38 protein-coding genes and 1 pseudogene (2 of these 39 cut by a window edge) are annotated in these 57,671 nt (G+C 71.8%); 28 read left to right on the top strand and 11 right to left on the bottom strand.

The features are described 5' to 3' along the window. The 9 genes from ACFV0T_RS01210 to ACFV0T_RS01170 all read left to right on the top strand — a co-directional run. Positions 1 to 2,662: the 3' portion of a DEAD/DEAH box helicase gene (locus tag ACFV0T_RS01210; protein ID WP_385773080.1), read on the top strand. It extends 329 nt beyond the left edge of the window; 2,662 of the gene's 2,991 nt are visible here — the last part of the coding sequence; the start codon falls outside the window, past its left edge; the stop codon is at positions 2,660 to 2,662. Next, positions 2,659 to 3,924, top strand: coding sequence for a hypothetical protein (locus tag ACFV0T_RS01205; RefSeq protein WP_385773078.1), 1,266 nt, complete (start codon positions 2,659 to 2,661; stop codon positions 3,922 to 3,924). Before ACFV0T_RS01210 ends, ACFV0T_RS01205 begins: the two co-directional genes overlap by 4 nt. Before the next feature lie 399 nt (positions 3,925 to 4,323). Next, a complete protein-coding gene (locus ACFV0T_RS01200) occupies positions 4,324 to 6,675 on the top strand; it encodes a VWA domain-containing protein (protein ID WP_385773076.1) in 2,352 nt (783 codons plus the stop codon). A gap of 165 nt (positions 6,676 to 6,840) precedes the next feature. Next, positions 6,841 to 11,331 carry a tubulin-like doman-containing protein gene (locus ACFV0T_RS01195; RefSeq protein ID WP_385773074.1) on the top strand — a complete coding sequence of 1,497 codons (4,491 nt, stop codon included), beginning with the start codon at positions 6,841 to 6,843 and terminating at the stop codon, positions 11,329 to 11,331. After that, positions 11,328 to 14,024, top strand: a complete 2,697-nt coding sequence (locus ACFV0T_RS01190; protein ID WP_385773072.1) for a hypothetical protein — start codon at positions 11,328 to 11,330, stop codon at positions 14,022 to 14,024. The genes ACFV0T_RS01195 and ACFV0T_RS01190 overlap by 4 nt, the downstream gene beginning before the upstream one ends. Then, on the top strand, positions 14,021 to 15,163 hold the full coding sequence (locus ACFV0T_RS01185; protein WP_385773070.1) for a hypothetical protein: 1,143 nt from the start codon (positions 14,021 to 14,023) through the stop codon (positions 15,161 to 15,163). Before ACFV0T_RS01190 ends, ACFV0T_RS01185 begins: the two co-directional genes overlap by 4 nt. Further along, on the top strand, positions 15,160 to 16,254 hold the full coding sequence (locus tag ACFV0T_RS01180) for a hypothetical protein (RefSeq protein WP_385773068.1): 1,095 nt from the start codon (positions 15,160 to 15,162) through the stop codon (positions 16,252 to 16,254). Before ACFV0T_RS01185 ends, ACFV0T_RS01180 begins: the two co-directional genes overlap by 4 nt. 6 nt (positions 16,255 to 16,260) lie before the next feature. Next, positions 16,261 to 18,561 carry a hypothetical protein gene (locus ACFV0T_RS01175; RefSeq protein ID WP_385773066.1) on the top strand — a complete coding sequence of 767 codons (2,301 nt, stop codon included), beginning with the start codon at positions 16,261 to 16,263 and terminating at the stop codon, positions 18,559 to 18,561. A 286-nt stretch (positions 18,562 to 18,847) separates the two neighbouring features. Next, positions 18,848 to 19,312, top strand: a complete 465-nt coding sequence (locus ACFV0T_RS01170; RefSeq protein ID WP_385773064.1) for a hypothetical protein — start codon at positions 18,848 to 18,850, stop codon at positions 19,310 to 19,312. A 149-nt stretch (positions 19,313 to 19,461) separates the two neighbouring features. Here ACFV0T_RS01170 and ACFV0T_RS01165 read toward each other — a convergent pair whose 3' ends face one another. Then, on the bottom strand, positions 19,462 to 19,650 hold the full coding sequence (locus ACFV0T_RS01165) for a hypothetical protein (protein ID WP_385773062.1): 189 nt from the start codon (positions 19,648 to 19,650) through the stop codon (positions 19,462 to 19,464). Positions 19,651 to 19,971: 321 nt separating this feature from the next. Between ACFV0T_RS01165 and ACFV0T_RS01160 the strand changes: the two genes are divergently transcribed. The 3 genes from ACFV0T_RS01160 (at position 19,972) to ACFV0T_RS01150 (ending at position 21,788) form a co-directional block, all read left to right on the top strand. After that, the gene (locus tag ACFV0T_RS01160) at positions 19,972 to 20,928 is read left to right on the top strand and encodes a DUF4240 domain-containing protein (RefSeq protein WP_385773060.1); all 957 of its coding nucleotides are present in this window, start codon (positions 19,972 to 19,974) and stop codon (positions 20,926 to 20,928) included. Between the two features lie 355 nt (positions 20,929 to 21,283). Continuing rightward, positions 21,284 to 21,613 carry a DUF1877 family protein gene (locus ACFV0T_RS01155; protein WP_385773058.1) on the top strand — a complete coding sequence of 110 codons (330 nt, stop codon included), beginning with the start codon at positions 21,284 to 21,286 and terminating at the stop codon, positions 21,611 to 21,613. Next, the gene (locus ACFV0T_RS01150) at positions 21,525 to 21,788 is read left to right on the top strand and encodes a DUF1877 family protein (RefSeq protein ID WP_385773056.1); all 264 of its coding nucleotides are present in this window, start codon (positions 21,525 to 21,527) and stop codon (positions 21,786 to 21,788) included. Before ACFV0T_RS01155 ends, ACFV0T_RS01150 begins: the two co-directional genes overlap by 89 nt. A gap of 227 nt (positions 21,789 to 22,015) precedes the next feature. Here ACFV0T_RS01150 and ACFV0T_RS01145 read toward each other — a convergent pair whose 3' ends face one another. Then, entirely contained in the window at positions 22,016 to 22,618 is a 603-nt protein-coding gene (locus ACFV0T_RS01145; RefSeq protein WP_385773054.1) for a hypothetical protein, read from the bottom strand. 554 nt (positions 22,619 to 23,172) lie between these two features. On the opposite strand from ACFV0T_RS01145, the gene ACFV0T_RS01140 reads away from it, so the two are divergent. From ACFV0T_RS01140 to ACFV0T_RS01130, 3 genes and pseudogenes are all read left to right on the top strand, one after another. After that, a complete protein-coding gene (locus ACFV0T_RS01140; protein WP_385773052.1) occupies positions 23,173 to 23,484 on the top strand; it encodes a hypothetical protein in 312 nt (103 codons plus the stop codon). A gap of 703 nt (positions 23,485 to 24,187) precedes the next feature. Continuing rightward, positions 24,188 to 24,952 carry a DUF6928 family protein gene (locus tag ACFV0T_RS01135; RefSeq protein WP_385773050.1) on the top strand — a complete coding sequence of 255 codons (765 nt, stop codon included), beginning with the start codon at positions 24,188 to 24,190 and terminating at the stop codon, positions 24,950 to 24,952. 70 nt (positions 24,953 to 25,022) lie between these two features. Continuing rightward, positions 25,023 to 25,450 (top strand): annotated as a pseudogene (locus ACFV0T_RS01130) (VOC family protein); the annotation flags it as partial. A 263-nt stretch (positions 25,451 to 25,713) separates the two neighbouring features. Here ACFV0T_RS01130 and ACFV0T_RS01125 read toward each other — a convergent pair. After that, positions 25,714 to 26,439, bottom strand: coding sequence for a hypothetical protein (locus ACFV0T_RS01125; protein ID WP_385773048.1), 726 nt, complete (start codon positions 26,437 to 26,439; stop codon positions 25,714 to 25,716). Between the two features lie 357 nt (positions 26,440 to 26,796). Here ACFV0T_RS01125 and ACFV0T_RS01120 point away from each other — a divergent pair, with 357 nt between their 5' ends. Further along, on the top strand, positions 26,797 to 29,133 hold the full coding sequence (locus ACFV0T_RS01120; protein WP_385773046.1) for a GH92 family glycosyl hydrolase: 2,337 nt from the start codon (positions 26,797 to 26,799) through the stop codon (positions 29,131 to 29,133). A gap of 130 nt (positions 29,134 to 29,263) precedes the next feature. Here the strand turns inward: ACFV0T_RS01120 and ACFV0T_RS01115 are convergent, their stop codons facing one another. Both ACFV0T_RS01115 and ACFV0T_RS01110 read right to left on the bottom strand, forming a co-directional pair. Continuing rightward, the gene (locus tag ACFV0T_RS01115; RefSeq protein ID WP_385773044.1) at positions 29,264 to 30,736 is read right to left on the bottom strand and encodes a glycoside hydrolase family 76 protein; all 1,473 of its coding nucleotides are present in this window, start codon (positions 30,734 to 30,736) and stop codon (positions 29,264 to 29,266) included. Between the two features lie 314 nt (positions 30,737 to 31,050). Then, complete coding sequence (locus tag ACFV0T_RS01110; RefSeq protein WP_385773042.1) at positions 31,051 to 32,337, bottom strand: ATP-binding protein; 1,287 nt, start codon at positions 32,335 to 32,337, stop codon at positions 31,051 to 31,053. Positions 32,338 to 32,740: 403 nt separating this feature from the next. Between ACFV0T_RS01110 and ACFV0T_RS01105 the strand changes: the two genes are divergently transcribed. Continuing rightward, positions 32,741 to 34,063, top strand: a complete 1,323-nt coding sequence (locus ACFV0T_RS01105; protein ID WP_385773040.1) for a phosphatase PAP2 family protein — start codon at positions 32,741 to 32,743, stop codon at positions 34,061 to 34,063. 392 nt (positions 34,064 to 34,455) lie between these two features. On the opposite strand, the gene ACFV0T_RS01100 is transcribed toward ACFV0T_RS01105, so the two are convergent. Beyond that, on the bottom strand, positions 34,456 to 34,656 hold the full coding sequence (locus tag ACFV0T_RS01100; protein WP_385773038.1) for a hypothetical protein: 201 nt from the start codon (positions 34,654 to 34,656) through the stop codon (positions 34,456 to 34,458). 280 nt (positions 34,657 to 34,936) lie between these two features. Between ACFV0T_RS01100 and ACFV0T_RS01095 the strand changes: the two genes are divergently transcribed. The 9 genes from ACFV0T_RS01095 to ACFV0T_RS01055 all read left to right on the top strand — a co-directional run bounded on the left by ACFV0T_RS01095 (position 34,937) and on the right by ACFV0T_RS01055 (position 51,695). Further along, entirely contained in the window at positions 34,937 to 36,028 is a 1,092-nt protein-coding gene (locus ACFV0T_RS01095) for a BTAD domain-containing putative transcriptional regulator (RefSeq protein WP_385773036.1), read from the top strand. A 33-nt stretch (positions 36,029 to 36,061) separates the two neighbouring features. Beyond that, on the top strand, positions 36,062 to 38,593 hold the full coding sequence (locus tag ACFV0T_RS01090) for a TOMM precursor leader peptide-binding protein (protein WP_385773034.1): 2,532 nt from the start codon (positions 36,062 to 36,064) through the stop codon (positions 38,591 to 38,593). Beyond that, entirely contained in the window at positions 38,583 to 40,538 is a 1,956-nt protein-coding gene (locus tag ACFV0T_RS01085; RefSeq protein WP_385773032.1) for a TOMM precursor leader peptide-binding protein, read from the top strand. Before ACFV0T_RS01090 ends, ACFV0T_RS01085 begins: the two co-directional genes overlap by 11 nt. 285 nt (positions 40,539 to 40,823) lie before the next feature. Beyond that, complete coding sequence (locus tag ACFV0T_RS01080; RefSeq protein WP_385773030.1) at positions 40,824 to 42,413, top strand: SagB family peptide dehydrogenase; 1,590 nt, start codon at positions 40,824 to 40,826, stop codon at positions 42,411 to 42,413. Between the two features lie 154 nt (positions 42,414 to 42,567). Further along, entirely contained in the window at positions 42,568 to 45,333 is a 2,766-nt protein-coding gene (locus ACFV0T_RS01075; RefSeq protein ID WP_385773028.1) for a lantibiotic dehydratase, read from the top strand. Next, positions 45,330 to 46,472 carry a lantibiotic dehydratase C-terminal domain-containing protein gene (locus tag ACFV0T_RS01070; protein ID WP_385773026.1) on the top strand — a complete coding sequence of 381 codons (1,143 nt, stop codon included), beginning with the start codon at positions 45,330 to 45,332 and terminating at the stop codon, positions 46,470 to 46,472. Before ACFV0T_RS01075 ends, ACFV0T_RS01070 begins: the two co-directional genes overlap by 4 nt. Further along, a complete protein-coding gene (locus tag ACFV0T_RS01065; RefSeq protein ID WP_385773024.1) occupies positions 46,469 to 48,844 on the top strand; it encodes an ATP-binding cassette domain-containing protein in 2,376 nt (791 codons plus the stop codon). Before ACFV0T_RS01070 ends, ACFV0T_RS01065 begins: the two co-directional genes overlap by 4 nt. Continuing rightward, the gene (locus tag ACFV0T_RS01060; RefSeq protein ID WP_385773022.1) at positions 48,841 to 49,593 is read left to right on the top strand and encodes an ABC transporter permease; all 753 of its coding nucleotides are present in this window, start codon (positions 48,841 to 48,843) and stop codon (positions 49,591 to 49,593) included. Before ACFV0T_RS01065 ends, ACFV0T_RS01060 begins: the two co-directional genes overlap by 4 nt. A 230-nt stretch (positions 49,594 to 49,823) precedes the next feature. Next, positions 49,824 to 51,695, top strand: a complete 1,872-nt coding sequence (locus ACFV0T_RS01055; RefSeq protein ID WP_385773417.1) for a TOMM precursor leader peptide-binding protein — start codon at positions 49,824 to 49,826, stop codon at positions 51,693 to 51,695. 145 nt (positions 51,696 to 51,840) lie between these two features. Here the strand turns inward: ACFV0T_RS01055 and ACFV0T_RS01050 are convergent, their stop codons facing one another. Continuing rightward, positions 51,841 to 52,014: a thiazolylpeptide-type bacteriocin gene (locus ACFV0T_RS01050; protein WP_031179489.1), complete on the bottom strand. Its 174-nt coding sequence runs from the start codon at positions 52,012 to 52,014 to the stop codon at positions 51,841 to 51,843. A 407-nt stretch (positions 52,015 to 52,421) separates the two neighbouring features. On the opposite strand from ACFV0T_RS01050, the gene ACFV0T_RS01045 reads away from it, so the two are divergent. Both ACFV0T_RS01045 and ACFV0T_RS01040 read left to right on the top strand, forming a co-directional pair. Next, positions 52,422 to 53,771: an amidohydrolase gene (locus ACFV0T_RS01045; RefSeq protein WP_385773020.1), complete on the top strand. Its 1,350-nt coding sequence runs from the start codon at positions 52,422 to 52,424 to the stop codon at positions 53,769 to 53,771. A 266-nt stretch (positions 53,772 to 54,037) separates the two neighbouring features. Next, positions 54,038 to 54,652, top strand: a complete 615-nt coding sequence (locus ACFV0T_RS01040) for a dihydrofolate reductase family protein (RefSeq protein WP_385773018.1) — start codon at positions 54,038 to 54,040, stop codon at positions 54,650 to 54,652. A gap of 2 nt (positions 54,653 to 54,654) precedes the next feature. Here the strand turns inward: ACFV0T_RS01040 and ACFV0T_RS01035 are convergent, their stop codons facing one another. From ACFV0T_RS01035 to ACFV0T_RS01020, 4 genes are all read right to left on the bottom strand, one after another. Next, a complete protein-coding gene (locus tag ACFV0T_RS01035; RefSeq protein WP_385773016.1) occupies positions 54,655 to 55,374 on the bottom strand; it encodes a hypothetical protein in 720 nt (239 codons plus the stop codon). Positions 55,375 to 55,498: 124 nt separating this feature from the next. Beyond that, positions 55,499 to 56,407, bottom strand: coding sequence for an alpha/beta hydrolase (locus ACFV0T_RS01030; protein ID WP_385773014.1), 909 nt, complete (start codon positions 56,405 to 56,407; stop codon positions 55,499 to 55,501). A 92-nt stretch (positions 56,408 to 56,499) separates the two neighbouring features. Further along, a complete protein-coding gene (locus ACFV0T_RS01025) occupies positions 56,500 to 57,234 on the bottom strand; it encodes a flavin reductase family protein (RefSeq protein WP_385773012.1) in 735 nt (244 codons plus the stop codon). A 339-nt stretch (positions 57,235 to 57,573) separates the two neighbouring features. Beyond that, positions 57,574 to 57,671 carry the final stretch of a CGNR zinc finger domain-containing protein gene (locus tag ACFV0T_RS01020; protein WP_385773010.1) on the bottom strand. The gene runs 505 nt beyond the window's last position, so the window shows 98 of its 603 coding nt (coding positions 506-603); the start codon falls outside the window, past its right edge — the gene reads right to left on this strand; the stop codon is at positions 57,574 to 57,576.

Genomic DNA, 57,671 nt, shown 5'->3' with positions numbered 1-57,671 from the left:
GGTGCGGCCCGGCCGCTGGCTGGCCCGCCACGCCGACAGCGGGACACTTCCCGACGGCGACGCCCACTGGGACCGCCTGACGGACGCCTGGCGGCAGCTCACCGACGAACTGTCCGCGGGTGGCGGAGCGCGCGAGCTCGCCGCCCGGCACACCAGCTTCCTCGACACCGTCGAGCGGGTGATCGACACCGTCGAGCACATCACCGTCGCCAGGGAGAGCGCCGCCGACGACTTCCCGTACCGCGCCGCGTCCGCGACGGGCGAGCAGCGCCACGGCACCCGAGCGGTCCACACGTTCCACCTCGCGCTCGACCGCGGGCCCGACGAGGGCGCCTTCGTCCAGATCCGCGGTGAACCCGCACTGCGGGGACGGGTCGTCCGCGCGCCCTCGGGCGGTACGACGGTCACGGTGTCGTTCGACCGGGCCGTCGACTGGGACAGCGTGCCGCGGCAGGGCGCCCTCCAGATCGTCCCCGGGCAGGCCGTCCACGAGCGCCGCCGCGCCGCGGTCCGCACCCTGCGCGAACGCCGGTCGCACAACCCGTACCTGCTGGACGTGCTGGCCGACCACCGGGTCCGCCCGCCGCGACCGGCCCCGGACGAACCCGACGAGGAGCTCGACCCCGCCCAGACGGAGGCCTTCCGCAAGGCGCTGGCGGTCGAGGACCTGATGCTGGTCCTGGGGCCGCCCGGTACCGGCAAGACCCGCGTGATCAGCCAGATCGTCAGGGCGGTCGCGGCCCGGGAGACGAGGCAACGGGTCCTGCTCGCCTCCCACACCAACCGCGCGGTCGACAACGTGCTCGCCCGGCTCCCCAGGGACCTGGTCGTCGTCCGGGCCGGCAACGAGGCCGGGGTCACCGAGGAGGGGCGGCCGTTCCTGCTGGAGGCGCAGGCGGCCGGGCTGCGTCGGGAGATCCTCGGCCGGCTGGAGACGCGGCTGGCCGCCCCCCTCGACATCGAGGACGCCGAGAAGTGGTGCCACGTACTGGGCACGGTTCTCGACCGGCTCCGGGCCCTGGCGGCCGAGGAGCGGGCCGGGTACTCCGCACTCGCCGAGGCCAGACGGGCGCACGGCGGTCCGGCCCGGCTGCGGGTGGACGAACTCGTCGCCGAGCGCTCACGCCTCGACCGGGAGGAGCGGCGCAACGCACGCAGGACGGAGCACCTGACCCGATGGCGCGAACGCCTGACCCGACCGGGCGGCACCGCCCTGCGCCGCACCGGCCGCCGCCTGTTCGGTTTCCTGTCGCGCCTGTTGGGGCGGCGTTGCGAGCACCGCCTCGCCCGGGCCGCGGCGGACGCGGCCGCGCTCGCCGGGAGACGGGAGCTGCACCGCACGGAGCTGGCCGCGGCCGAGCGTGCCCTCGACGCGGCGACCCGTGACGTCCCGGCCGTGCGGGCGGCACGCAGGGCGCTGGACGAGGTCCTCGGGCGCGGCGGGAGGTGCCGTGCCGAGGCGGTCGAGGCCGCGGAGCACTGCCGGGCCGCCGTGGCGGCCGTCGAGGAGGTCCCGGCCGTACCCGACCCGGCTACTTCGCCACCCCCCGCCGTCGACCGGGAACTGGCCCGGCTGCACGCCCTGCTGACGGAGCGGCTGCCGCTGCTCGCCGCCCGGCGGGCCCTGCTCCGGTCCTGGCACGACGAGGTCTCCGCGGCGACCGGGCAACTGCACACCGAACTCGTCCGCTACGCGCACGTGGTGGCCGCCACCTGCATCGGTGTGGCGTCCCGCCCCGAGCTGACCGGACTCGACTTCGACCTCGCCGTCATTGACGAGGCGGGACAGATCGGCGTCCCCGACGTGCTCGTACCGCTCGTCCGCGCCCGCCGCGCGGTGCTCGTGGGGGACCAGCGGCAGCTGCCGCCCTACCTGGATCCCGAGGTCGGGGACTGGGCGGAACACTGCGGCGACCCGGCCGCCGCGGCGCTGCTCACCAGCAGCGCGCTCGAACTGCTGCGGCCCGACCTGCCCGCGTCGGCCGTCGTGTCGCTGACGAACCAGCGACGCATGCCGTCGGCCGTCGCCGGCTTCGTCTCCACCGCGTTCTACGAAGGCTTGCTGCGCACGTCCGAGCCTGACCTGCCGCACGACTCCCGGCTGTTCCGCACCCCGATGGCGTTCGTCGACACCTCACGGCTACCGGCCGGCCGACGCTTCGAGCAGGACGCGGACGGAGCGCGCAGGGGGTACGTCAACCCGGCCGAGGCCGACCTGCTCACCCTGCTCGCCGCGCACTACACCGCCCGGGGCGAGGACTGGGCGGTCATCGTGCCGTACGCAGCCCAGGCCGCGCTGATCACCACCGCCCTGGCGCGGCGGACCGGCAGACCTGAGCACGTCGGGCTCAACGTCGGCACGGTCGACTCGTTCCAGGGCGGCGAACGGGACGTGATCCTCTACGGCTTCACCCGCAGCAACCCCGGTGGCAGGGTGGGGTTCCTGGACGAACTGCGCCGGGCCAACGTCGCGTTCACCCGGGTCAGACGCCAACTCGTGCTGGTGGGCGACCTCTCCACACTGACCCGGGCGAAGGACAGCGGGTTCCGCGACCTGGCGCGCTCACTGCGTGAACACGTCGCCGGACACGGTGAGATCCGCTCCTACGACGAGATCGAGGCCCTGCTGAGGCGGACCGCGACGGAGGGCGAGGGCGCGTGAGCGAGCGGAATCCGCTGCTGCCGTACCCGGAGCGACGCGCCCTGGAGCACGCCGCGTTCACCCTCGGTCTGCGGCCCACCAGCATCCATGCCGTACTGCTGCCCGTGTGGTGCCAGGAGGTCCGGGCGACGGTCACCGACGGGCAGCCCTACGAACTCATCGACCGGTTCGTCGAACTCGGCATCGCCGAGGGCGGGTTCGGCTCCGCCGCGGAACTGGCCTCGTTCCTCGCTCTCGACCCCGCCCTGGTGCGCCAGGCACTGGCGTTCCTCACCGCCATCGACCATGTCACCGAGCGGGACGGGAGGACCGAACTCACCGGACTCGGCCACCGGTCGGTCCGGGACGGCACGCGCTACACGGTGACCCGCGGCGACCGGCGCAGGCTGTACTTCGACGGGTTCCAGTCCCGCCCGCTGACCACCGCCCACTACCGGGGCGCCACCGTCGCCCACATTCCCCACGACGACGCGGGGGCCGCGAGGCACCGGGGAACCCGTCCGCCCCGGCTGATGGCACGCCCGTTCCGTCCCGAGGCAGTGGGGGAACTGGCGCGTGACCCCCAGCGGGCCCGCTTCAACCTGCCGCCGGGCGTGGAGAACCTGGAATGCGTCGGTGCCCCGGAGTGCCTGCACCTGCCCGCGTACGTCCTGCGCGCGGTCGAGGACGACGGCGGTGTGCGCCACCTGATCTACACCCGGGCCCACGACGGTGAGCCCGACGCCGATCTCTCCGCCGCGTGCGAGCGGACACCCGAGTTCGTGCACACCCTCGCGAGCGAGGAGAGCGGTGCCGTCCGGAGTCTGGCGGAGCGGATCGAGCGGTGGCTCAGCATCCGCGGCCTCGCCCAGTATCCGCCGGTGCGCGACCGGCACGGCGCGTGGCGCGTCACGCTGCCCCCGGACCGCTTCCACGGGGACGGCAGGGTCAGGATGTCCCACATCGGTTCGTACGTGGTGTTGAGCGGCGCCTTCTTCCAGCTCTGGTGCGAGGACCGCGAGACCCGCTCCTGGGCCCTTGTCGAGCGCCTCGACCGTCATCTGGGCGACCGGCTGCGCGTCGACCCCGGGGCCGTCCGTACGCGGGTCGACTCCCTCTGCCGGCAACTGGAACTCGGACCGATCGGTCTCGACACTCTGCGCCGCGCCGCGGACAGCGCGGGGAAGGCGGGACTCGCCGAGCGGCTGCGGCGTGCTCAGGCGGCGGAGCAGAGACGGACGCCCGGTCAGATAAAGACAAGAGCGAACAGGGAAGGGCGCTAAACGCGCGCGAAGAGTGAGAAATGATATTCGGATGACCTTTACGAAAGGTCATCCCTTTGCCGGTCGGGAAAAGAGGGAATTCCGGCCATAGGTGAGGCCGGGCGAGTCTAATCTTGTCGGTGCAGGGCACCGCCGAAGGGGTGTCATTCCGGCAGCTGCCGGAATGCGGGGATTTTCGGGGGGCTTCGGAGCCATGGGGAGCCAAGCGTGACGTATAAAACGGGGGCGGTCGAGCGTGCGTGCGGACGGCCCGTGACATCGGGAAAGCCGCCGACCGGGGGAATATCGAACCCCTCCGCCGTCCGGCCGGTCCTCGCCGTACTTCCGGGGCGCGGGGCGGTCCTTCCGGCGCGTGGGGCGCTCACACCGGCGCGCAGGCGGACACGCCGCCTCGCCGCGGTGGTGCTCGCCGCCGCGACGCTGCCCGCAGCGGCGCTTCCCGCCTTCGGCGCGGAAGCGGCCGCACAGGCCCGGCCCGTCGACGCGGCCCGGGCCGCCGGGAAGGCTTCCGACGATCCTGTCGACTACGCCGTCGCGGTGGACGAGTCGGCGAGCCTGGGGGCCGGGGAGCTCGCCCGCGAGAAGGACGCCGTCACCGCGATCGCCGGCAGCGACCCCTCCGCCCGTTCACGGATGGTGGTGTTCGGCTTCGCGGACGCCAGGACCCCGACCCAGTCGCCCATCGACGAGGTCTGCCCCATGCGGGAACTGGACACCGTCGGCCGGGAACAGATCGGCGAATGCGCCGGCGGCCTGCGCGAGCGCACCGAACAGCAGGGCTCCGGCACGGACTTCATCTCCGCCGTCCGCCAAGGCGTCACCCGTCTGAAGGAAGCCCCCGACTCCGGGCGGCCCCGCGTGCTCTTCCTGCTCACCGACGGCTACCTCGACGTGAAGGACAGCTACCGCTACCGCGGGCTCGACGACCGCACCCGGGACGAGCAGGCGGGCGAGGACCTCGCCGCGGCGCTGCGCGAGGCGGCCGACGCCAAGGTGCAGATCTGGCCGCTGGGATTCGGCGGGGACGTGGACCGCGAGAGCCTCGACGCGATGGCGGCCGGCGGCTACCGCGACGGCTGCCGCGACCTCCCGCAGACCACGCCGAAGGCACAGGTCGTCAGCGCCGAAGGGGTCGGCGAGGCACTGGAGTCCGCGTTCGCCGCCGCCCGCTGCCTCTACCGGGAGCCGGGCTCGCAGGGCCGGCCGCCCGCCGACCTCGCCGTGCGCGTCTCGCCACTGGCCACCGAAGGCACCATCGTCGTCTCCAAGGGCGACCCCCAGGTGACCGCCACCTACTACGACCCCGACGGCCACCGGGTCGCCACCTCCGGAGACGGGGGCGCGGACGGCGAGTCGTCCTTCGAACTCACCGGGCGGGGCAGGTCGGTGGAGTCCCTGCGCATCACCCGGCCCCTCGCCGGCCAGTGGCGTGTGCACCTCGACGCACCGGCGGGACACCGCGACCGCATCGCCACCATCAGCGTCCTCTGGCACGGCGCGGTGCGCTCCGACATCCGGCTGGAGAAGCCCTCGCCGAACGCCGGACAGCGCACCCGTGTGGAGGTCGAGGTGCTGACCCGGGCCGGCGTCAAACTGGGCGAGCGGGACCTGCGCGGCATCTCCGTCGCGGGACAGCTGACCGGCGAGGGCTTCGCGCAGAAGGTGCCCATCACCCTGACCGACGACGGCGAGGGCGAGGACCGCCGGAGCTCCGACGGTGTCTTCTCGGGGGCCGTCACCGTGCCCCGCGGGGCCACCGGCGCCCTGCTCTTCTCCAGCACCGTCGAATCGGTCGGACTCCTGCCGGACGGCCGGTCCTACCCGACCACCACCGCGCCCCTGAACGCCAAGTTCGGCGCCGTGCTCGACATCCCCGCGGCCACCGTCCACCCCGGCGGCCGGGTGAGCGGCACGCTGAAGGTGAGCAACCGGGACGCGGCACCGCACACGGTGAAGCTCGCCGTCGCCGACGCCCAGGCCAGCGGTCTGAGCATCGACCCCGCCGGAGTGACCGTCGAACCGGGCGCGACCCGCACCGTCGACGTCACCGTCAAGGTGGCCGGCGAGGCCGAACTCGGAGCGCCCGTGGACGACGACGGCACCGCCCTGGGCGGCAAGGTCACCGTGACCGAAGGCGCACGCGTCCTCGACGACGCGCCGCTCAGCATCACCGTCACCGCCGTGCCCGGTGTGGTCGAACGCATCTGGGACACCTGGTGGAAGGTCATCATCCCCACGGCGTTCCTCCTCGTCGCCGTCGTCGCCGCGCTGCTCTCCCGGCGGCGCGTCAAGCGGCTGCGGATCGCCCCCGGCGGACTCGTCCTCGAACTGCGGGCTGCCGACACCACTCTGGTCGGCAGCCGCAAGGCCAAGACAGGCCGCGGCAACTGGTACGAGTTCGACATCGTCGACACCACCACCGACACCCCCCGGATCGAACGCCGCAACCGCGGCACCTACGCGGTCCGGCGCGACCTCAACGGGGGAGTGGTGCTGCGCGCCGCCGGTCAGGGCGAGCGGACCCTGCGGCTCGGCGAACAACTGGCGCTGACCGACACACTCTCCCTCCAGGTCGCCGAGAGCCGGGGCCGCCGGGCCGGCGCGGGCCGACGCCCCGGCCCGGCCGGACGGAGCCGGTTCTCCGAGCGCCACCGCGCCACCCGCGAGGACACCTCCGCGTCCACCGACACGTACGACCACGGCACCTACGCGGCGAGCGTCCGGGACCCGGCGAACCACCCCGACCTCTGAGCCGGCCTCCCGGACACCACCGGGACACCACCGCCCCGGCACCGGGGCGGCGGCCGGAGCCGCCGCCCGTCCCACCCGACCGCGCACCGGTGACCGCGGTCCCTTCCCACCCGTACTCGACCACCAGCGACCGGGACGTCCCGCGTCCCGGCGGAGGACCACTACATGAAGATCTTCCAGCCGATGCTCTTCGTCGGGCTGGGCGGCACCGGCGGACTGGTCGGAGCCGAGCTGGAGCGGCGGTTGCGGGCCGGACTGTGCGGACCCGACGGAACGGCGCTCAACCGTCTCGGCATCCCGCTGCGCTACCAGCTCCCGGAGTTCCTCCAGTTCGTCTACGCCGACTTCAGCGAGTCCGAACTCGCCCGACTGCCCCACCTCAGCGCCGACAACTCGTTGCGCGCCGCCTACAGCCGGACCGCGCGCGCCACCCACGACCTTCTGCCCGACCACGACAGCTCCCCCGAGGTCACCCGGGAACTGCGTGCCGTGATGCGGGACGAGATCAGCGGCTGGCTGCCCCCGCGCACGGGCGAACCCAAGGTCACCCCGCTGCGCAACGGGGCCGGCCAACTGCCGACGGTCGGACGCGCGGCCCTGTTCGGCACCCTCCGCAACGGACTGGACCCGGTGATGGGTCCGCTGCTCCAGGCCATCGACGCCATCAGCCGCTCCGGCGGCGAACTCAGCCAACTCGACGGCGGACCGATGTCGGGCTGCGACGTGTTCGTGGCCTACTCGGTGGCCGGCGGCACCGGCGCCGGCATCTTCCTCGACTATCTCCACCTGATCGGTGAGGCGTTCCGGGCGAAGAACTTCACCGGCGCGCGGATCTACCCCCTGGTGGTCATGCCGTCCGCCTTCCCCACCTCGTCGGGCGGCGGCCGCGAGGCCGAACTCAACGCCGCGCGCGCCGTGGTGGACCTCTTCCGGCTGGTCGACGAACAGAACGTGCCCACCGCCGAGTCCGACCTCGGCGACACGGATCCCGGCTCCGCGATGCACATCCGCTACCCGGGCGTGCACCCCATCCGGCTGCGCACCGGCATGGTGCCGACCGCCTTCCTGTTCAGCCGCACCGCCGGAATCCGCCCCGACGACCTGCGGCGCTCCATCGTCTCGCTGGTGATGTCCCTGGTCGGCACCGAACTCGGCGACGGAAGCGGGCCGCGCACCCGCGCCGACGACGACTACCAGACGTTCGCGGCCAGTTTCATCAACCGCGGCCTGCACCGCGCCGCCCGCGCCTCCTCCGGCATCGGCCACCGGGGCGTGTCCACCAGCCTGGTGGCCTCGATGACCGCACCGCTCGACGAACTCGCCGAGCTCGTCTCCTCCCGGATGCTGGCCACGTCGGTCCGCCGGCTCACCGAGCCCACGGTCCGGCCCAGCCACGACTACGGCGGCACGGTCCGCAAGATGTTCGCCGACGCGGGCCTGGACGAACTGTGGACCCGCGAACCACTGCCCGTGCCCGAGCCCGATCCGCTGCCGCGCGGCGGAGTCGCCATCGAGCAGGCGCTGCGTGACCGCATCAGCGACATGCAGGGACTCCTCGACGACCTGCGCCGCCGGGTGGACCGGCGCGCACCCGCGCTCGCCGAGCAGTTCGCGCCCCGTGCCGCACTGGAGCGGGTGCTGCGCTCCGCCGACCTCTTCCACGCCGAACGGATCGTCAAGGGAGTGCCCGGCGACTCCGACCCGGTGACCGTGCTCGGTTTCCTCGGCATGCTGGAGAACCGCAGCCGACAGCCCGCGCGCCCCGCGGGCGTGGAGCCACAGCCACCCGCCGTCCCCCGGATCAGGGGACGGATCGGCGGCCTGTCCAAGGCACGCTGGGGCGACGCCGACGTGGCCGCCGCCGTCGAGGCACAGGACCGCTGGTACCAGTGGCGCAGCCGGGTCGTCTGGCACGAGGGCTGGCGGCGCCAGGAACAGCGCTGGCGCCCGGCCGCCACCGCACTCAGCGGCGAACTGGCGCTGCTGATCGAGGCGTTCCGCAAGCACATGGAGGAAGAACCCCGGGCCTTCCAGCAGCAGGTGCAGGAGCTCTACGACGACCGCACCGGCGTGTCCTACCTGCTGCCACCGCAGAGCAACCTCCGCGACTTCTACGACGACCTCAGGGAACGCCTGATCAAGCGGGTCAACCTGCGCGACAACGACGACGAGTCGGCCCTGCTGCTGAAACTCGTCGACGGCGACTGCTGGCAGGCCGCGCACGCCGCAGGCCGGCGCAATCCCGCCGCGGCCGTCGCGACCGTCAAGGCCGCGGTCGAACAGCGGATCAAGACGCTGTTCGCGGAGAGCGGCGTGCAGGCCGACGAACGCCCGCTGCTGCCGTCCATGGCGATGCTGCTGAGCGCGGCGGCCGGGGTCGGAGAAGCCGCCGAGGAGGTCGGCAAGAGCGCGCTCGAACAGTTCCGCTTCAAGATCGCCGGTCTGCTCCCGCACGGATTCGTCCCTGAGGGCGGCGGTCCGCTGAAGATCCTCATCGTCTACCCCCGGATCCAGAACAAGGCCGCGGTCGAGGAGTACCTGAGCAAGTCCCTGCTGCTGCCGAGGGACGGCAAGCGGTCCATCGAGTTCCGCGGGGTCGAGACGGACTCGATCACGGTGGTGCTCTTCCGCAGCGAGATGAGCCTCACCGAGGTGCCCGAGGCCCGCAACGTGCTCCGCCGCTGGGCCAGGGCCCGCGACGTCGAACAGAGCGAGGACGTACTGAGCTGGCGTCAGCGGCTCGGCTACCGCGACGACTGGCTGGCCAGCACGGAGGAGGACCGGCAGCACATCCTGCACCGTCTGCTGTGCGCCATGTGGAACGGCCAGCTCACCGTCGTCGAGGGCGACACCGACTCGCCGCGCCGGGTCCGGGTCCGGCTGTACGAGGAGGACGGCCCCGACGTCCCCGGCATGACCCTGCGGCTCGACGACTATCAGGGCGACCTCTCCGGCTGGGCCGGACTGCTGCGCTCGTACGAGAGGTGGGCGCTGCTGGACGAGGGCCGCATCGTGGAGGACTACTGCAGCGTGCTCATGCGGGTCCAGCCCAAGGGCCTGTCACTCTCCGGCAGCACCCCCGACCCGCTGTTCGTCCACTTCGTGAACGACGTCGCGAGGCGCCAGCAGGAGCTCCTGGAGAAGCTGGAGCACCAGTCCGGCCAGTGGTCCGCCGAATGGATCAGGCCGCTCCGGCAGTTCTGGTCCGAGACCCTTCCGGGCGCCCTGGACGTGGCGTTCACGGAGAAGCGGGCACTCCAGCCGACCCTGCGGACCCTGGAACGGACGATGCGGGACGAGCGCCTCTCCGCGACACCGCCACCGCCACCGGACCCGACCGCGTCGCCGACACCCCCGAGGCCACGGCGACGCGAGGAGGACGACTGGGGGACCGCCCCGCTGCGGAAGGACCGGGTCGCCCCGGCCGGTGCTCCGCACCCGACGGCCGACCGGGACCGCTTCGGCTCGGCCGCGGATCCGTACCCGACGCCCCGCGCGGACCACGTCGACCCGTACGCGAAGACCGACCCGGACCGCTCTGCCGCGTATGCGAGGGCCGATGGGGACCGCCCTGACCCGCCTGCCGATCCGTACGCGACGGCGGACCGGGACAGGCCCGACGCGTACGCGAAGGCCGACCGGGACCGCCCCGACCCGGCTGTCGATCCCTACGCGAACTTCCGCAAGGACCACGTCGACGCGTACGCGGAAGCCCGTACGGACGCTGTCGACCCGTACGCGAAGGCCGACGGGGATCGCTCCGACCCGGCCGTCGACCCGTACGCGAAGGCCGACGGGGATCGCTCCGACCCGGCCGTCGACCCGTACGCGAAGGCGGACCGGGACCGCTTCGGCTCGGCCGCGGATCCGTACCCGACGCCCCGCGCGGACCGCGTCGACCCGTACGCGAAGGCCGACAGGGACGCCCCCGACCGTGCCACCGATCCGCACCCGACGGGCCGCGGGGAGCGTGAGGCCGGCGACGCCCGCGGGGGCCGCCACGCGGCCCGGCCCGGCACCGAGTCCGCCCCCCCGGATCGGGGGCAGGTCCCCACGGACCGCTACGACCTCCCCGGGTGGCCCGAACAGCCGCGTTGGCCCGAGCGGTTGTCCACGCGCCCGGCGTCCGACCCCGACCGCCCGGCGTCCGACCCCGACCGCCCGGCCTCCGACCCGGCACCGGGCGACGGCACCCTCCGCGCCACGAACGCCGACACAGGGCCGTACGCCGGACGCACGGATCAGGCAGGCCAGGGCCATGTCGGTCGGGCGAACGGCTCGGCCGACGACGACTACCCCTGGGAGGTCGGCAGCGCGGACGAACGCGACCCGTTCCCCGACGCGCTCCGGGGTGACGACGACCGCGCCGGCCGGAACCCGGAACGGGACTTCGGGGTGGGCTCCCACCGGATTCCCCCGGACACCGGACCGGCCGGCGGACCGAGCACCGGCCCGGCCACCGGCCCGCCCCCTCCCGTGTATCCGCCGTTCCCGACCGACGACGGTGACGGCCGGCCCGGGCGCGCCGAGCAGGACTTCCCCTGGATCACCTCGAGCGAGTCCGCGGACCCGGCCGGATCCGGGCCGGACCGGACGCCCGACCCGAGGGCCGATCGCCGCGCGGCCCGGGACCCCTGGGAGAGTGACCCCGAGTGAGTCAGGTCAAGGACGCGGCGCACGCCGTGATCGTGCTGGACCTGCGGTCCGGCGCACACCGGTTGGCGGCCCCCGGCGCGCTGCGCAAGGCGGTCCAGCAGCAACTGAGGGACGAGGGGCTGCCCGAACCCGGCGACGGGCACTACAGGTTCCTGCTGCTGGACACCCCGCGCGGGCTGATGGACCACCACGGTCTGTACGAGAAGGTCCTCGGCTACGGCGCCAAGGCATGGGTGCTCGGCCTGGTCGTCGGCGATCTGCCGGGCGCGGACGACCTCGACGCGACTGCCCTCCCTCACGACGACGACCGGCCCGCGGAGTTCGTCTCCGACAGCGACAACCCCGGCGGGTTCGGCCGTCGCCTGCTGAGGCCGGCCGCGCTGCACGGACCGGACTCCGGGCTGCTGTGGGCGGGCGACCTGCGCGCCGCCCGCACCGCGGGCGACCCCGTCGGTGCCGACGACCCGGAGGCACTGGCCGTCCTCGTGGATCTGCTGCGGGCGCTGTTCGACGAGACCCTGGACACGCTCGCCCGGTTCCCGGACGCCGTGGCGGTGCCCGGTGTACGGGTGTTGGAGCACGACCTGTCCGGCGCCGCCAGGGCGCGCGCGTGGCGCGAGGCACTCAACCGGTTCGCCGGCGAACGGTCCGCCGGCACCCCGCTGCCGGCCGACGGCGACGACACGACCCGGATCGAGCTGCCCAAGCCGCTGGACGAACTCGCCGCGGGCCGCCCCACAGGAGCGGTCCCCGGCCACCGGGTCCCGGGCGGCCAGGCCGACCGGGCCTACGCGGGCTGCCTCACCGCCCTCGACGAGGCCTACGTCGGCTGGGCACAGCTCAGTGGCGTCGGCGGTCTGCTCCTCGGCACCGGCCGGCGTGCCACCGAGGAGGCACTCGACGCCGCCGGGCACGAACTCGACGGCTACCGCGGTCTGGTGGTCCGGGCCCTCCAGGACGGCGCCGCCGGGACCTCCGCGGCGACGCCCGAATCGGCGCTGCTCCTGTCCGAACTCGGGGTCCGTGTCCCGCCGTACGCGGGCGACCGGGAGGCCGTGGGGGACGGCCTGCACCGGCTCGCCGAACGGATGCTCGGCGGGCGGCTGGCCCTGCGCAGTGTCGCCGAACGCTTCGCCACGCTCTCCGAGCAGGTGGCGCCGGCGCCGAGCGCGGGGCTGCTCACCGAGGCGGACCGGCGCTGCCCGCCGGAGCTGCCTCGGCGCGTCTCGGCCGAGCAGCACTTCGCCGTCTCCGCGACCACCCCCGGGCAACTCGGCGGCGCGCTGGTCGCGTGCGGGGTGGCCGCCCTGTTGACCGGGCCGCTCGCCGTGCTCGGCGCGCTCGGTGTCCTCTTGGTCTTCGTCGGCGGCAGCCTGCTCACCCGGTCGCGGCAGCCCGGCCGCATCCCCTCGGGACCCGGCGCGGCCGCCCTGGCGGCACAGGTGCTGGCGGGCACGGCGGGCGCCGTAGGAGGCGCGGTCCTCGGCAGGGCGGTGGACCTACCCCCCGGAGCGGGGCTGCTGGGGCTCCTGGGCGGGGCGGCACTCGCCATGACACTCCTCGTCCTGCGCTGGCGCCGGGCCGTCGACCAGTGGTGGGAACTCACCGGCGCGGACGACGCCCGGCGGGCCCTGGACGACCTCGACGCGCTGCTCGCCGAGGCGGTGTTCCGGCAGCGCTGGGCCGCCGACGAGCGCCTGTACTGCGCCAACGCCGCCAGGATGGTGGCCGGCGCCCTGCGCGGCGCGGCGGCGGCCGTCGAGGAGCTCGACGGCCCCGACCAGGTACCGAACCCCGGGGCGACGCCGACGGCCGGGGGATGGGAGGACCTGTTCCGCGCGGAGACCGGCCCCGCCTCGACGGCAAACCCCGACGGGGATGTCGAACGGCCCGCCTGGATGCCGGAACCCGACCCCTACCGTCGGCCGGACAAGGCCCACGGGACGGCCGAAGGGCGCACGACCTCCCGGCTCGACGCCGCCGACGGCGCCGGGACACGCGCCCCGGCGGCGCACCGGCGGTCCGGCGACGGCCCGCGCTGGCTGGACCGCGAGGCGGGCGAAGGCGGCCCCGAGCTCGTGGACACGCTCGTGGGCGACCTCACCGACACACTGGTCAGCGCGCTCGACCCCTACTGGGGTGCTGTCGTACGCGGTCAGGGCGGGGGACCCGCGCTCACCCGCGTCGAGCAGGAGATGCGGCACAAGCTCGAAGTGACCCGCCGTCATCTGTTCACCCAGGGCGTGGTTTCGCCACCCCCCTACACCCGGTCCGCGGACCGTCGGGGCGACGCCGAGGGACTGCTCGGCATCGGGCACCAGCGGGTGGCCGACGCCATGGAGCCGGACCCGCAGGGCCGCCGGATCGTCGACCTGGCCTCGCCGGACCAGACACCGCTGCTCAGCAGGGATCCGGCCAGTGTGGAGTGGATCAGGTTCGCCCCGCAGGCCGTGTGGGACGCCACCGAGGGCCACACCGGTCCCGCCGCGAGCGCCGAACAGGACGAGGACACCCCCGCGATGGCGGCTCCCGGGGTGCGCAGCCGCTCGGTGTGGACCTCCACCGGGCGCTACGCCGGATTGCTGAAGCTGGTTCCCCTGCGGGTCGGAGTGGTGCGGCCGGTCCGTCTGCGCGAGTGGGCCGACGACCGGTCGACGGCACCTGGCCGCTACGGCGACGAGGTGGGCCTGTGAACGAACGGACGGCAGGGACAGCGGGTCGCGGCGCGGCCACCTGGGACCTGAGCGCGTCGGCCGACGGCACCGAGATGCCGCCGGACCTGTCCTTCACCACCCCGGACGGCGTGCGCTGCGACGTCCCCGCCCGCTTCGGCCCCGACCTCAGGAGGGTCGTCCGTACGCCCCTGCTGGCCCGCGAACTGCTGCTCGGCGATGCCTGGAAGGGCGTACAGGTACGGCTGTCCACCGCCGACGCCTCCGACGCCCACGAGTACCACGCGCTGGAGACCGAGGTGGGCGCGGCCCTGATGATCCACCGGGCCTTCTCCGGGAGCCCGTACCAGGGCCTGTTCCCGGTGCCGGTCGGCTACGACATGGACGCGCCCGAGCCGTTCCTGATCTACTCCGCCCCCCGGGGGGAGTCGGCCACCAGCCTCGCCCACGGCATCTCCACCACCGATCAGCGGATCATCGAGCGCGATCTGGTGCTCGCCGTCCGGCTGTTGGAGAGCCTCGGACTCGTGCACCGGGGCATCGTGCCCGCGGCCGTCCGCTGGGACGGCGAACGGGCCCAACTGTGGGACCTGGGCGCGACGGCCCGCATCGGCACCCCGCGCACACCGTGGGGGACTCCGCCGTACGCACCGCCCGAACAGCGCGCCGGTGTCGGCGAGGTCGACGCGCGGGACGCGCTGTGGAGCACCGCCCAGCTGATGTACCAGCTGGTCGCCGGCCGTCAGGGCAGGCCGGACGGCCCGCCCGCGGACCTCGACACCTACCGGTCCCTGGCCCAGACCCTCGGCGCGGCCTTCGCACCCAGGGCCGAGGACCGTCCGACCCCCACCCGCCTGCTCGGCCTGCTCATGCCGGACCCCGACCCGGCCGCCATGGTCGTGGCCCGCCCCGACCCGCTGGAGCCGCACCGAAGGGAGTTCGACGCGGTCCTCGCCCGCAAGCGCACCGCAGCCGGAATCGGCGGAGCCGACGCTCGGGACGGACGCGACGCGGCGGCACCCGACCGGGACGGACCGCTCCGCGACGGACGGCCGCACACGACCGCGGGCACGCCGGCCGACGACCGGGGCCGCAGACGCGGCTGGCTGGGCGGGACAGCCGATCGCGAGCGCGGCCGAAGCGGAAAGGGACGCCGGTGAGTGGCACCTCGACACACCTCGAACCCGGGCAGGTGATCTGCCCGTACTGCCTGGAGATCGTCGTCTACGACGAACGGGCTCTGCACGTCCGCAACGAGAAGGCGCAGTACGAACGCCTCGACACCGCCGGACTCACCAATCCGCTGCGCCGCGCGGACGTCCTGCGCGGAGCCTTCCAACTGTGCGGGAACACCCAGGGAGTCACGCAGCACTACATCCCCGTGCCCTACCTGACCCACGGCCGACCGCTGACCATCGCCATGGTCGGGACGTCGGGCACCGGAAAGAGCCATCTGCTGACCCAGATGGTCGCCGAGATCACCGACGGCTGCCTTCGCCCTTACGGCGTGAGCTGGCAGCCGGTGAACCCCGCCGACCACTCGGTGTTCATCAGCGAACGGGTGGCGCTGCTGCGCGCCGGCGAGCAGTTGGAGGCGACCGCGCAGACACCGTTCGCCGAGTTCGTCGAGGCTCTGCTGCTCACGGGAGCGGACGGCCAGGTACGGCCCGTGGCCTTCTTCGACCTGGGCGGCGAGGACCTCGTCCGCACCGACGCGCTGCTGCGCTTCCTGTTGGGCGTCGACGCCCTCGTGTTCGTCGCCGATCCACTGCTGGCCTGCGGTCTGCCCCAACTCGACGAGACGCGCGAGCGGTACGGCCTGCGCGTCAGCAGGAGCGACCCGGCCTTCGACACCGTGCTCGACCGGCTGCCGCGCCAGGGGGCGTATCTCGACGTGGCCATGGCCCTGGTGGTCGGCAAGGCGGACCTGCTGCGCTTCGAGCCCCCGGTCGACCGTTGGCTCAGCCGGCCGTCCACTGCCCCGTTCGATCCGCGGCAGGTGCGCGAGGAGAGCCGCGACGTCTACGCGTTCCTGCGCCGTCACGCCGCGCCCGCCTGGCTGCGCCCGTTCGACAACGGCCTGCGCTGCACCCTGCACTTCGCCTCCGCGACCGGCGGTCAGCCGACGAACGGCCGCTTCCCGCACGGGGTGCGCTCCCGGCGGGTGCTGGGGCCGCTGTTGTCGATCCTCGCCATGTGCGGGCTGCTGACCGAGGATCCGGCGCACCGGCCGTCCACCGTGGGGATGTGAACTGACGTGGACCAGCGCAGTGAAGAGCTGCTCGACCAGATCGTCTTCCGCTGGGAGGGCAACCGCGGCCGGACGGGCACGGGCATCACCGCTGTGGCGTACTCGTGCGAGCCTGAGCGTGCCGAGGAACTGAGGGCGGAGCTGGCGCCGCTGCTGCGGGTGGAGGGCAGCGAACAGCCCAGCCAGGTCCGCTACGTCCGCGCGAGCGGAGAAGTGGTCCTCGTCAACCGCAGAAGCGGCCCCGACGCCCACGGCCGAACCAGTACGCAGTCACACGCCCTGGTCGGCGCCCGGAACGTGCTCAAGGCCCGATTCTGTCTGACGCTGAACCGGCTCGACCCGCCCGTGGTGTCGGGTACCGGTCCCCGGAGCCTGCGGCAGGTGACGGACGGCGAGCTCAGGGAGGCGGCCGGCCGGGAATGGCAGTGGTTCACGACTCAGGTGCGCACGGTGGCGGAGGCGCTCGCCGCGGTGACCGCCCAACTACTGCGCACCCCGGACCACTTGATGTCGGTCCGTATCCCGGACTTCTCCAGGGACGGGACGAACGGAACACCCCTGCTCGTCTGGGGGCTGTGCGGCATCTTCGGCGACTGGCTGGGGCGGGACTTCTGGACGTACGCGACGTACGACACCTCCGACACCAACGGACTGCGTGTCGTCGGCGTGCCCGCCTGGCGTTCGTCGGCGGCCGTGAACGCCCGCCTGGAGCGGATCGCGCTCGACAACGCACCGCAGGACGAGGCCCAACGGATCGCGCAGGAACTGGTGGGCCTGTTCCTGTCCGACCCGGACAAGGCGAGGGATCTCCGTCGGCTGTTCCTGTGCTTCCCGAGAGGAGCCGCCGTGCCACCGCCGGAGCGGCTGCGCACCCTGCGGCGGTTGCTGGATCAGACCTACGGTCCGGTGATGCACGGTACGGGGGCGACAGCGGTTCAGTCGGCATCCCGCACGGACCGGTACGGGAACGTTCAGCACCTCCTCCCCGCAGCGGACGAGCCGAGGACAGGAGTCGGGTCGGACGGGTCGGGCGGGTCCGTCGAGTCGGGCGGCTCGCGCGCGGCCGTCGGGTCGGGCGGCTTCGGTGGAACCGGTCTGCGGGAGGACGAACCGCACGGAGACCCCCTGCGTGAACACCGGACGCCCGCCCTGCGCCCGCCGGCCCCGGGTGTCCCCACGCCCGCCACACCGACGCACGAGAACGCCGTCGACCAGCCCGTCGCTCACGAGCGCTCCGCAGGGCGACACGTCGTGCCCACGGGGGACCTCACCCGAACCGGTGCGGGTTCTCCGCCCTCGACCGCGCACGTGAGCACGCCGGTGCCGGTGCCGGTGCCGGTGCCGGAGCCGGAGGCGGATCCCGAACCGGCCCACGGGCCGTCAGCGACGACTCGCCGGCCCACGACCGACGCCTCGCTCCGACAACCGGACCACGGGCCCTCGGTGGACAGGCCGCAGAGGTGGCCCACCGAAAATCAGTTGTCCCGTTACGGCCCTCCGCGGTCGTACCGTCCGGAGCACTCGCTCCCGGAGACGGAAGGACAGCGTCTGGACCGACGGCTGTCCCGACGGGTCAAGGCTCGCGGCAGCCTGCCGCTGCTTCCGACCGGGGTCCAGCGCGTGGCCCGCCGACTGACCTTCGCCCGCTGGCGCTACGACCGCAGGTCGGCGTCGTCGGCGGGCATCGACCGACTGCCGGACTGGGAGTTGCTCGACAGGCTCGCCAGGCAGGACGTATCGCGAGAAGAGGCCGATCCGCTCCTCGGCGCCCTGGCCGCCCGAGCAGGTTGGCGCACCCTGCGGGAAGCGGACATCGTCTGCCGCCGGGTACTGAAGCAGGACCTGTACCTGCGCCGACCCACGTTGCGCGACGGAGAGCAGGACGAGCAGGAACTGCGCCTCAGAGCGGACACCGCCGTGTGGCTGCTCCACTGGGCCGTACTGCCGTACGTCGGGCATCCGGGCGTCGCGGACGAACTGGTACGCCTGCTGAGGTCGCTGCACGAGAATCCCGGCCCGATGGAGCGCCGCTTCCTGGACCGCCTGGTCTTCGACTCCCCGTACGGCGTGCCGGACCTCCCGTCCCTGGCCTGGTCCGACCTGCTCCACCACCAGCGGGCGGTTCCCAACCCCGCGCCGTTGCCGGAGCCCCTCCAGGAGCCGCCCGCCCCGGCCGACGACCCAGGCCCGCCACCCGGCGACGGCCACCGCGCGCACCCGTCCGACGACAGGTGGCGGATCGGATTCCTCGGCATGACCTGCGTCGCCGCACTGCTCTTCCTCTTCCTTCTGATCGCCTGGACGTGAAGCGGCTGAAGCGGCTGAAGCGACGCCCGAGCGAGGCCCGACCGGTCGCCGCTGCCGGTGCGGGTGCCTGTGGTCATCGCGCAGCCTGGACGCCCTGGACGCACGGCCCGGCGACCGTATCGCCGGCCCCGACCCCCGGTCGTCGGAGGCCGCTCCCGTAGATCACCATGTACGCCATGTCTCTGACGGCCCCGACCGGCGGACGCGCGAGTTCCGGTGCGAGTGCTGCGATGCCCCCATCGAGCGAGCCTGGAACTTCCTCTACACGGACGGGGCTCCCTACGCGGTGTACTTCGCGAACTGCTACCACCACCGCGACCGAGACCACGACGCGTGGATAGACGTCATCTTCGGGACGTGGGGCGTCGGGTCCGACCCGTGGGACGACCATGTCGCTTTCGCCTGCCGGGTAGGCCCTGTCGCCGGCCAGGACACGCCCGCGTCCACCCTGGTTACCGCAGGTCTCGCGCACCCCGACGGCCCCCTTTTCGGCCGCAAGCTCGACCGTGAAGCCGCCCTGGCCCATCCAAGGCTGCCGGAGTTCTGGAAGGTCTCCGACTTCGTCCTGGAGCACGACGAGCTGGTACGCGGACACCTCTACGGACGCTGCACGACCGTCCCCCCGCCCTTGAGGAACTCCTTCTCGCCGCAGACGGACGGCGAGAAGCGGGGGAAACCGCGCCCGACCCCGCGCGAGCGGCGAACACTCGTACCAAAGCCCGGGAAGCGGACCGCGCTTGGTCGTGACTGAGACCCCGGGTATGACGTTTCCGCTGTCCAGGTCGCCCCTGTCATCTCGGCTGCCTGGCCATGCGGGGCCGGAAGGCGATCCCCCTGGGCGCGGTCACCGACCCGGTGCCCAGATCGATCAGGTGCCGACGAGGCTCCGTCGGGACGGCCCTATCGCTTCTGTGCCCTGTAGTGCTTCAACAGCGCCGAGATGCGCGCGTGGTCCGCCTCGCCGTTGAGCTCGGCCACGAGATCGTCAGGACACAACTCGTAGAGATCGCCCCACCACCGACGCCCTCGGTTGTCCCAGATCCGATACCCACCCGGCACACCCCTGGCCACGTAGCGTCTCCTGCCCACGGTCCCCCCGGGTCTCGCCCCTGCTCGTGCCGTCCATCAACCAACATGCGGCTTCCCAGGGGTCGTAGCGCTTCAACGCCGTCTGCTGCGCCGGCCCGATCCTGTACAGGGCCTGCGACTCTACGGGCTGCCAGGCTTCCGACAATCCGGTAGGGATCGCGCGTCGTCCTCGGCGGAGTCCTCCAGCGCGTCCAGGCCCTCATCCCAGGACTGCCCGTGCACCGGCTCCTCAGCTTGGGAAGCTTGGGCTTCTTGGTGGCGGTTGCGGTGCCTGGCTGCTGTACAGCAGGATTTCGGGCGGGGGTAACCATTGAACGGCATGTGCTGGAATCGCTGTTGGCCGGTGATGACGAGGCGTCCGTGACAGCTCTGGCCACCCTCCGCAGCGGCGCCACCTACTGGGTGGGAGTCCGGGCACAACCCGCAGGACAGCATGCCGGAGTCTTCAAGCACCGACTTCAGCGCATGCGGATGCACGGACTCGAACCTCTTGGGCTGGAACGAGCAGTGCAGCTCGTACGCGAACATGGCCGGCCCGTGCGCACAGGGCTGATCGATTCCGCCGATCGCACATGGACCACCCTGCTCTTCCTCACCGAGGACGGCAGCGCACCAGTGGCCTGCGCCGGCTGGCCGCTGCCGCTGGTTGTCAGGGAGCCACCGCTTCAGGAGTTCGATCTACGCTCGCCCCTGGGGCCGTCGACGACTGGTCCGACGGTCGGCCGGGCGGGTGCTGCCGTATGCCGTCGTCCGGCCTCGTTGATGTCAGCCGTGGATGTCAGAGGGCTCTGGCATCCTGCGCCGGTGAGAATGACATGGGCCGCCTTCTGGACGCTGATAGCCACCCTGAACGGCAAAGCCACTCAGACGAGTTGCCAGCACCTGGCCGAGGAGCTGAGCCGCCGTTCCGTCCCCGACATCATCGGCTTCGCGGAACGACATGCCGAAGCTCTCTACCGCCTGGACCAGGAGAAGTTCGGGACGCTTCCCGTTGCCGATATGACAGGCCGGAACGGTGAGCCCTTCCCGCAGTCTGCCGACGGGTTCCTGTACGCCCGATGCGCTGTAGTCGCCGCGGGACAAGCCGTATGGGAAGGCGTCTTCTTCGACGTCGACAAGTTCGCCCCGTACACCTCCACCGAGTGTGACGGGGAGTGGCTGCTGTATGTGCCGGATCAGGCATACGAACTCGCTACCGGGAAGGAGTGGGGCCACTCGACCCGGTACTGCTTCGAGAGCTGCTCCAACAGGGATGGATGGCCGAACCTGGGGAGCTGAGGTGGCCTACCACTTGATGGGGACCTCGCATGTCGGTCCTCCGGGCGCCGGGGCGTTGTCAGTGCTGCTTGCTAGTTTGCCTAGCGGAGTGAGACCGGTCAGAGAACCTTCGAGGTCCGCGGTCAAGGGGGGTGGGCACAAAGGTCCCTGGGAGCCACCTCGGGACTATGTTGCAGGCCGTGGATCCCCACCCCCCTCATCCTCCGCGAGGGAAGCGGCCTGCACCGCTTGAGATCCCGACACGCTTTCCAACCTGTGTTGGCGGGGAGTTGGGCTGTGTGTGCAGGGGCGTTCACCTGTCTTCATTGGGGGCTCGTCACCAGCTGGGATCGCCTTCCGGTCTCGGCTGAACGCCATGAGCATGATCGGTGAGTACCTGCGTGTCACGGCTACCGAGCTTGATCGAGCGATCCGAGATCCCGACTGCGCTCCGGACTTCGTCGAAGAGGTCCAGGACGCCGAGGAGGAGACGGAGCCTGCGCCGGCCGAGGCGCGCCACTTCAGTACTTACAAGACCTGGGACATGCTCCGCTTCCTGCTGGCGCGCGCAGAGTTCCCCGTGAACGTGATCCACGGTGAGGAGCCGTTCGCCGAGGATGAGGACTGGGGCTACGGGCCTCCCAGGTACCTGCGGCCTGAGCGGGTCCGGCTCGCGGCGGAAGGTCTGCGGGGCTACCAGCTATGACCAGCTCGTCAGTGGTGTGGATCCTGCCGAACTGACCAGCACCGAGGTGTACCCCCTCGGATGGAGCGAGCCTGATGCACTGGAGTGGGGTCGTCACTGGTACGAAGGCCTCACTCAGCTCTTGGAGGCCGCCGCCGGAGCGGACGATGCGGTGCTCGTCTGGTTGGACCGATAGGCAGATACGGCGGTGAGACCTCTGCTTGGGAAGCTTGGGTTCTCGGCGGGAGGCTGCTTGGCCGACCTGCGGCGGAGCGCGCGCGGAGCCTGGCTGATCGGTGGCCTGGTCCCCGCCGTTCCCCGTGGTTCCCCGCCCGTTCTGGCACGGATGTGGCACGCGCGACCTTGGGCCGGTGTGTCTCTCACCTGCTGCCATGGTCCGCAGGTGTGCCGTGCGCGTATCGGTCAGAAGGGAGGTTCGAGATCACCGCGGCCATCGCTGTGCGGCTCCCAGTCCTCGGCCTCCTCCGAAAGAGGCTCCGGGCCGGGCGGATTGTGGCCCCATGCTGCGAGGGCCCTCCACGCGACGCGCCGGTTGGGCTCGTAGCTGCTGGTGTCCAGGATGCGGCGCGCGTGCCCGGCGAGGTGATCACGGTGCCCGGCGAGCGCGGGGTGTTCGGCGAGGAGGAGCGCGGCGATGGCGGCGGGTTCACGCACATCCTCGTGGCTGTCATGCAGGAAGGGCGCGACGGCCCCGTAGAGCATCGGGCGCAGGTCCCGGAAGGCTGCCACGGTGGTGTCGCGGGTGAGGAAGCCGGGGAAGTACTCCTCGTTGCGGGCGACGATCTCGTCGGAGGCGTCGTGAAGCGTGGAAGCCAGCCAGCCCAACAACGTCGCGCGGATGGGGCGGTCGCGATAGGGCCGTCGCGTCATGACCGCTGGGTGGGTGAGGATGCCGGCGACGTACATGACGGCGGGGGCGGTGGCTTCGTAAATGGTGTTCTGGTGGCCGACCAGCTCGCCCAGCTCCCACAAGGTGGTGACCTGGACCTTGGGATCGGGCTCCAAGAGTTGCGTCAGAATCTTGGGAAGGTCCTCACCGGACCCGAAAGCCGTCTGGAGCGCACCCCAGTCGGTCTCCGCCAGGACAACCTGGTAGGGCGGAAGGTCAGGCTCGCGGGGTGCCCCGGGATCGGAACGACTGTGGGTCACAGGCCAAATCTAGACCAGACTTCTGACACCATCCCCTTCCAGACCATTCACTCGGTCCGCGGTCCTGCCACAGGCCGTTGCCGACGTGATGTCCGAATGCCTGAGCTCGTGCCAGCTGCTTGGGAGTTCGAGCGGGGTTCGCTCCGGCAGCGGTCGACGACGGGTGCGGCGGCCGGACGTAGACGCTGGTGTACGTCTCCGTCCGGCGCCGTTGATATCAGCCGTCGACGTCAGAACCTTGTGTATGGTCGCTTCGACAGGGGCGGTCCAACGCGCCTTGTAGAGCGGGTATGTGGAGTGCGAGCATGCGGCCCGTGACAATATCCTCTAGATCATCCTTTGGCAGTACGCCTCCGCTCTTCCGCTGGGTGGCCGCTATCCGTAGGGCCCCGGTCAGCTCGGCGAAGGACGTGGCCGACTTCCACCAGGGCATTGAACTCCGGGCACGTGCACTGTTCGTCAGGCCGGACAGCAAGGTCAAGGCGCAGTGGGGCGAGTTGCGCCTGTCGAACTCCGCGGACGCCATATGGGAAGCCAGGGCCGGCAAGGATGTGCTGACGATCCCGCTTGCCACCACCACTATCGCCCCCGCGGACAAGCACCTCTTCATGGGCACTGCCGGATTCGATCTCACGCTTGCCGACGGGAACGTGCAGCGCATGAGGGTTTACACCGGAGACGCCAGTCTGGTCCAAGCCGTGTTCAAGAAGACTGGCGAATAGGACCGACCTGCAAACCTGGTGGCAAACCCGACGCTGCCGCCATCGGCGATTCGACGTGTTTTCCGGTGTTCTCCGCCCGTGCCTGCACGGGCGGACACGCCGCGCGTACGTGTGCCCTTTGGCGGCGCCGTCCGGGTGTTGATGTCAACGTTGGATGTCAGCGGAAGAGCTGCGGCAACGGGCAGGGCTCCAACCTTCAGCGTTGACGTCAGGGCTCCGGTCACCAATCGGCCCGTGCGTACGAACATGCTCCATCACCCTCAACCGGGCCGCGTACACGTCGAGTTGTAGTGCGACCAAGGCCACAAGGCCGTTGTCAGTGGCGGGTGTGAGCTTCCGTCCCGGGCATGAGCCGGTTCGGTGTTCTCGCTGAGGAACACGGCGGCCAAGGGGGGTGGCCGGATAGGAGTCCCCGGATCCGCCGGATCCCGGGATGCCGAATGGCTCCGTACCCACCCCCCTCACCACCTCCTGATCCATGCCGTGACAGCGCCGTCCCCTGCCCCGACGGTCCTCGCTACCGCCATGCTCCGCGGGGCGGCGGCTGAGTGCTGCTTCATCAGGGCGGACGTGGTCGTCGTCGGTCGGCCGCGGACGGCCCAGGGACGGCCCAGCCGGACCCGTGCGGGCTGAGTCGCCTCCGTTGTCAGTGGGGACAGCTACGGTGCACCCGCTGACGAGGGCAACACCCTGGGGAGGGGTTTTGGGAGCCAAGACGGGCTTTCTGGTGTACGCCGACGGTGACGTGCCGGGGCTGCTGCGAGAAGTGGGCACAGCGGACCTTGAACGGACGGCCGGCATGATGCGGCGGCTTTATCCAGGCTGGGACATCGAGGAGAGCGAGGGCTCGAATCTCTGGAGCGGCGTGTATCCCCCGGAGGGGACGGCGTACGCGGCGAGCTGGCCCGGCGTTGAGGTCATCGGTGACCAGAGGGTGATGATCGACGCCCCCTCCGAACTCCCGGAGCACCTCGTGACGGCGAGCGCCGGCCGACGGCTCGTGCTGCACGCCATGCACAGCGTCGTGGACTGGCTCGCGTTCGCCGTGTGGGAGGACGGCCGACTCGTCCGCTCCCTGAGCCTGTCCCCGGACAGCGGCATCATCGAGAACATCGGCGAACCTCTCCCCTTCGAACTGCCCTACTGGGCCGGAGACCGCCCGGCCGACGTCATCCCCTGGCCGGATGAGGACGAAGATCCGTACCCACTGCCGTTCCACCCCTTGGAACTGGGCGAAGACGCACTGCGAGCACTCTGCGGCTTCGTCCAGGAGGGCCGCCCCGAGCCGGACGACATCGATGCGGACGACATCCGACTGCACGGATTCCGGGTCCGGGACCCGCACGGCCCTGATCCCGCGGAGCAGGAAGCGGCGCTGCGGAGGGCCATGGAAGCCATGGGCCCGCCGCGCTTCTTCACGATGGGCCCTGACGGCTCACTGATCGAGTGCGATGGCCTTCAGCCGTGATCCATCGATGAGTTCCGTCGGCCGGCCCGGTCCATCAGGACGTACGCCATCGAGCCATCGACTGCCCACCATGACCATTCCCGCACACCCCGGCCGCATGCTGTTCGTGAACATCCCCGTGGCGGACCTCGAGCGCAGCAAGGCGTTCTTCGCGGAGCTCGGGTTCGGCTTCAACCCGCGGTTCACCGACGAGACCTCCGCCTGCATGCGGTCGGTGAGCATGCTTTCGTCATGCTGCTCAGCCGCGAGAAGTTCGCGGAGTTCGCGAAACTGCCGATGGCCGATCCCACCACGCACACGCTGGCGCTGTACTGCTTGAGCGTGTCGTCCCGCGACGAGGTCGACACGGTCAGCGCCGCCGCACTCGCGGCGGGCGGTTCCGAGGCGGACGACGCGGAGGACTACGGGTTCATGTACTCACGCAGCTTCTACGACCTCGACGGCCACGGCTGGCAGGTCATGTGGATGGACCCGGCGGCGGAGCAGGGCCCCGAGGCGTTCGCGGCCTCCTCCGTGCCGACACCGATTCCCCGGCTTGACCCACCACCGCGCGACGCACGTGCGCCGTCGGCGTGCGGGACGGGGTCCATGGTGAGGAGCCGTTCGCCGAGGACGAGGACCGGGGATACGGGCTTCCGAGATACCTGCGGCCGGAGCGCGTCCGGGTCGCTGGGGAAGCTCTGCGGGCTGCCACCGCTACCGAGCTCGTCCGACGTGGCCTGTTCGACGAGGTCGGTCCCTGTCCCGGTTGTCCTGCAGACCTACGCCAACGGTGGTGCTGAGCAGCGCGGGGGAAGCGTGACCGTACCGGGCTTGTGCTCGAACGTGTCCATCACGAGCCACTCGTCCAACGCGGGGTCGTAGAGATTCTGGACGCCGAATTGCAGCACCTGCCAGAACGTTCCCCGATCCTTCTGATCGACATAGATGTCGCCGAGCGCAAGGGGGAAGCGCAGGAATTTCCCCGGAGGCAGCTTCGGCAGGACGACACCGACCCTCCAGTGGTTCACGTACCGATCCGGGTTCTGCTGGAGGATCTCCCGCCCGACGAACCGTGCGCCTCGCAGTGCCTGGTTCAACTGGTCGAGGTCGAAGCCCGGGATCCGTGAGCACGGATGGTCGGTCAGGCCGGGCCACTTGTAGGTGAGGGTGTAGAGGCTGCCGTGGTGGATAAGGTTCGTGAACCAGATCGGGTACTGCGGGCCGCCCGCGATCATCTGGCTGTCGCCGTTTCTCCCCTCCCAGGTGAACGGGACCGTGATGTCCAGGTCCCGGACGACCCACTTGCCCTTCCCCCGAAAGTCCCGCGGGAGACGAGGGGGGAGCGGCGCGGGCGAGTTGGGCCGCTTCTCCGCGACGGGCGCGAACGACCGCGCGCCCCCGGTCCGCGTTCCGGCATGGGCCGTCGGCAGCATCGTCGAGACGATGGCGATCGCTCCGGCGAGAGCCGCCGACGCCGCCGCCCGACGTGTGAGTGTCCAGCCCATGGTCTCCCTCTACTGTCGCGTCAGCCGCCGTCGTGGCGCGGGGTTCGAACACCAGGTGCGACCGGCTCACCATTGCGGGGGACAAGCCGCACCAAGTGGAACATTCTCTATCAGACGGCAGGAGGGTTGACGCTTAGGCGGGCCGCACGAATCGGCCGTAGCGCCGATGGGTCGGCCCCTCATACCCAACAGCCCACCCAAGCCTCAGCCCAGAGTTGGGCGAAGCCCGCCTTTCCGGTGCCGCCCCCGACATCGCCCCACGCCCCGAGTCTTGACGAGTACACGCCCGACATCAAAGAATGAGCCTCACTCCACTTTGACAACGTTGTCTAAAGCTCACGGGAGGCGCTGACGCCCATGCATCGGATCCAGCGAACACGCCGCGCGGGGACGGTGGTCACAGCGGTCGCGCTGCTCGGCGCCGCCCTCGCCGCGCCCTCGGCCCAGGCGGCCGGAGCCGTGAGTGACCGACTCACCGAGCTCACCGACCTGGTCAACCCGTTCATCGGGAGCGAGAACGACGGCAACACCTACCCCGGCGCGGCCGTGCCCTTCGGGATGGTGCAGTTCTCGCCGGACACCGGGCACAACACCGGCTACGACTACTCCCAGAACCACATCCGAGGCTTCTCCCTCGTCCATCTCTCCGGCGTCGGCTGCGGCTTGGGCGGCGACCTGCCCGTGCTGCCGACCACAGGCGACGTCACCGAGACGGACTACGCCAAGTACGAGGCCGAGTTCAGTCATGACGCGGAGAAGGCGAGCCCCGGCTATTACAAGGTCGGGCTGAAGGACGGCATCGAGGCCGAACTGACCGCGACCGCACGCACCGGAGTGCAGCGCTACACCTTCCCCGCCACCGACAAGGCCAACGTCCTGCTCAACGCGGGCCAGTCACTGCACCGGACGGTCTCCACCAAGGTCGAGATCCTCGACAACCGGACCGTACGCACCGCGATCACCGGCAGCGGCTTCTGTCAGGACACCGAGCCGTACACCATCTACACGATCACCCGCTTCGACCGTCCGTTCGCCGCCCATGGGACCTGGAACGGCTCCACGGTCACCGACGGTTCGAGCGCCGGACGCGACGGCGCCTACGTCCGCTTCGACACGAGCAAGGACCGGACCGTCGAGGCGACGACCGCCCTTTCCTACGTCGACGCCCACGGCGCGGCCGTCAACCTCCGTTCCGAGGGCGGCCGTTCCTTCCAGCAGGTCCGTGACGCCGCGCAGCGGGCCTGGGAGGACCGGCTCGACGACGTACGCGCGAAGGGCGGCAGTGACACGCTGCGTCGCACCTTCTACTCGTCCCTGTACCGGTCCTTCCTCGCGCCGAACATCGGCAGTGACGCCGACGGCCGTTACACCGGCTGGGACCAGAAGATCCATCGCGCCCGCGGTTTCACGTACTACCAGAACTGGTCGTTGTGGGACACCTACCGCACCCAGTCGCAGCTTCTCGCCCTGCTCGCGCCGCGCGAGGCCCGGGACATGGCGATCTCCGTCATCAAGATCGACACGGAGAGCGGCTGGCTGCCCAAGTGGGGTTACGGCACGGTCGAGACGAACATCATGACCGGTGACCCGGTCACCCCGTTCCTCACCAACGCCTACCAGCAGGGCCTGCTGAAGGGCTACGAGGAGCAGGCCTACCGGGCCCTGAAGAAGAACGCGGACGGAGTGCCGCCCGCGGACTCGCCGGCCGTGGGCCGCGAGGCCAACAAGGAGTACCTTGCGAACGGCTTCGCGCCCTACATCAAGGACCGCGCCCATGTGAAGCCCGGCGACTCGGACTACGACCACGGCGCCTCAGCGACGCTGGAGTACGCCCTGTCGGACGCCATGCTCGGCGAGATGGCCCGCGATCTCGGCCACCACGCCGACGCGGCACGTTACGCCGCCCGAGCCCAGAACTACCGCACCCTCTTCGACGCCTCGACCGGCTTCTTCCGGGCCCGCGACGCCTCCGGCGCCTTCACCGGTCCCGAGGACCCGGCCCAGAGCGAGGGGTTCCACGAGGGCACGTCCTGGCAGTACCAGTGGCTCGTGCCGCAGGACCTGCCCGGCATGGTCGACCTGATCGGCGGCAAGCAGGCCGCCAACGACCGGCTGGACTCCTTCTTCGCCTACGACCAGCTCGTGCGGGACCCCGCGAAGACCGCCCGCGAGGTCTGGGTGAACGGCCCCTACGACTACTACAACGCGGACAAGTACAACCCGCAGAACGAGCCCGATCTCATCGCCCCGTACACCTACCTCTCGACCGGCCAGCCGTGGAAGACGACCGACGTGGTGCACGCGGCCCTGACCCTCTTCACGGACGCCCCGACCGGGATGACCGGCAACGACGACCTCGGCACCATGTCGGCCTGGATGGTGCTGTCGTCGATCGGCGTCTTCCCGGTGCAGCCCGGCTACGACACCTGGGGCCTGTCCACACCCGTCTTCGAGCGGGTCGACCTCACCCTCGACCGGCGCTACTACCCGCGTGGTGCGCTCACCGTGACGGCCCCCGGCACCTCGGACGGCAGCCACTACATCCGGTCGGCCCGCGTCGACGGCGCCCCGTACGCCCGCACCTATCTGACCACGAACGCTCTGCGTGACCTGCGCTCGCTCGCGTTCACCGTCGGCGCCGAGCCCTCCGGCTGGGGAACGGCGGCCCAGGCCGGACCGCCCGCGCTGAACTGACCCGGAGCCCGTCCCGAGTCCTGTCCCTCGTACTACGGAGGGACAGGACTCATCGGCTTCCGCCTCCCGCGGCATCACGGCACTCGAGCGGAGCGAGCGGGCATCGCCGGACGGAGCCGGTCCTGCCGTGTCAGGGAGCCGCGTTCAGCAGATCCACGGCGCTCTGCTGGCGAGCCGCGTCCACCTTGTCGAGCGGGCCGTACCAGCGCAGTCCGTACTGGTCCAGAGCGTTGCGGTCGCTGCCGGCGGCGCGGTCCGCCTGGCGTTGCAGATAGCCCGTGTAGGGGTGGTCGGCGAGCGCCGCGTTGAGCTTGCCCAGGCCACGCACGTGCGCGCCCTTGAACGACGGCCCGTCGCCGCCGCAGTCGCCGCTCTCGCACGGATCGCGCAGGAACCCGTCCGCGGTGTTGAGCGAGGACGAGGTGGTGGTGGAGTCCGCGATCTGCCGTCCGGCGGTGAGCAGCCCGCCGTCACCCGTCGCCCGGTACAGCTCGGTCAGGGCGCCGAGGAGCACACCCTGGTTGTACGACCACACCGTGCCGCCGTTGTTGCGGCAGGTACCGAGATCGATTCCGTCGTTGACCAGGTGCGAGCCGTTGACCATGCCGGTGCCCTGGAACCAGGACCATCCCGCGCGCGCCCGGCCCAGGTACGTCGTGTCGCCCGCGATGCGGTTGTGCAGCGCCGCGTTGAGCTGGATGTAGAGGGAGTTGGCGATGGCGTTCTTGTACGTCCTCGCGGTGCTCCACCACACCCCGCCGCCGCAGGTGCCGTCCCAGTAGGAGGCCATGTGGTCGGCGTCCGCGCGGGCGGTGCCGAGGTAGCGGCTGTCGCCGGTCCGGTCGTAGGCGGCCACCCAGGCCAGGCCCCACCAGCCGGTGTCGTCGATGTAGTCGTTGCGGAACTGGCCGCCCTGCGCGTTCACGTTCAGGTCGTACGTCCGGGCGATCGCGTACGTGTAACTGCCCATGCCCGTCACGCGGATGTTGTCGATGACGGCCGTGAGTGCGTTCGCCGAGTTCCACCAGCCGGTCGTGTCGAACAGGCCGGTTCCGTAGTTGTAGAGGGACATCAGCCCGGTGGCCGCGGCGGTACGGCGGTTGCCCGCGTTCCAGGTGGTACGGGCCCACGCGGTGCAGGCGATGTCGGCGCGGTCCCCCGCCTTGCCGCAGGCGCGCAGGGCGCCGACGCCGTGTCCCGCCCAGTCGTCGACGTTGTACATCAGGGTGCGCCAGCCCCGCTGTCCGGCGGGGACGGTGGTGTCACCGAGTTTGCTGCCCGAGCTCCACGTGCGGCCGCCGTCGAACGAGCGGTCGAGCCAGACCTCGTCGCCGGGGTTGCCGTTGTCGATGGACGCCCAGCCCATCGCGTCGGTGTCGTCGAAGTGCAGGACGATCGAACGCGAATGGACGGTCGCCGTCACCGGTGTGCGGTCGTCGGGGGAGAGGGCGGGGTCGCGGGCGTCGCAGTACCTGTTGCAGACGGTGGCCGCCACTGCCGTACCGGCGGCGGACGCGACCTGCGGGAGCTGGAGCAGGGCGCTCAGCGCGAGGACGGACACCGCGGCCGTCCGCCATCGTCGGGATTTCGGTACGGGATGCATCGGGGGCCTCCCTGCGTAGGCTGACTCCGGCCTGGACCAGGCCAGGAGTGAGAGCGCTCTCGGAAGGTAGTGGTGAGCACGGGGAGCGTCAACGGTGCGCACACGCACGCGAGTTGAGCGTGAACCATGAAGGGGTACGTTCCACTGCCGCTCGGCTGGGTGGCCGTCGCCGATGCGCGGGGTGCGCTCGGTGCACCCGGTGCGCGGGGTGCGTTGTCACCGGGAGGCTTCGAGGAGTGCCCGCGCAGTGGTCAGTCGCAAGCCCGGTCGCGTATGCGCAGGCCGAGTGCTCGGGCGGCTGAACGGCGCCGGTTTCAGAGCCGACTGTACGTTTCGATGTCCTCGGTGAATTCCTCGATCGCCTGTCCCGTGAGTGTCGGCCGGGTGTCGGCGATGGCGGCCATGTAGTCCCCGGTGGTGACCGGTTGGTCCTGGCGATGTGTGACCTCGCGCTCGAACGCCGCCTGTGCGCCCTTGCGGGCGGCGAATTCGATGTCCGCCGGGGTGAACAGCTCGCTGGCCTTGACCAGCCGGCTGACGTCCACGGAGTCGGACGCGGACCCGAGATAGCGGGACCAGATGGCCGCGCGGGCGGTGGGGTCCGGTGGGCCGATGGGGATGACGTAGTCGAACCGGCCCGGTCGCAGGAAGGCCGCGTCAAGAGAGCGTACCGAGTTGGTGGCACAGGCCAGCAACCGTGAGTCGTGCTCGCGGAACACGGGGATGAGCTTGAGCAGCTCGTTGGTGACTCCGTGCCCGGGGTCGACCGCCTTGCCGGATCGCGCGCCGGCTATCTCCTCGACCTCGTCGATGAAGAGCAGCACCGAGTCGAGTTCCGCCAGGTCCGCGAAAGCCTCACGCAGCGCAGCCGCCAGCCCCTCGTTCGTGTCGGCCGCGAGCCGGGAGGGGAAGAGCTCCACGAACGGCCAGCCGAGCCGTGAGGCGACCGCCTTGGCGAAACTGGTCTTCCCGGTGCCGGGTGGCCCGAACAGGATGATCGCCTTGGGCGGGACGACACCGTAGCGGTCGGCCAGTGCCGGTTCGGCCAGCGGGAGCACCACACGACGTTCGACGACCTGCTTCTCCCGCTCCATACCGGCCATGGCGTCCCACAGCCCTCCGGGCAGCGTGCGGCCGCCCAGCGCCGCGAGGACGTCGGCGTTCGCGGCTCCGGGGGGTTCGAGTTTCTCGAAGTAGGTGAGGTCGTCGCGGAACCGGTAGCCGGAGTTCTCCAGCGCCTTCGCACCGGCGGCGTGGGCGGGCAGCAGTGCGCTGATGTGGCGTACGCCCATGGCCCGCAGGCGCCGTTCCAGCTCGGTGAGCAGAGCGCTGCCGATCCCGCGCTCGCGCCAGCGGGAGGCGAGCGCCACGAGGAGGATCCATCCCCGCTTCTCGTATGCCTGCGCGACGGCCATGCCCACCAGTTCGTCACCGACCACCGCGACGACCGCCGTCTGCCCGGCCTTGGCCGCGGCCATCACCTCGGAGACCGGAAACACCCGTTCCTCGTCGGCCTGGCGGCTCTGATCCCAGATCTGGATCGCCTGGTCAAGATCATCATCATGATAGTCGCGCAGATGCCATACGGGCATCGCCACCACCTCACAAGGCCCGGGAGTCTCATTGTCCCCGCGCAAGCGCCGGGTGACGAACCGGGCAGGCCCTGGAAGACCCCCTGGTGGCGCTGTTCCGGAGCTGGCTCACGCGAGCGGTTCGAGTGCCTCGTTGCCGCACCGAAGCCCCCTGATCGCCGCGGCAGCCGAGCCAAATGAAACAGAGCGCGGGAGTTTCCCGGTCGCGCCCGGGGCTCCAGGCCGGCGAGCGGTGGCTCGACCGGTTTTCCCGTCACCCGTGACCAGCGAATCCCATCCGTACCGCTCCTATAACATGATCGCCCTCATTACCTTTTCTTCACCGACAGGCAATGCTCCGTAGCACGAAGAGTGACTTATTTAGCTAATTCGTAACGAATCGGTCAAACAATTGATATCTATATCGACGCGGATGTTCTCGCGAATAAAGTACAGAACCGCGTTCGCGTGGCGTCAACCACGGGCGATGCTGTGGGTCACGGTGGGTGTGGTGGCCCTCGGGTTCCTCGTCGCGCTGGAGATCGCCGCGCGTCGTTTCGGCCTACCGGGGCCGATCACCAATCAGGTGCGAGAGGTGATATTCGCCCCCAAATCGGGGCCACTGCTGTACGCCAGTATGGCGTTGATGATGGTGGTGCTCCCGTGGCGGCAACGGTTCATCGCGGCTGGTGTCGCGGTCGGCATCGACGTCGCCTTCTTCCTGGCGCGGTGGGCGGTCGGCGCCAAGATGATGTTCGGCAACGGCGCGTTGTGGGTGATTCTGGGCTACGCGGTCATCGCCGTCACGCGTCGCACCGGCCGGGAACGTGTCCTGCTGCTGAAGGGCGTCGGGCTGGGCCTGCTGCTGGTGACCGGCCGCAAGACGGGCGACGCCTGGCTGCTCATCACGTCGAAGACCCGCCCGACGGTGCTCGACCCCTACATGGCTGCCGCCGATCACGCGCTGGGCAACCCGTCGTGGCTGGCGGGCCGGATCGTCCAGGCCACCGGTCCGATCGGTAACCATGTTCTCGACTGGGTCTACATTCAGCTCGCGGTCGCCGCGGTGATCGTCGCGCTGTACGAGCTGCGCAACGTGGCGGTCGAGCGCCGCTTCCCCGGCCACCATCTGGTGCGCACGTTTCTGGTGATCGGCCTCCTGGGGCCGGCCATCTACATGATCTTCCCAGTGGTCGGGCCGGTCTTCGCCTACGGCGCCGACGGCGGGCAGTGGGCGGTGGCCGACCTGTGGCCGAACACGCTGCCGACCGGTGCCCCGCACTCGATACCGTTCGACGAGATCACCCCACGCAACTGCATGCCCAGCCTGCACACGGCGTGGGCCACCGCGATCTTCATCCATTCCCGCAGGGGTCCGCGGATCCTGCGGTTCGCGGGCACGTTCTGGCTTGTCGCCACACTCTCGGCGACGCTGGGCTTCGGCTACCACTACGGCGCGGATCTCGTCGCCGGTGTGGTGTTCGCATTCACGATAGAAGCGGCTCTGCGCTCGCTCGAGCGCGGCTGGGACCGGTCGGGCGTCCAGCTGGTCGCGTACGGCACGGCGGTCTTCGCCGCGCTCCTGCTGTCGTACCGCTATCTGCCGACGCGGATGGCCGAACACCCCTGGGTGTCAGGACCCCTTCTCATTCTGGCGATGGCCTCGGTGATCCACGGCTACGTACGGACCACCAGGCTGTGGGTACCGAAGGCGACGCCGGCGCTGCGGCCCGATATGCAGCCCGAGCTGGTTTGAGTCCTGTTGCGTCAGCAAAGAGGACTCTCGCGGCCCCGACCCGTGTCGAACGTGCCGGACCCACGTTCGCCGGTCGGGGCTGGGACCTCCCCTGCCCCGTCACACCGATGGGGGCGACGCGGTCGGGCGCGTCGGTCGGCGCTGATCGGACCGCGTAGCGGCGAACTCGTCGGCGAACTCGTGGCGGAGTCCCAAGAGGCGGTACAGCCCGACCTGTTCGACCCACGCCACGCGCCCGGACGCGCGCATGCCCACGATGGGCTGCTAGGCCTGGCAGTCGCCAGTCGCCAGTCGCCAGTCGCCAGTCGCCAGTCGCCGGTCGCCGGTCGCCGGTCGCCGGTCCGTAGGCGGCAGTCCGTAGGCGCTGCCTCCGGTGTCCGTGCGTCTGACGCTCAGTGGGTCTCCGGGTAGCGAGCGCGACCGTTGGGCAGCTCGCCTGACGTGGAGTCCTCCAGCAGCGCGGTGTACTTCCGCGAGAGCTCGTCGTAGCGCTCATCGGCGACCTCGGGCCGGCGCTTGCGCCGGGTCATGAGGTACAGAGCGACGGGCCCGGTGATCATCGAGACGACCGGGATCAGCGCCCACCACGGCATGGATCCTCCCCTGAGTGCGGCGTACGGGGATCCCGCGGCACTCCTCCGGGAGCGTATGCCCTGGCAGGCCGCCCGCCAAAACCATATCCACGCACATGGGCATCAAGATCTTCGTCAACCTCACCTGTAACCAGTTGTTTCGTGCCAACCACTGGACGTGGTGTCCTGATCGAATCTAAGTTCCCCACTCGGTAGCGCACTTGTACCCGCCACACATCCCTGGCGTGGACAAGTGCTCTGTCCTGCAAGGCCTTTGGTGGACCACCCCACCCACCGTGCGATGCGAAAGGCTGTGGTGAAGACCGGTGCCCCCGCGCCCGACGGCGCGCTCCCCGAACTGACGTCCGCCGCAGCGGCAGCCACCAGCCGACCCCGGTTCCTGGTGCTGGGACTGCTGGCCATCACCGACGGCCACGAGACGGTCGTGTTGCAGCCGTCCAAGCCGAGTTCGCTGCTCGCCGCCCTGCTCCTGCATCCCGGCGCCGTCGTCTCCGCCGATCTGCTCCAGCGCGTGGTCTGGGGAAGCCGGCCCCCCGCCGGTGGCCGGTCGGCGCTGCACACCTGTGTGCTGCGGCTGCGCCGGCTGTTCGCGAAATACGGCGTCGCGGGCCACGCCATCGAGGCCGTGCCCGGCGGCTACCGGCTCCACGCCGACGCGGACACCCTCGATCTGCTGCGGTTCCGCGAGTTGCTGGCCCGGGCCGGTGCCAGCGACGATCCCGAGTCCGCGCTGCACCTCGCACAGACCGCGCTGCGCCTGTGGAAGGGCCCTCTCCTCGGCAACGTCCACTCCGACGAGCTCCATCGCGACCACGTGCCCCGCCTGGCCGAGGAGCGTCTCCTCGCCGTCGAGCGTGTCTTCGACGGCGAACTACGCCTGGGACGGCACCGGGAGATGATCGCCGAGGCCCGCGAGGCGGTCCGGGCCGATCCCGGGCACGAGGGGCTGTCCGCCCTGCTCATCGAGGCGCTGTACCGCTCCGGGCGACGTGCCGAGGCGCTCGCCGAGTACCGCAGGATCCACGCGTACCTCACCTCTGAGCTGGGCGTGGAGCCCGGTCCGGCGCTGCGCGAGCTGCACAGTGCCGTCCTGCGCGGCGAACCGACCGGCGGGCGCGCGGTGTTGCCTGCCGCGGGCGTACCGCCACCGCCCGCCGCCGAGGCGCCGACCGGTCTGGGACGGGCCTCACCGCCGGCCCCGGGCACCCTGGTCCTGCGCGCGCTCGTCAACGCCGGGCTGCTGGAAGAGGACCCGTCCGGCCGTTTCCGCGTCCACGACCTGCTCCGGCTCTTCGTCCAGGCGGCCGGTGCCAGCCTTCCGGCCGCCGTCCCACCCGACCCGACGGACCTCCCCCCGTCGACCGCCGGCTGACCGTCCCCCGCACTTCGGAGGTTTTCGCACCCCATGGCTCACGCTCCCGCGTCCTACGAGGAGATCGCTCAGTCGCGGCCCCGCATCCGCAGGGACGTCCTGTTCACCCGGACTCCGTCCGGGGTGCTCTTCCACAACGCCCACGGCGGGTTCAACGTCGTCACACAGTCCGCCTACCGCTTCGCCACGCTGATCGTGCCCCACCTCGTCGGAGAGCGCCGGGTCGAGGAGCTGTGCGCCGGCCTGGGGGACAAGCAGCGCGACATGGTGGTCCAACTCGTGCGCGCGCTCTACGCGCGTGGTTTCGCCCGGGACGCCGGGCTCGTGTCGTCGTCGGACGCGGTGTCGCCGCAGGTAGCGAATCGTTTCGCCCATCAGCTCGACTATCTCGACCACTACGCGGACGACGCGCCCGGCCGGTTCCTGCGCTTCCGCTCCGGCCCGGTCGCCGTCCTGGGCGACGACGCCCTGGCCCGCTGGGCGGCGCTCGGTCTGCTCCGCAACGGCTGTGCCGCCGTGGCGGTCACCGAACCGGACGTGCCGTACGACGTGCTCTCCCATGAACTCCACGGCGTCGAGGGCACGGCCGACCTCGACGCGGAGGCGGCCGCCCTCGCCGAAGCGGGCTGCGCCCCCCGACTGGTCCGCCTGCCCGCGCCCGCCGCGAGGGCCCTGTCCGCCTCGCCGGCCTCCGCCGTCGAAGTCCCGCACGCGGCAACCCTGTCGGCCGACGGGACGTACGGCTGGCAGGACCTCGACGGCTGGGACACCGTCCTGGTCACCGGTGCGGCCGGGCGCCGTCAACTGTTGCGGCTGCTTGCCGAGGGCGTGCCCGCCGGCCGCCGCCTGCTCGGCGCCTGGACGTTCGGCAACCGTGCCGTCGTCGGCCCGGTGATGACCGCCGGTACCCCCGGCTGCTGGTGCTGCGCCGCCCTGCGGCTCGGTGCGGGAGCCGACGCCGCCGACAGCGCGGAACTGTGGGCTTCGGTCGGCCCCGCCGCACCGCTCGGAGCGCCCGCGCCCGACCTGGTCGGCCCGCTCGCGGGCATGCTCGGCAACCTCCTCGCCTTCGAGGTGTTCCGCCTCGCCACCGAGGCGCTGCCGGCCGAGACGCGCAACCAGATCGTGGTCCAGGACCTCGACTCCCTCGACGTCCTGACCGAGCCGTTGCTACCGCACCCCCGCTGCCCGTACTGCGCGGCCGAGGACACCGGCGGGGTCGAGACCGCCGTCGCGGCCGAGGACACCGGCGGGGTCGAGAACACCGTCGCGGCCCAGGACTCCGGCGCGGTCGGGAACACCGTCGCGGCCGAGGACACCGGCGGGGTCGGGAACACCGTCGCGGCCGAGACCGCCGTCGCTGAGGACATCGCCGCCGTCGAGAACACCGGCGTCGCCGAACCCGCCGCTCTCCCCGGTGATGTGCTGCGCGCGCCGCACCCCGACGACGAGCCCGCCGCGCTGCCCGCCGACGGTGCCGCCGACGAGGACGCGGCCCGGACCCTGCTCGCGGCACTGGAGCAGCGCGACGTCCTCGTCCGCGAGCGGGCCGGTGTCTTCACCGCGTTCGCCGACGACGACTGGGAGCAGACCCCGCTCAAGGTGAGCACCGTCCGCCTCGGCCTCGCGCCCGGCAGGACGCGCCGGATCTCCGCCGCCGACATCCACACCGTGGCCGGCGCCCGCCTCGCCGCACTCTTCCGTGCCGCGGAGGTCTACGCCGAACACGTCGTCCCGCCCCGGGTGCTCGACGCGCCCACCCTCCAGGCCGCGGTCGGCAAGTGGACGCGCGTCGCCCCCGCCGAACTCGCCGTCTCCACCGGTCTCGACGTCCCGGCGGACCGGGTCGCCCACTGGAGCGAGGCCGTCTCCCTGACCGACGCACGGACCGTGCTGGTGCCGACGGCCGCCGTCCGCACCCTGGGCGGCTGGAACGACCTGGGCCTGTTCGAGCGGACCTCGGCCGGTACCGGCGCCGCCGGCAGCCCGCGGGCCGCGCTGGCCCGGGCCCTGGCGACCGCGCTCGCCCTCGACGCGCTGCGCGGCGCCGTCCGCCGCACCGCCCCGGTGCCCGCCGTGGACCAGTCCTCGCTCACGGCCGACCCCGAGGCGCTCTTCCTGCTGCGCTCGGCGGACAACCTCGGCGTCTCCGTCGAGATCCTCGACCTCACCGCGACCGGCGGTGGTCTGCTGCCCGTCGTCCTGGCCCGCCGCACCGATCCGGAGACCGGCGAGGTGCGCTGGGCGACCGGCAGCGGCCTGCGGCACCGCGACGCCGTACGGGAGGCCCTGCGCGACCTGCTCGGAGCCGAACAGTTGCGCCGTGCCGCGGCCGGCCCCGACACCGGCGACCCGGTGTGGGCCGACCTGGACGCCGCCACCCTCGTCGCCGAGGGTGTCGTACCGCTGCCGGACACCGGCACCACCTGGGCCGCCGTGCTCGACGGCCTCGCCGCCGCCGGCCGGGACGCCCTCGCGGTGCCGCTGCCCGCCCCCGACCTCGCGGCCGGCCACCTCCACGCGGCGCGCGTCCTGCTGACCCGCGGAGCGCTCTGTGCCGACTGAGACCGTGGCCGCGCCGCGCGACCGGGCCGCGCCGCCGGAACCGGTGCCCGCCGGGCCGTGGGACGAGGTCTGCGCCGCCCTGACCGTCGCCCTCGCGGAGCGTGCCGGACGCCACCCCGGCACGCCGCCGGCCGTGGTGGTCCCGCTCGGCCGCCGCGACGAACTGGACGACGGGAAGGCGGAGTTCGCCCCCGGCGCCGTACCGATCGGGCTGTACGGGCACCATGCCGTGATCGGCCCGACGGCCGTGGACGGCGGTCCGGGCTGTGCGGGGTGTCTGGCCCGTCGCTGGCAATCGGTACGGGCCGGGTACCTGCGGGACGCCATCGAGCGCGGCGGGGAGCCCCGGGCCACCGGCACCCCGCCGTGGCGGGCCGACTTCGCGGCGGACGCCCTGTCCGCCCTCGTCGCGGCGGCGGTCCGGCGGCCTCGCGCCGCCCGCAATCCCTGGGTCTGGCTGCTGGACCTGGAGACGCTGCGCGTCGCCCGGTTCCCGTTGGTGCCGGACGGTGAGTGCCCGTCCTGCGGGGCACACCCCGACGACACCGCCGAGGCCGCCCGGATCACCCTGGAGCCCAGCCCCAAGCACGCCCCGGACAGCTTCCGGCTGCGCCCGCTGGACGCCTACGACCTGGTGCCGGAGGCGTTCGCCAACCCCGTCACCGGGATGCTCGGCCCGTCCGTCGTACCCGATCTCACGTCCGCCTCGACCTCCTCCACGGTCGGCGCGTTCACCACGCGCTCGGGCGACTACCTGCGCGAGTGCTACTGGGGCGGTCACACCGGGACGTACGGCGCGAGCGTGCGAGTGGGACTGCTGGAGGGCTTGGAGCGGTACGCCGGGATGCGGGCCCGCGGCAAGCGGACCGTGGTCACCGCCGCTTTCGACGACCTCGGCGACACGGCGCTCGACCCGCGGGTCACCGGTCTGTACTCCGACGCCTTCCACGCCGCCGAACCGGACGCGCCCCGCTTCGCCCCGGACCGCCCGGTGCGGTGGGTGTGGGGCTGGTCGCTGCGCGAGGACCGGCCGGTGCTCGTACCGGAGGTCGTCGCGTATTACCACGCGCCCGGTGGCGTCCGGCGGCGCTTCGTCCAGGAGAGCTCCAACGGCTGTGCCTCCGGCGGCAGTCTCGCCGAGGCCGTCTACCACGGGCTGATGGAGACCATCGAGCGGGACGCGTTCCTGCTCGCCTGGTTCGGCCGGGCCCGGCTGCCCGAGATCGACCCGTCGAGCAGCACCCGGTCGGCGACCCGTGCCATGGTCGACCGGCTGGCGATGTACGGCTACCGGGCGCGGTTCTTCGACACCCGTGTCACCTTCCCGGTGCCGGTGGTGACCGCCGTCGCCGAACGCGTCGACGGCGGGGCGGGACTGCTCTGCTTCGGCGCCGGTGCCTCTCTCGATCCGGAGGACGCGCTGGCCGGCGGCCTGTGCGAGATCGCCACCGACTCCGTGAACCTCCGTCGCCGTACCGCCCGCGAGGAGCGCCGACTGCGCCGCATGGCGGACGACTTCGACGAGGTGCGCGTGCTCCACGACCACCCCCTCCTGTACGGGCTGCCCGAGATGGGCCCGTACACCGATTTCCTGCTGCGCGGCCGGGACGAGGGGGACCGGGTGCCGCTGTCCTCGCTCGCCTCCGGGCCCGGCGCCCTTGTTCCCTCGGCCGATCTGCGGGAGGACGTGGAGGCGTGCGTCGGTGCCGTGACGGCGCGGGGGTTCGACGTGGTGGTGGTCGACCAGACCGCCGCCGAACAGCGAGCCCTCGGCTTTCACACCGTCAAGGTCCTGGTGCCCGGTCTGATCCCGATCGACTTCGGCTGGAGCCGGCAGCGCGGCCCCCTGATGCCCCGCGTCCGCACCGCGCTGCGCGAGGCCGGACTGCGCGGCGACGACCTGTCACCGGACGACCTCAACCCGGCCCCGCACCCGTTTCCTTGACGACCATCCCCAGTGCGTGACCGACACCCCCGGGACCAGTGGTCCGCCCCCACGCCATGTCCGACACGCCACCACCTGACAGACGCACAACCCACCGTCCGACACGCCACCACCTGACAGACGCAACACCCACTGTCCGACACGCCACGACCTGACAGACGCACAACCCACCGTCCGACACATGCACCCCCACCGTCCGACACACGCACCACCCACCGTCCGGCGCGGGGCACTTCAGGCGCCGGTGGCCACCACAGACGAGCACGAGCAGAAGAGGGAGTGACCGTGGGATACGCCCATGAGTACGCGACCGCGGTGATGCGGCGGGGCCGGGTCCCCATGGAGCCGGCCGACTTCGTCCCCGACTGGTCCGACCGTCCGCGCAAGGGCAAGTTCTTTCCCGGCGCCCCGTCCGTGCCGCTGCCCGACGGTGGCTGCGCCGAGGAAGCGACACTGGACCGGGGCCTGTTCGGCCGGTCCGGCACCGGAGCGTTCACCCTGCCGCTGCTCGGCGCGATGCTCCGGGACTCCTACGGTCTGACCGGACGCCGGCTCGCCGTCCAGGCCAACACCGACCTGGGCTCGCTGCCGTTCTACTCGCACGCGAACTGGTCCCGCGGCACCGCCTCCGGCGGCGGCCTCTACCCCATCGGCGTCCACTGGATCAGCGGCGCGAGCGGTCCTCTGACCCCGGGCGTCTACTACTACGACACTCCGCACCACCGCGTCACCCGGCTTCTGTCGGGCGACGTGAGCGCGGAGGTCCGAGCGGCCCTCGGTGACCTGGAAGAAGCCGCCGGGACCGACCAGTTCCTCGTCCTCGGCGTGACGTTCTGGCAGAACTCCTTCAAGTACAACAGCTTCTGCTACCACGCGGTGACGATGGACATCGGCGCCCTCGTCCAGACCTGGCGCATGTGGGCCCGCGCGCACGGCCTCCAGCTCGGCAGTGCCTTCTGGTTCGACGAGCCCCGGCTGGGCCGGCTGCTCGGGCTGGATCCCGAGGACGACGGCGTGTTCGCCGTCGTGCCGCTGCGCTGGGCCGGTACCGCTCCGGCCGCGTCGGCGCCTCCGTCGCCCGGCGCCGCCGTACGGCGGGTGCCCGACGAGAAGTCCCGCCGGCTGCTGTCCTTCCCGACCCTGCTCCGCATGCAGGCCGCCACCCTGGACGGCGCCGCCGACCGGCCCGCCCCCGGCGTGCTGGACGGCTCCCTCGCCTCTCCCGCCGCGTCCGGCGACCGCGTGCCGCTGCCGGCGCCCGCGCCGCTGGCGGTCTCCGTGCGCCGGGCGCTGCGCGAACGCCGCAGCAGCTTCGGGCGGTTCACCTCCGCCGAGCCGCTCGACGCGGCCCGGCTCTCCACCGCGCTGCGGGCCGCGATCGCCGCGGGCACGCTGGACAGCGACGCCGAGTCACCCGGCGGCGCGCCCCTGACCCGGCTGTGCGTGTTCGTCAACCACGTCCGCGAAGTCCCGGCCGGTCTCTACGAGTACGACCGGGACACAGGCGAGCTGGTGCTGATGAAGGCGGGTGACTACGGCCCCTTCCTCCAGCGGAACTACTTCCTCGCCAACTACAACGTGGAGCAGGCCGCCGCCGTCCTGGTGCCCGTGGCCCGTACCCACGCGGTGCTGGATTCGGTCGGGGACCGCGGCTACCGCCTGGTCAACGCCGTCGTCGGCGCCGTCGCCCAGGCCGTCTACACCGCCGCCTCCGCGGCAGGCACCGGCTGCGGCGTCGCCCTCGGCTTCGACAGCGTCTCCTTCGAGGAGGAACTCGGGCTGGCCGAGCGGGGCGAGATCCCGCTGCTGATCATGATGATCGGCCACGAACGTGCCCGGTCCGCCGACTACCGCTACGACATCGTCGCGCCGTGACCCGAGTCCCCGCCCGGCGTCGACGCCCCGTCCCGCCCCGGGGCCGCACGTCGACCCGACGGGCCGTCCACGGACGACAGCACACCCCACGTGAAAGACGGCAGCACACCCCACACGAGAGACGGCAGCACACCCCACACGAAAGGGGGAGGGCGTGAGCCCCACCGCCACCAGCCCGGCCCAGGACCCCACCGCCACCGGTGAGTCCGCGGCCCTGCACGGCCGCTTCATGCTGCGCGTCGCGGGTCTGCCGGCCGACGTCGTCGTCGCCCTGCGCACCCCCGAGGCGGCCGACTGGGCCGCCCGGGCCGCCGCCGAGGAGGACCGGCTCGCCGCCCTCGGCGCCGCCCTCAGCGACCCGCTGTCCGCCGTGGTCGGCGCCACCGACGACGCCGCGCTGCGCCGCCGCCTGCTCGCGCTGCGCCGGAGCGTCTTCAACAACCGTCTGCCGAACGACCTCGACGCGGCCCGCGCCCTGGCCGCCGAGATCGGCGGCGGCACCGGAGCCGACCTCGCGACCTGGCTCGACGCCCGCGTCCGCTGGGCCGCACTGCGCGCCGAGGGCGAGAGCGTCCTCGCGGCCGGGCTGGCCCGCACCCGCACCGCCCTGCGCGAACTCGCCCTGGACGACCGGCTGCGCCGGGGCCTGCTGCTCGCCTCGCCCACCCTGGAGGAACGGCTCGACGCGTTCGCCGCCGACCCCGCTCCTGTACCCGGCAAGCGGGCCCGCAAGATGGAGCGCTCACTGCTCTCCTACGTCTACCGCACCGCGTGCAAGACCAGCCCTTTCAGCACCCTCACCGGCGTCGCCCTCGGCGGCTTCGAGGCGGCGGGCACGGACGGCACACCGGCTGCCACCCGCGTCGGCGACGACTGGACCGGGCACTGCCGGCTCAACGTCGTCGTGCTCACCCGGCTCGCCGAACTCGTCGCCGCCGACCCGCGGCGCCGCGCCGATCTGCCGGTGGCCCTCGCCTCCGGATGGAAGCTGGACGACGACCGTGTCCGCTACGTCCAGCGGGCCGTCACCGCGGGCGACGACAGCGCCCCGGTCAGCTTCGACGCCGCCCAGGACCGGCTCCTCTTCCTCCGCCGCCGGGGCACCCTGGACGGCATGCTGGCCCGGCTGCGGGACCACGACGGCACCCTCCGCCACGGCGACCTGGCCCGCTGGCTGGCCACGACCACCGGCGCCGGCGACGAGGCCGCCGGACACTACCTCACGGCCCTGCTCGACCTCGGCATGCTGCAACTGCCCAGCCTCGCCGTCGGAGTTCACGACCACGAGCCGCTGCGCGCCTTCCAGAGCTCACTGCGCGCACTTGAACGCCCCTGGGCCGACGAGCTCGCCGCCCGCCTGGACGGACCGGCCGATGTCCTCGCCCGGTACCCCGAGGCGGACGTCCCCGGCCGGCGTGCCCTGCTCAGGACGCTGCGCGCCGACCTCCTCGCCCTCCAGACCGACCTCGGTGCCGAACGGCCCGTGCTGCCGCAGACCCTGGTCTACGAGGACGTGTCCGCCGGCACCACCACCGCCGGCCTCGCCGAGTGGACCGCGCTCGCCGCCGCCCCGCTCCGCTCGATCGGCCGGGTGCTGCCCGCCTTCGACGTCGCGCTGCCCCAGCGGCTCACCCTCAAGGGATTCTTCCTCGCCCGCTTCGGACGCGGCGGTCGGTGCGAGGACCTGCTGCGCCTGGTCCACGACTTCCACGAGGACATCTTCCGCCAGTACCTCCAGTTCACCGCGACCAAGGACGACCGCCTCCCGGACGGCAGCCACGCCCCGGAGGAGAACTGGCTCGGCATGCCGGAGATCACCGCCGTCGACCGGGCGCGCGCGGCCCTCACCGCCCGGATGCGCACCATCTGGGCCGAACTACCCGCAGGATCAGAGGAGTTCGTGCTCGACGACGCCGTCGTGCACGAGGTCGCCGAAGCGCTGGGTGCCGCCGCGCCCGCCTTCCAGCCGCACAGCCACTTCCTCCAACTGGCCCGCCGCGACGGCGATCCGCTGGTCGTGCTCAACGACTCCTTCGGCGGCCTGTGCTTCCCCTTCACCCGCTTCACCCACTGCTACGACGGCGCGGACGACACCGGCCTGACGGACGCGCTGCGCGAGGAGCTGCGCGGACTGCTGCCGCCCGGCGCGGTCTTCGCCGAGATCACCGCCGGTGCCGCCACCACCAACCTCAACCTCCACGGTCGGCTCACCGACTACGAGATCGTCTGCCCCGGTGAGCACAGCACCGCCCCGGAGGAGGCACGGCTGCACCTGGACGACCTCCACGCCGTGCACGACGCCGACACCGACCGGCTCGTCCTGCGCTCACGCCGCCTGGACCGCGAGGTCGTCCCGCTCTACCTCGGCTACCTCGTCCCCATGGTGCTGCCCGAGATCCCGCGCACCCTGCTGCTGTTCTCGCCGACCGCCCGGTCCGTGCCGGACGTGTGGCGCGGGGTGCCGGCCGGGCCGGAGGACGGGGGTGTCACCCGACGTCCCCGGGTCCGCCACCACTCCCTCGTGCTCCAGCGGCGCTCCTGGACCGCGGCCGACGGCAGCCTCCCGCTGCGCGTTTTCGATGCCACCGACGGCGAGTGGTACCTCACCTGGCACCGCTGGCGCGTCCGGCACGGGCTGCCCGCCCGGGTCTTCGCCACCGTCCACGAGGAGACCTCCGGCGAGGGCGGCGCCTGGTTCGGCGGCTCCAAGCCCCAGTACGTCGACTTCGAGAGTCCGCTCTCCCTCACCGCACTCGAAGGTCTCCTGGCCGGCAAGCGGGCCCGCACCGTCTTCGAGGAGATGCTGCCCGGCGAGAGCGAACTCCACGTCACCTCACCACGCGGGCGGCACGTCGCCGAACTCGCCGTAGAGATGCTGCCCGGCCCGGCCGGCCTGCCCGAAGAGGACCGAAATCGATGACCACACCCACCGCTTCCTCCGTCACCCCGGGTACGCGCGCCGCCGAGGTTCCCGGCGCGCACGCGGACGACGCCCAGGGCGACTGGCTGGCCGTGCACGTCTTCTACGCCGCCAGCCCCCGCCCGCTGCTCCTGCAGTGCGTCAAGCCGCTGGTGGACGCCCTCACCGAGGAGGGCCTGCTCGCCGGGTACTTCTTCATCAACTACTGGCTGGAGGGCCCGCATCTGCGGCTGCGCCTGCGCCCCCGGCGGGCCGCCGACGCCCCCGTCGTCCGGGAACGGACACATGCCGCACTCGCCGCATTCCTGCGCGAACGCCCGGCGTTGTACGAGGTGAAGGCGGGCTTCCTCGCCGAGCTGTACGAGACCCTGTTCACCCTGGAGTACACCGAGGACCAGCGCGCCGAGTTCCTCGGCCCCGACGGGCGGATGCGGCTGCGCCCCAACAACTCCTTCGAGGACCGGCCCTACGAGCCCGAGTACGGCAAGTACGGCGGCCCCAGCGGTGTCGCACTCGCCGAATGGCACTTCCAGCGATCCAGCGACCTGGTCGTCGAAGCCGCGCGCAGCATGAACCTCCACCTGCGCACCGTGCTCCTCGGGCTGTCCGCTCAGCTGATGATGGTCATGTCCGGCACGTTCCTCAAGGACGACGAGGCTCTGCTCGCCTTCCTCGACCGCTACCACGCCTTCTGGAACGGAGCGTTCGACGGTACGAACTACACCGCGACCCAGGGCTACGACCGTGCCTACACCGAGATGGGCGCAAGCCTTCCGGAGCGCTTCCGCCGCATCCGGGACGCGGTGTCCCAGGGGGAACTGGAGCGGCTCCCGGCCTTCCTGCGGGGCTGGGCCGAGCACTGCGCCGAACTACGCGACCGAGCACAGGAGTTGACTCTGCTCGGCGAACTGACCTTCCGAGCGTGGGACGGCAGCCGCGACATCCGCCCCACCGACCCCGCCCACGCGCTGCCCATGCTGCTTTCGCCGTACATGCACATGACCAACAATCGGCTGAGCATGACCATCCGCGACGAGGCCTTCCTCTCCTACGTCCTGGCCCGCGCCCTGCGCGACGAGGAAGCGCCGGGCGTCGAGGACGCGCCGAGAGGCGGCCGGGTGTCGGGGGACGAGGGATGACGAGCACCGGCGCGTTTCTCGCCGCCCGGCCGCGCGTGCGCGGCGACGTCGTGTTCGGCCCCGGTCTGGTGCGCGGCACCGGTCGCATCCATCTGCTGATGGACCCGCGCACCGGGCGGCGCCTGGAGATCGGCCCCAAGGAGCACTTCATCATCGCCCGGCTCGACGGCAGCCGCAGCCTCGACGAGATCGGCGAGGCGTACGCGGGCGAGTTCGGCGCCCGTCTCGGCGAGGCCCAGTGGGGGCAGATGCTCCGGCTGCTGCACGGCCGCGACCTCCTCGACGGCGGCCCCGCACCGGCCGCCGTCCCCTCACCGCAGCCCGCCGCGTCGGCAGCCGGCCACCCGCCGAGCGGCATCCTCGCCGGGCGGACCCGCCTGGTGGCCGACGCGCCCGCGCTCATGGACCGGCTGCACCGGGTCACCGCCCCCGTCCGCAGGCCCGTCGTGCTGGCCCCGCTCATCGCGTCGGCCGTCGCGCTGCTCGCCGCCGTCACCGTCCAGGCCGGCACCCTGTGGCGGCAGACCGAGGAGACGGCACGGCAGCCCGTGCTGCTGCTCGCTGTCGGCTGTGTCCTGTGGTGCAGCCTGGCTCTCCACGAACTCGCCCACGGCCTGTTCGCACGGGCCTGGGGCGGTCGCGTCACCGAGATCGGGCTGCGCTGGATCCTCGGCGCCACCTACCTCTACTGCACCGTGGAGGACGTCCAGTTCCTCGGCAGCCGTGCCCGCAAGGTCGCCACCGCCGGTGCCGGAGTCTTCGCCAACCTGCTCTTCCTGGTGCCCTTCTATCCCGTCTGGGCGCTGCTGCCCGCACAGGCCCAGGCCCGCCCCGCGCTCGGCGCGCTGCTCCTGCTCGGCGCGGTCTCCGCGCTGGCCAACCTGCTGCCGCTGCCACCCCTGGACGGATACCGCGCCCTCGGCCACGCCCTCGGTGTCACCCAACTCGCCACCGGCAGCCGTGACTTCACGGGCATCGCGGTCCGCGCCCTGTTCCGCCGCGGCCCGGGCCTCGCCGCGTACCCGCCCCGGCTGCGCGTCCTGTACGGCGGCTTCGCCCTGCTGACCGCCGTACAGAGTGCCGCGCTCCTCGCCCTGTGCGGTGCCGCGCTGCGCGCCCTCCTGCCGGACGACCTCGCGACGCCGGCCTGGTGGCTGCCGGTCGCCCTGCTCGCCGCCGTACTGCTCCTGTGGGCGCTCGGCTCGTTCGGCCGTTCCCGGCGCGCCACGGCACCCGCGCCCGCCGGGACCACCCCCATGACCTCACCCGGCGCACGTGCCCCCGCCTCCTCCCCGAGGCGCCCGGGTGCCAGTCCCACACCCCCCACCGCCACGCCGGGACACCCAGCCCCGGCGACGGGCACCGGACCGCTCCCGCATGTCCCGGGCCCACGGAACCACCCGAGGAAAGAGGCGATGAGCGCACCCGAGAGCAAGACCGAGACCGTCCCCGGCGAGACCGTCACCGAGACGGTCATCGCCGTGGAGGGCGTCACCAAGCGGTACGGGGAGGTGACGGCTCTGGAGGATGTCAGCCTCGACGTACGGCACGGCGAGTTCTTCGGCGTCCTCGGCCCCAACGGCGCCGGCAAGACCACCCTGGTGGAGATCGTCGGGGGCATGCGCGAGGCCGACTCCGGCACCGTGACCGTCTTCGGGCAGAGCCCCTGGCCGCGCGACACCGCGCTGCTGGCGCGGATCGGGGTCCAGACGCAGGCATCGGCGTTCTTCGCCCGCCTCACCGCCGGCGAGCACCTGCGCACGGTCGCCGCGCTCTACGGCATGGACCCGGCGGCCGCGGCCACCGCACTGGAGCGCGTCAGCCTCACCGAGAAGGAGAACGCCCGCGTCGACCACCTCTCCGGCGGTCAGCGCCAGCGTCTCGCCGTCGCCACCGCGCTGCTGCACGAACCCGAGCTGATCTTCCTGGACGAACCGACGGCCGCCCTCGACCCGGAGGCCCGGCGCGAACTGTGGGACGTGCTGCGCTCGTTGCGCGCGGAAGGGCGCACGATCATCTACACCACCCACTACCTGGAGGAGGCGGAGGCGCTCTGCGACCGGGTGGCGATCATCGCCGGCGGCCGGGTCGTCGCGCTCGACACACCCCGCAACCTCATCCGCTCCCTCGCGGCCCCCACCAGGCTGCTCGTCCCCGCCGCCGACCTCTCACCCGAGGCGGCGCTCGCGCTGGACGGCGTGGACCGGGCCACCGTCGAGGGCGACGACCTCGCCCTGGAGACGACCGTCCCCAGTCGCGTCCTCGCCGCCCTCGGGGACCTCGTGGACATCGACACGGTCACCGTCCGCACCCCCACCCTCGAAGACGCCTACCTGACGCTGACCGGCACCGGATCGGAGCACCACCGTTGAGCGCCTACGCCGCACTGACCAGGGCCACCTACGTCGCCAGCGTGCGCGACAAGACGACCCTCTTCTTCAGTTTCGCCTTCCCGCTCGCCTTCCTGGTCCTCTTCGGCCTCATCTTCCAGGGCCAGCACGTCGACGGCGGGATGTCGTCCATCAACTACATCGCCCCGGGCGTGCTCTCCTGGGGTGTGGGCAACGCGGCGGTGTTCTCCGTCGGCTTCGCCCTGATGCAGTGGCGCCGGGACGACCTGCTCCGCCTCATCTGGCGCACCCCGACCCCGCTGCGGACCCTGCTCGCCTCCCGCTGGACCGTGGCACTGGGCGTCGCCCTCGTCCAGACGGTGCTCTTCACCGTTGTCGCCCTGCTGCCGTTCTTCGGCCTCGAGCTCAACGGCCCCTGGTGGGCGGCCGTTCCGCTGCTGGTGCTCGGCGTCACCGCCTTCCTCGCCATGGGACTGGTCGTCGGCAGCGTCGCCAACACCCCGGAGGCGGTCGCGGCCATCGCCAACATCGTGATGGTGCCCATGGCCTTCCTGTCCGGCTCGTTCTTCCCCGACGACCTCATGCCCGGCTGGCTGCGTACCGTCGCCAAGGTCCTGCCGCTGCACTACCTCAACGACGGGGTCACCGACGCCTTCGGCGGCCGCGGGGACCTCGGTGACATCGCCGTGGACTGCGCGGGACTCGCCGTGTTCGCGCTGGTCTTCGGGCTGATCGCCACCCGGATCTTCCGCTGGAGCAACCGGCCATGACCACCGTCACCGCCCCCGCGCCGGCCGTCTCGCCCCTGGAGACCGCCCGCGCTGACCTCCAGTCCCGACTGGCGGCCCGCGCCGCAGCGGCACGCCTGCCCGCACCGGCCGTCTCCCGCATCGGCGACGCCAACGTCCTCGGTCACACGCCCGACGTCTTCGAGCCCGTGCCCACCGGGTCCGGCCACATGCCCACCGGGTCCGGCCACATGTCCACCGGGCACGGACACATGTCCACCGGGCACGGCCACATGCCCACCGGGCACGAGCGTGCGGAAACGGTCACCGCCCGCCCGGACGGGGAGGCGGTGCCGCCGAGCGCGGCCGCCGTCCACCTCACCGCCCAGGCCGTACTGCTCGGCCCCTGGGGCGGTGCCCCCGAGGCAGGTCCCGCCTGTGGAACCTGCCTGGCCATGCGCCGTCAGCGGCTGCGCACCCGCACCGAACGCGAGGCCCTGGAGACCGGCACGGAGACCACCGCGACCGGGCCGTGGCCCGTACTGCCGGACCACATCGTGGACGCCGTATGGTCCCTGCACCGTCTGATAGCCACCGGTGCCGCACGGCACACCGCCGAGGGCGCCGACACCGCACTGCCCCGGATCACCGAACTCGACCTGGAGACCCTTCGGGTGCGCACCTTCCCGCTGGTGCCCGAGCCGATGTGCCCGTACTGCCGTCCGTTCACCGAGGAGGCCGCCCGGCAGGCCGCGGCGGAGGCCACCCAGGGGCCACCCTCCTCCCGCCCGAAACCGAACCCGGACGCCTACCGGCTGCGCGGCCCCGCCGACTACCCCCTGCCGGTCAAGGGCCTCGCCAACCCGGTGTGCGGGGTGCTCGGCGGCGGCACCTGGATCGACGTCACCTCGCCCACGACCGCGCCCGTAGCCGGCAGCGTGTTCATGCGCGGCTACGCCGGACTCACCGACGTCACCTGGAGCGGCCAGGCCAACTCCTACGCCAACAGCCGCGACCTGGCGTTCCTGGAAGGTCTGGAGCGGTACGCGGGCACCCACCGCCGCCACCGCGCACCGGTCGTCACCGCCTCCCTCGACGAACTCGGCGACCGGGCCCTCGACCCACGCGTGTGCGGACTCTACGAGCCCCGCACCTACGCCGAGGACCCGATGGTCGAGCCCTTCGACCCGGCCCGGCCCCTGCCGTGGGTCACCGGCTGGTCGCTGCGCGACGCGCGTCCGGTGTTCGTCCCCGCCCGGCTGGTGTACTACAGCGCGGGCACCCGCGAGGACAACTTCGTCTTCGAGTGCTCCAACGGCTGTGCCACCGGGGGTACATGGGAAGAGGCCGTCTTCTTCGGCCTCCTGGAGCTCATCGAGCGGGACGCCTTCCTGCTCGGCTGGTACGGCGACCTGCCCCTGCCGGAGATCGACCTGGCCTCGGTCAGCGGTCCGAAGGTCCGGGCGATGGTGGCACGGGCGGCGCTCCAGGGCTACGACGTCCATGTCTTCGACAACCGCGTGGATCTGCCGGTACCCGTCGTCACCGGCCTCGCGGTCCGCCGCGACGAGGGGCCCGGAACACTGGCCTTCGCGGCCGGCGCCTCCTTCGACCCGGAGACGGCCGTCGAGTCCGCCGTCTCCGAGATCCTCACCTACATCCCGCACCTGCCCGGCCAGGTCGCCGAACGGCCCGCCGAACTCGCCGCCATGACGGAGGACTTCGGCCTCGTCAAGCGCCTGCCGGACCATGCGGCGCTGTTCGGGCTGCCCGCGATGCGCCGGCACGCCGCGAGCTACCTCGCCCCGCCGCGCGTCGCTTCCCTCGTCGAGCTGTTCGCCGGCTGGGAGGAGGGCCGGCCGCGCACCGAGGACCTCCGCGACGACCTGCTTCTCCTGTGCGACCTGCTCGGCGGCGCCGGTTGCGACGTCATCGCCGTCGACCAGACCACACCGGAGCAGCGCCGGATGGGACTGCGTACGGTGGCCACCCTCGCCCCCGGACTGCTGCCGATCGACTTCGGCTGGCTGCGTCAGCGTGCCCTGCACATGCCACGCCTGCGGACCGCGCCCCACCGCGCCGGACTGGTCCCGGCGCCGCTGCGGGAGGAGGACCTGCGGCGGGTGCCGCACCCGTTCCCGTGACCGACTAAGTCCATTCAGGCCAGGGGGAGTTCGAGGTCGAGACGCGGGGGACAAGCGCCGCGCTCCGGGGCCTGACGGTGGATGTGGACGTGGACGGTCCCCGGCGCGCACGCGCGCCGGGGACCGTCGATCCCGACGAAGGACGTCAGGCGGTGCAGGAGGTGGTGCTGGTGGTGCTGGAGCAGGTGCTGGTGGAGGAGCAGCTCGTGGAGGAGCCGAGCATGACCTCGCTGGCGTCCGAGTAGTCGGTGATCTCGAAGGTCTCCGACTCGAGGTCCAGGATCTCCTGGGCGAGGGAGGCGAGGGTGTTGTCAGCCATGGTGTCTCCTTGTGAGTCCGGGGACCGGCCGCCGACCGGGACAGCCCCGGCCGACGATGCGCTGAACCTGCCGGAGGCCAAGACCTCGGGCTCCACCTTTCTACGCGGCAGCGACGTCAGCCCCCTGGCTCTCCGCTGTCACCCCGCTGACACCTCCGAACCCGCATGCCCCCGGCAACTCCGCCGATGCCCCTGAACCACGACGCCGCCCAACTCCCCTCCACGGCCCGCCACTCCGTCGTGAGCCACATGTCGGCCGGCACCGCACCAGTTCCTCACGGTTCGCCGCCGATCCCCAACACCACCTGGCCGAGCGCCACTTCACCTGTGATTACCCGTCAACACCACCTCTCCGTCCGCCACTCCACCTATGAGCCACCCCGGCCAACACCCCAGGAGCCCCGCCCGTGACCAGCGACCACGACAGATCCGGCACCCTCACGGACCCCGACCGCTCCCTGACCGGCCTGAAGACTCTCCTGCCGTCCACCATCGAGCTGTACCTCGATCTGCACCGGCATCCCGAACTCTCCGGTGCCGAACGCCGTACCGCCGCCGGGTTCGCGGACCGGCTGGAGGCGGACGGTTTCCGCGTACTGCGCGGACTCGGCGGTCACGGAGTCGCCGCCGAACTCCCCAACGGCGACGGCCCGGCCGTCCTGCTGCGCGCCGAGCTCGACGCCCTGCCCGTGGCCGAGCAGACCGGTGTCCCCTACGCGAGCACGGTGACCGCCCCAGGACCGGACGGGCGCCCCGTCCCCGTGATGCACGCCTGCGGCCACGACGCCCACCTCGCCTGCGTGGCGGCCGCCGCCCGCTGGCTGGCGGCCCGGCGCGACAGCTGGCACGGCACCCTTCTCGTCGTCGGCCAGCCCGCCGAGGAGACCCTCAGCGGTGCCCGGGCCATGCTGGAGGACGGTCTGTACGACCGGATCACCCCGCCCGACGTGGTCCTCGCCCAGCACACGGCGGCCTTCCCGGCGGGCATGGTGGCCCACGCCGAGGGCCCGGTACTGGCCGGGAGTCTCACACTGGAGGTGTCTTTCGAGGGCGACGGCGGCCATGCCGCCACCCCACACCTCACCGCCGACCCCCTGCTTGCCGCGGCCGGGGTCGTGACGCGGCTGCCCGCCGTCGCGGCCCGCGAGACCGACCCCGCGGAGCGGCTGGTCGTCACCGCCTCCTCGCTGCGGACCACGGACGCGGGACACACCGGGAACGTGATCGCCTCGCAGGCCGTGCTGCGCGTGACGGTCCGTGCCTTCTCCGAGGCGGCGCTCGACCGTGCCGCCTCGGCCGTGGAGCGGGTGGCCCGCGCCGAGGCGGGTTCCGCGGCCCTGCCGCCGCGGGTCACCGTCACGGAGTCGTCCCGCTCCGGGATCACTCTCGCCGATCCGGACGTCGCGACCGCCGTCCGCTCCGCCCATGTGACGGCCTTCGGCGCCGCCCGCGTCACCGGCTGGCCCGCCACCTCGGCCACCGAGGACTTCCCCCTGCTCACCGGAGCGGGCGCCCACCTCCACGGACGCCCCGGCATCCGTGGCGGGTACTGGATGCTCGGTGCCGTCGGACCCGCCCAGTGGGCGGCCGCCCCCGGCACCGGAGCCGCCGAGAAGTTCCGCGGCCTGCCAGGCAACCACTCGCCCCGCTACCTGCCCAGCGTCCGTCTGACGCTGGAGACGGGAACGGCGGCACTCGTGACGGCCGCCCTGGCCCGACTGGGCAACTCGGCCGACGGATCAGTCCTTCCAGCCTGACGTCCAGTCGGGGTGAGGCACCGCGGGTGGGCCCGATCTGAGGGTCAAGGTCCCGGAGCGTCGTGTTCCCCCTGCCCCTGCCAGCCTCTGACGGGCGCAAGCTGTCGCGGATCGCGGATCGCGGATCGCGGATCGCGGATCGCGGATCGCGGATCGCGGGCCGTGGGCCGTGGGTCGCGGATCGCTGGAGGTGTCGAATGCGCCGGTTCCCGATCGACGTGAGAGTGAAAGGCACGTACGTCCCAGGATCTCAGGAGCATTCCATCGTGACGGTAACCGCGGACATGGCCATCTCCCTCGACGGATACGTCGCCGGCACCGACGTGACCATCGACAATCCGGGAGGCGACGGTGCCGAACCGCTTTTCGAGTGGATCCACGACCTGGCGAGCTGGCGGCAGCGCCAGGGCATGACCGGCGGGCAGGAGAACCGCGACTCCGAGCTGATGCGCGAGTGGTTCGATGCCACCGGAGCGGTGGTCATGGGCCGGATGATGTACGACACGGGTGAGGAGTTCTGGGGCGACGACCCGCCGTTCCGGGCCCCGGTCTTCGTGCTGACGCACCGCCCCCGGCCGACCCTGGTCAAGGAGGGCGGTACCACCTTCACCTTCGTCACCGACGGCATCCACAGCGCCCTCGACCGGGCGAGGGCCGCCGCCGGGGACAGGAACGTCGACATCGCGGGCGGGGCGAGCACGGTGCAGCAGTACCTCAGGGAGGGACTCATCGACGAGTTGCAACTGCATGTGGTGCCCGTGCTCCTCGGAGCGGGACTACGGCTCTTCGAGGAACTAGTCGCCGGGCGGCGGAACCTCGAGCCGGTGAGGGTGGTCGGCACGTCCCTCGCCACCCACCTGAAGTACCGCTTCGTGCGGTGACCTCAGCCGAAGTGGACGTCGCTCAGGTCGATCGACACCATGACCTGGCCCACGAGCGGCCGGCCGGCGGTGTCGCGGCGGTACGCGCGGCGCTTGGTGGGCAGCTTGATGCCGTCCGCTTCCACGTAGTCGTAGACGTACTGTGCGGCGGCGAATCCGCCGGCCACGTCGACGTGGTAATCGTGGCGGCGCAGGAGCCCGTCGGGGCCGAAGTAGAACTCCTGGTGGGTGCTGTGGCTGGCGAACCGGGACGGGAACGTGGCGCGCAGTCCCGGCCAGACCTCGTCACCTTCTCGCCACGGCTCGATGTCGGTGACCGTGAATCCGGGCATGGCGAGGAGGAAGGGCGTGGTGAGGTAGGTCCACAGCGCGTAGCCGTTGAAGTAGGCGCGGTCCAGCGGGTCCCAGGGGGTCTCCAGCGTGTGTCCGGCGAAGGACGCCCGAGGGTCGTCGCGTTCGGTCACCACGTGTCCGTCCAGCTTCCTGATCCCGACCCGTCCGGGCGTGAAGTCGGTCTTCTGGTCGGGAGCCCCGAAGGGCTCCACCGAGGCGTGCTCCTCGTGCAGCCGGACAGTCATCGTGCGCGGCGTGACGTCCTGCGGCAGGCCCTTGATGACGAACAGGTCACCACCGCTGACAAGGGTGGCCCGCGCCTCGGTCAGCGCCTGCCACCGTTCGGCCCCGCCATGGGCTTCGACGGCCTGGGAGAGTAGGTCACTCATATTGGCTTCCTTCCGCTTCGTTCGTTCCATGAGTTCCCCCGTTCTTTCCGCGCGTCCCGGTGGTCGGCCGCAGGGAGCCGCTGATCGGGCCGGACGGGTCTACCACGTCACGCTCTTGGGGGGATCAGCCGTTCGCCTGTCCCGCGAGGTGCTCGCGGAACCAGGCGAGGGCGGCGGCGCTCGACTGGTCGAAGTGGGTGGTGTACGGGTCGAAGTGGCCGCCCGGGAGCAGTTGCAGCCGCTTCGGTTCGAGCGCACGTTCGTAGGCGGCGAGTGCCAGGTCGGTGACGGTCACCGTGTCGTCGAGAGCGACCACCATGAGCAGCGGCGTGGGGGAGACCCTCGTGACCCACGTTCCCGGCTCGTACATGCGGGCCGCGCGGGTGGAACGGACCGTGACCTTGTTCTCCCACACGCCGTCGGGCTTCGGTTGCAGGTAGAAGTCGATGGCCGACTGCGCCCGGTACGACGCGGCCACCGCCTGATCTCCGCTGACGACGGCCAGGGTGCGCGGAGCCTCACCGCGAGAGCGTGCCCGCTCGTCCTCGGCGAAGGACTCCTCGAGTCCCGCCACGTCATCAGGAGCGACGCGGCGCAGTCCCTGCTCGTACCCGCTGATGGTCGGGACCTGGGAGACCACGGCCCGCAGCCGACGGTCGGTGGCGCCCAGGACGATCGCGTGGCCGCCGGCGTAGCTGCTGCCCCACAGGCCGATCCGGCCGGCGTCCACCTCGGGTCGGCTCTCCAGGTAGGAGATGGCCCGCCGCCAGTCGGCGACCTGCTGCCAAGGGTCCACGTCCTGCCGCGGCTCGCCGTCGCTGGCCCCGAAGGTGCGGTGGTCGTGCAGCAGAACGACGAACCCGGCCCCGGCGAAGACCTTCGCGAAGGGTTCCAGTCCGTGGTCCTTGACCGCCGCGTAGCCGTGGGCCATCGTGATCGCCGGATGCGGACCCGGTCCGTCCGGCAGGAAGAGCCACCCGCGCAGCGTCACACCGCCGTCAGCCTCGAATTCCACGTCCTCGCGCTCCAGCATGAACAACCTCCTCGATGAAATGGGTATTCGGCGAGATCCCTCGACGGATCAGTCCAGGAAGCCGCGGATGGACACCGCGGCCCATCCCGCTCTCATGTCTGTGCCGGCTCGCCGGGGGCGGTCGTCGCACCCGACGGGGACCACGCCTTGGTGTCGATCGGGGACCAGTCGGTCGGCCGCGCGTCCAGGCGCTGCATCCTTCGGCCTTCCCGGGTGGTGAGCAGCTCCTCGTCGAGGGGCGTGAAGAAGACGTTGTCGACCAGGGTGTATTCGGCGGCGAGTCGGCCCACGGCCGGCACCGCGGCGGTGTCGATCCGTCCACGCTCCAGGTACAGGTCGTCTCGGATGTGGAAGCGCACCACCCGGCCCCACACCACCTGATCGCCCGCGTCCCCGACGGGCATGATGCGGTCGACGACGCACTCGAACGAGATCGGCGCACCTTCGACGCGGGGCGCGCGCACCACTTGGGACGGCTCCTTGCCCAGGCCGAGTGCCTCGAACTCGTCGACGTCACGGTCGAACGCGAACGCCGAGTCGTGCATGACGTGTGCTTGCGGCAGTGTCACCAGGTTGGTGACGAACTCGCCGGTGTCACGGATGTTGACGAAGGTGTCCTTCAGCGTGACGCCGTCCGCCTGCGGCTGCAGGGTGAGCGAGACCATGGGCGGTTTCCGCCCGACCGCGGTGAAGAACGAAATGGGCGCCAGGTTGGCGACGCCCTCCGTGGACACCGTGCTGACCCAAGCCACAGCGCGCGGGATGATGCTTCCGACCAGCAGTTTGTACGCGTGAGTGGCATCCAGCTCCGCGGCATCAATGATCATCGGAGACTCTCCGTCAGGTGAGAGGCGGCAGGGGGAACGGCATTGCGCCGCGTACGCCCACTGCCGGGGGAGTGATGCGTACGGAGCGGCCGGGATGGCGAGCGATCCTCGTATCCACTCTCGTACGACATGGGCGTATGTGCTTTGCTTCTTTCGAACAAGGTTATGTCCCCATTGATTCCAGATAGGGAGTATTTCGATGGCGTCGGTCGCCGCGAAACCTTCTGCGGAAGACGCGGTGACGTGCACCTGGCGGCTCACGCGGCACGACTACGGCACGACTGCGACTACGGCGTGACCATGACTACGACACGGCGCCGACTGCGACTGCGACTGCGACTACGGCTGTGACTGTGATTGCGACTCGCCCCGAGCTCGTTGCCGTGCCCGGTAGGCACGCAGATTCGCCGCGTTGCCGCAGACCTTGACGTCGTGCC

It is taken from the genome of Streptomyces sp. NPDC059582, assembly GCF_042735715.1.
Classification (GTDB): Bacteria; Actinomycetota; Actinomycetes; order Streptomycetales; family Streptomycetaceae; genus Streptomyces.
The sequence above is the reverse complement of the archived record's forward strand: the minus strand, read 5'-3'. Positions and strand labels throughout refer to the sequence as shown.

What these genes read in the sequence shown, in the direction of transcription:
- ACFV0T_RS01195 (WP_385773074.1), top strand. Translation starts at nt 6,841, where the DNA reads ATGAAGATCTTCCAGCCGATGCTCTTCGTCGGGCTGGGCGGCACCGGC.
- ACFV0T_RS01155 (WP_385773058.1), top strand. Translation starts at nt 21,284, where the DNA reads ATGAGCATGATCGGTGAGTACCTGCGTGTCACGGCTACCGAGCTTGAT.
- ACFV0T_RS01150 (WP_385773056.1), top strand. Translation starts at nt 21,525, where the DNA reads ATGAGGACTGGGGCTACGGGCCTCCCAGGTACCTGCGGCCTGAGCGGG.
- ACFV0T_RS01125 (WP_385773048.1), bottom strand. Translation starts at nt 26,439, where the DNA reads ATGGGCTGGACACTCACACGTCGGGCGGCGGCGTCGGCGGCTCTCGCC.
- ACFV0T_RS01120 (WP_385773046.1), top strand. Translation starts at nt 26,797, where the DNA reads ATGCATCGGATCCAGCGAACACGCCGCGCGGGGACGGTGGTCACAGCG.
- ACFV0T_RS01115 (WP_385773044.1), bottom strand. Translation starts at nt 30,736, where the DNA reads ATGCATCCCGTACCGAAATCCCGACGATGGCGGACGGCCGCGGTGTCC.
- ACFV0T_RS01105 (WP_385773040.1), top strand. Translation starts at nt 32,741, where the DNA reads ATGTTCTCGCGAATAAAGTACAGAACCGCGTTCGCGTGGCGTCAACCA.
- ACFV0T_RS01100 (WP_385773038.1), bottom strand. Translation starts at nt 34,656, where the DNA reads ATGCCGTGGTGGGCGCTGATCCCGGTCGTCTCGATGATCACCGGGCCC.
- ACFV0T_RS01095 (WP_385773036.1), top strand. Translation starts at nt 34,937, where the DNA reads ATGCGAAAGGCTGTGGTGAAGACCGGTGCCCCCGCGCCCGACGGCGCG.
- ACFV0T_RS01090 (WP_385773034.1), top strand. Translation starts at nt 36,062, where the DNA reads ATGGCTCACGCTCCCGCGTCCTACGAGGAGATCGCTCAGTCGCGGCCC.
- ACFV0T_RS01070 (WP_385773026.1), top strand. Translation starts at nt 45,330, where the DNA reads ATGACCACACCCACCGCTTCCTCCGTCACCCCGGGTACGCGCGCCGCC.
- ACFV0T_RS01065 (WP_385773024.1), top strand. Translation starts at nt 46,469, where the DNA reads ATGACGAGCACCGGCGCGTTTCTCGCCGCCCGGCCGCGCGTGCGCGGC.
- ACFV0T_RS01055 (WP_385773417.1), top strand. Translation starts at nt 49,824, where the DNA reads ATGTCCACCGGGCACGGCCACATGCCCACCGGGCACGAGCGTGCGGAA.
- ACFV0T_RS01050 (WP_031179489.1), bottom strand. Translation starts at nt 52,014, where the DNA reads ATGGCTGACAACACCCTCGCCTCCCTCGCCCAGGAGATCCTGGACCTC.
- ACFV0T_RS01035 (WP_385773016.1), bottom strand. Translation starts at nt 55,374, where the DNA reads ATGAGTGACCTACTCTCCCAGGCCGTCGAAGCCCATGGCGGGGCCGAA.
- ACFV0T_RS01030 (WP_385773014.1), bottom strand. Translation starts at nt 56,407, where the DNA reads ATGCTGGAGCGCGAGGACGTGGAATTCGAGGCTGACGGCGGTGTGACG.
- ACFV0T_RS01025 (WP_385773012.1), bottom strand. Translation starts at nt 57,234, where the DNA reads ATGATCATTGATGCCGCGGAGCTGGATGCCACTCACGCGTACAAACTG.